Origin of the sequence: Aliivibrio kagoshimensis (assembly GCF_050337105.1) — a bacterium.
Lineage (GTDB): Bacteria > Pseudomonadota > Gammaproteobacteria > Enterobacterales > Vibrionaceae > Aliivibrio_A > Aliivibrio_A kagoshimensis.
This window is the reverse complement of the sequence record NZ_JAKJSQ010000035.1, coordinates 1-42,900: the sequence shown is the minus strand read 5'-3', so window position 1 is coordinate 42,900 and position 42,900 is coordinate 1. Positions and strand designations below refer to the sequence as shown.

The 42,900-nt window shown below is 44.6% G+C and carries 28 protein-coding genes; 22 read left to right on the top strand and 6 right to left on the bottom strand.

All coding sequences use genetic code 11. From position 1 onward, the window contains the following. Positions 1–303: 303 nt before the first annotated feature. The 7 genes from gltB (at position 304) to L4C32_RS12450 (ending at position 9,986) form a co-directional block, all read left to right on the top strand. Complete coding sequence (gene gltB, locus L4C32_RS12480; protein ID WP_428197206.1) at positions 304–4,767, top strand: glutamate synthase large subunit; 4,464 nt, start codon at positions 304–306, stop codon at positions 4,765–4,767. A 13-nt stretch (positions 4,768–4,780) separates the two neighbouring features. Continuing rightward, positions 4,781–6,196, top strand: a complete 1,416-nt coding sequence (locus L4C32_RS12475; protein ID WP_428197205.1) for an FAD-dependent oxidoreductase — start codon at positions 4,781–4,783, stop codon at positions 6,194–6,196. A gap of 99 nt (positions 6,197–6,295) precedes the next feature. Next, complete coding sequence (locus tag L4C32_RS12470) at positions 6,296–6,727, top strand: DUF1499 domain-containing protein (RefSeq protein WP_428197204.1); 432 nt, start codon at positions 6,296–6,298, stop codon at positions 6,725–6,727. A 70-nt stretch (positions 6,728–6,797) separates the two neighbouring features. After that, positions 6,798–7,496 (top strand): 5'-methylthioadenosine/S-adenosylhomocysteine nucleosidase, encoded by a 699-nt coding sequence (gene mtnN / locus L4C32_RS12465; protein ID WP_428197203.1) that lies wholly within the window; start codon positions 6,798–6,800, stop codon positions 7,494–7,496. 12 nt (positions 7,497–7,508) lie between these two features. Beyond that, on the top strand, positions 7,509–8,462 hold the full coding sequence (locus tag L4C32_RS12460; RefSeq protein WP_428197202.1) for a cobalamin biosynthesis family protein: 954 nt from the start codon (positions 7,509–7,511) through the stop codon (positions 8,460–8,462). Between the two features lie 4 nt (positions 8,463–8,466). Beyond that, positions 8,467–9,306, top strand: coding sequence for a vitamin B12 ABC transporter substrate-binding protein BtuF (gene btuF, locus L4C32_RS12455; RefSeq protein ID WP_428197201.1), 840 nt, complete (start codon positions 8,467–8,469; stop codon positions 9,304–9,306). Between the two features lie 68 nt (positions 9,307–9,374). After that, positions 9,375–9,986, top strand: a complete 612-nt coding sequence (locus tag L4C32_RS12450; protein WP_428197200.1) for a TRIC cation channel family protein — start codon at positions 9,375–9,377, stop codon at positions 9,984–9,986. 59 nt (positions 9,987–10,045) lie between these two features. On the opposite strand, the gene tyrS is transcribed toward L4C32_RS12450, so the two are convergent. Continuing rightward, positions 10,046–11,233 (bottom strand): tyrosine--tRNA ligase, encoded by a 1,188-nt coding sequence (gene tyrS / locus L4C32_RS12445; RefSeq protein ID WP_428197199.1) that lies wholly within the window; start codon positions 11,231–11,233, stop codon positions 10,046–10,048. A gap of 130 nt (positions 11,234–11,363) precedes the next feature. Here tyrS and shyC point away from each other — a divergent pair, with 130 nt between their 5' ends. Further along, positions 11,364–12,683, top strand: coding sequence for a peptidoglycan DD-endopeptidase ShyC (gene shyC / locus L4C32_RS12440; protein ID WP_428197208.1), 1,320 nt, complete (start codon positions 11,364–11,366; stop codon positions 12,681–12,683). 59 nt (positions 12,684–12,742) lie between these two features. Here the strand turns inward: shyC and L4C32_RS12435 are convergent, their stop codons facing one another. From L4C32_RS12435 to erpA, 3 genes are all read right to left on the bottom strand, one after another. Further along, positions 12,743–15,880 carry an efflux RND transporter permease subunit gene (locus L4C32_RS12435; RefSeq protein ID WP_428197198.1) on the bottom strand — a complete coding sequence of 1,046 codons (3,138 nt, stop codon included), beginning with the start codon at positions 15,878–15,880 and terminating at the stop codon, positions 12,743–12,745. Between the two features lie 9 nt (positions 15,881–15,889). After that, on the bottom strand, positions 15,890–17,008 hold the full coding sequence (locus tag L4C32_RS12430) for an efflux RND transporter periplasmic adaptor subunit (RefSeq protein WP_428197197.1): 1,119 nt from the start codon (positions 17,006–17,008) through the stop codon (positions 15,890–15,892). 157 nt (positions 17,009–17,165) lie between these two features. Continuing rightward, positions 17,166–17,507: an iron-sulfur cluster insertion protein ErpA gene (gene erpA / locus L4C32_RS12425; protein ID WP_428197196.1), complete on the bottom strand. Its 342-nt coding sequence runs from the start codon at positions 17,505–17,507 to the stop codon at positions 17,166–17,168. 278 nt (positions 17,508–17,785) lie between these two features. Between erpA and hemL the strand changes: the two genes are divergently transcribed. From hemL to L4C32_RS12355, 14 genes are all read left to right on the top strand, one after another. Beyond that, positions 17,786–19,090 carry a glutamate-1-semialdehyde 2,1-aminomutase gene (gene hemL, locus L4C32_RS12420; RefSeq protein WP_428197195.1) on the top strand — a complete coding sequence of 435 codons (1,305 nt, stop codon included), beginning with the start codon at positions 17,786–17,788 and terminating at the stop codon, positions 19,088–19,090. 260 nt (positions 19,091–19,350) lie between these two features. After that, positions 19,351–20,436: an AI-2E family transporter gene (locus L4C32_RS12415; protein WP_428197194.1), complete on the top strand. Its 1,086-nt coding sequence runs from the start codon at positions 19,351–19,353 to the stop codon at positions 20,434–20,436. 119 nt (positions 20,437–20,555) lie between these two features. After that, on the top strand, positions 20,556–21,581 hold the full coding sequence (rsmC, locus tag L4C32_RS12410) for a 16S rRNA (guanine(1207)-N(2))-methyltransferase RsmC (RefSeq protein ID WP_428197193.1): 1,026 nt from the start codon (positions 20,556–20,558) through the stop codon (positions 21,579–21,581). A 267-nt stretch (positions 21,582–21,848) separates the two neighbouring features. Further along, the gene (locus tag L4C32_RS12405; protein WP_428197207.1) at positions 21,849–25,184 is read left to right on the top strand and encodes a response regulator; all 3,336 of its coding nucleotides are present in this window, start codon (positions 21,849–21,851) and stop codon (positions 25,182–25,184) included. 561 nt (positions 25,185–25,745) lie between these two features. Continuing rightward, positions 25,746–27,422, top strand: coding sequence for an ABC transporter substrate-binding protein (locus L4C32_RS12400; protein ID WP_428197192.1), 1,677 nt, complete (start codon positions 25,746–25,748; stop codon positions 27,420–27,422). 150 nt (positions 27,423–27,572) lie between these two features. Next, the gene (locus L4C32_RS12395; RefSeq protein ID WP_428197191.1) at positions 27,573–28,559 is read left to right on the top strand and encodes an ABC transporter permease; all 987 of its coding nucleotides are present in this window, start codon (positions 27,573–27,575) and stop codon (positions 28,557–28,559) included. Between the two features lie 2 nt (positions 28,560–28,561). Next, positions 28,562–29,587: an ABC transporter permease gene (locus L4C32_RS12390; protein WP_428197190.1), complete on the top strand. Its 1,026-nt coding sequence runs from the start codon at positions 28,562–28,564 to the stop codon at positions 29,585–29,587. Between the two features lies 1 nt (position 29,588). Continuing rightward, the gene (locus L4C32_RS12385; protein WP_428197189.1) at positions 29,589–30,572 is read left to right on the top strand and encodes an ABC transporter ATP-binding protein; all 984 of its coding nucleotides are present in this window, start codon (positions 29,589–29,591) and stop codon (positions 30,570–30,572) included. Between the two features lie 48 nt (positions 30,573–30,620). Next, on the top strand, positions 30,621–31,616 hold the full coding sequence (locus tag L4C32_RS12380) for an ABC transporter ATP-binding protein (RefSeq protein WP_428197188.1): 996 nt from the start codon (positions 30,621–30,623) through the stop codon (positions 31,614–31,616). A gap of 27 nt (positions 31,617–31,643) precedes the next feature. Further along, on the top strand, positions 31,644–33,353 hold the full coding sequence (locus L4C32_RS12375) for a glycoside hydrolase family 9 protein (RefSeq protein ID WP_428197187.1): 1,710 nt from the start codon (positions 31,644–31,646) through the stop codon (positions 33,351–33,353). Continuing rightward, positions 33,346–34,239, top strand: a complete 894-nt coding sequence (locus L4C32_RS12370) for a glucosamine kinase nucleotide-binding domain-containing protein (protein ID WP_428197186.1) — start codon at positions 33,346–33,348, stop codon at positions 34,237–34,239. The genes L4C32_RS12375 and L4C32_RS12370 overlap by 8 nt, the downstream gene beginning before the upstream one ends. A gap of 13 nt (positions 34,240–34,252) precedes the next feature. After that, a complete protein-coding gene (locus L4C32_RS12365) occupies positions 34,253–36,166 on the top strand; it encodes a beta-N-acetylhexosaminidase (RefSeq protein WP_428197185.1) in 1,914 nt (637 codons plus the stop codon). A gap of 66 nt (positions 36,167–36,232) precedes the next feature. Further along, entirely contained in the window at positions 36,233–38,632 is a 2,400-nt protein-coding gene (locus L4C32_RS12360) for a glycoside hydrolase family 94 protein (RefSeq protein ID WP_428197184.1), read from the top strand. Between the two features lie 73 nt (positions 38,633–38,705). Continuing rightward, complete coding sequence (locus tag L4C32_RS12355) at positions 38,706–40,118, top strand: phosphoglucomutase/phosphomannomutase family protein (protein ID WP_428197183.1); 1,413 nt, start codon at positions 38,706–38,708, stop codon at positions 40,116–40,118. 62 nt (positions 40,119–40,180) lie between these two features. Here L4C32_RS12355 and L4C32_RS12350 read toward each other — a convergent pair whose 3' ends face one another. Next, on the bottom strand, positions 40,181–41,206 hold the full coding sequence (locus L4C32_RS12350) for an ABC transporter ATP-binding protein (protein ID WP_428197182.1): 1,026 nt from the start codon (positions 41,204–41,206) through the stop codon (positions 40,181–40,183). Then, on the bottom strand, positions 41,206–42,834 hold the full coding sequence (locus tag L4C32_RS12345; protein WP_428197181.1) for an ABC transporter permease: 1,629 nt from the start codon (positions 42,832–42,834) through the stop codon (positions 41,206–41,208). The genes L4C32_RS12350 and L4C32_RS12345 overlap by 1 nt, the downstream gene beginning before the upstream one ends. Positions 42,835–42,900 lie beyond the last annotated feature (66 nt).

Here is a 42,900-nt window from a genome sequence, read left to right as displayed (position 1 = left end):
AGTCATTCCACCTTATTAATCAAAAACTTATCAAAAATAAAATGTTAAGCCATTGTTAAGTATAAACAAAAGAAAGTAAATTATTGTTATTAAATCTTTAAACTCATTATTGTCGAATACTTGACCTTTTTATAGTTTCCTTATAATTTGTAAAGCTGCTGAGAAGTTTGATCAAAGGAATTGTTAAATTTATTGTCCCCACATCAGCACATTTATCGGCCAATTCACCCATAATTATTAGAAGTTACTTCGGTCGGATTCAATTATTAGGAGCCAGGAAGGCACCAAGGAAAGGAGGATGCAATGTCGCTTTACAATCCAGCATTAGAAAAGGATAACTGTGGCTTTGGTTTAATTGCTCACACAGAAGGTGAGACGAGCCATAAGTTGGTTCGAACGGCCATCTCTGCTTTAGACAGAATGACCCATCGTGGTGGTATCGCAGCCGATGGTAAAACAGGTGACGGTTGTGGACTACTCCTACAGAAGCCAGACTCTTTTTTACGAATTATTGCCCAAGAGAGCAACTGGAAATTAGGCAAACAGTACGCCATTGGCATGGTTTTTCTCAATGCCGACCCCATTCAGGCGCAAGCTGCCCGCGAAGTCATGAATCAAGAGCTCGCTAAAGAGACGCTCTCTGTCGTTGGCTGGCGCTCGGTGCCAACCAACTCTGATGTGCTGGGCCCTATCGCGGTAGAAACGCTACCTAATATTGAACAAGTTTTTATTAATGCCCCTGCTGGTTGGCGCGAACGTGACATTGAACGTCGTTTATACATAGCAAGACGTCGTATAGAGAAACGCATTACCGATGACTCCGAATTTTATATCTGTAGCCTATCCACACAAGTAATTGTCTATAAAGGCCTCTGCATGCCAGCAGATCTTCCTCGTTTCTACTTGGATCTGGCTGACCTGCGTCTTGAATCGGCTATCTGCCTGTTCCATCAGCGCTTCTCAACCAATACTCAGCCTAGATGGCCTTTGGCACAGCCATTCCGTTACCTAGCACACAATGGTGAAATCAACACCATAACTGCCAACCGTAAATGGGCAAAAGCGCGTGCGTATAAGTTCTCAACACCGCTATTGCCTGATTTGCAAACAGCAGCGCCTTTTGTCAACGAGGTTGGTTCCGACTCCTCGAGCCTCGACAACATGTTAGACCTATTCTTATCTGGTGGTATGGATCTGTTCCGTGCGATGCGTATGTTAGTTCCGCCAGCATGGCAGAATCACCCTGATATGGACCCAGAGCTTCGCGCTTTTTACGATTTCAACTCAAAGCATATGGAACCGTGGGATGGCCCAGCAGGCATCGTTATGTCTGATGGTCGCTTTGCCGCTTGTAACCTTGATAGAAATGGTCTGCGTCCAGCACGATACGTCATCACTAAAGATAAATTAATCACCCTAGCTTCAGAAGTGGGAATTTGGGATTACGCACCTGATGAGGTATCCGAAAAAGGGCGTGTAGGTCCTGGTGAACTTCTGGTCATCGATACCCGAAAAGGAAAAATCTGGCAATCTGAAGAGATCGATAACGATCTGAAAAGTCGACACCCCTACAAAGAGTGGATGGATGAGAACGTTCTCCACCTAACCCCTTTTGAGCAGTTAAAAGATGATCAACTGGGTACACGATCTTTAGACGACGAACAGCTGAAAACCTATCAAAAGCTGTTTGCTATGAGTAACGAAGAGCAAGATCAAGTCCTTCGTATCTTAGGGGATGTTGGACAAGAAGCCACCGGTTCCATGGGTGACGATACTCCAATGGCCGTTCTCTCTTCAAAAGAGCGCCCTGTGACCGACTATTTCCGTCAAATGTTTGCTCAAGTGACCAATCCACCCATTGATCCACTGCGTGAAAAACATGTGATGTCACTTGCTACCAGCATTGGTTGTGAGATGAATGTATTTTGTGAAACCGATGGACACGCACACCGCGTATCCTTTGAGTCTCCAGTACTGCTTTATTCTGACATGCAGCAGTTATTAGCGCTGGACAACAAATACTATCAAAGTGCCACCATTAACATTAACTACAACCCTCAAGAAAAAGATCTTAAGCAGGCCATTCTTGATGTGTGTGATCAGGTGGAGCAATCAGTAAAAGAGGGAACGGTTTTGGTGCTGCTCTCTGATCGTGCTATCAGTAAAGAGACACTCCCGATTCCCGCATCAATGGCAGTTGGAGCGGTTCAACAACGATTGATTGAAGAGAACCTTCGTTGCGATTCAAACATAGTGATAGAGACTGCAGTGGCGCGTGAACCGCATCAATTCGCAGTGCTACTTGGCTTTGGCGCAACGGCTGTCTACCCATACTTGGCCTATGAAGTCCTCGGCAAGATGCTTGATGATAAGGTGATTGATAAGCCTTATCCGCAAGTGATGAATAATTTCCAAAAAGCGATCAATAAAGGGCTGTTTAAGATCATGTCGAAAATGGGCATATCAACCATCTCCTCTTATCGTAGCTCACAACTGTTTGAAGCCGTTGGCCTAAGCAGTGATGTCGTTGATCTCTGTTTTAACGGTGTCACCAGCCGTATCCAAGGCTCTGACTTTGAGGATTTCCAACAAGATCTGTTTAATCTGTCTCGTAAAGCGTGGCTAAAACGTAAACCTCTTGAACATGGTGGTGCACTGAAATATGTCCATGGGGGTGAGTACCATGCCTATAACCCAGATGTGGTTAGCACCTTGCAACAAGCGGTTAAGACAGGTGAGAGCAGCGACTACAAGTCATTTGCTAAAGAGGTTAACTCACGCCCAGTGGCCACACTGCGTGATTTAATGAAACTGAAAAAGACCGATAACACACTGCCACTTGAAAAAATTGAACCGAGTACCGAGCTGTATAAACGCTTTGACTCCGCCGCCATGTCCATTGGTGCGCTAAGCCCAGAAGCTCATGAAGCTCTGGCCACAGCAATGAACCGACTCGGTGCTTTCTCCAACTCAGGGGAAGGGGGGGAAGATCCAAGACGTTTTGGTACCGAGCGTAACTCTCGCATCAAACAAGTAGCATCTGGCCGCTTTGGGGTAACCCCTCACTACCTAGTCAATGCCGATGTACTACAAATAAAAGTTGCTCAAGGGGCTAAACCAGGAGAAGGTGGTCAGCTTCCGGGTCACAAAGTCACAGCAGAAATTGCCCAACTTCGTCATTCGGTACAAGGGGTCACACTGATCTCCCCTCCACCGCACCACGATATCTACTCGATTGAAGATTTGGCGCAGTTGATTTTCGATCTCAAGCAGGTCAACCCAAAAGCCTTAGTGTCGGTTAAGTTAGTTTCCGAACCGGGTGTTGGTACGATCGCAACCGGTGTCGCGAAAGCCTACGCTGATTTAATCACGATATCTGGTTACGATGGTGGTACCGCCGCCAGCCCATTAACCTCAGTAAAATATGCCGGTTGTCCGTGGGAGCTAGGTTTAGCAGAAACGCAGCAAGCCCTTGTTGCTAATGGACTTCGCCATAAGATTCGCCTGCAAGTTGATGGTGGATTAAAAACAGGGGTAGATGTGGTTAAAGCCGCAATTCTTGGGGCTGAGAGCTTCGGTTTTGGTACCGCTCCTATGGTCGCAATGGGTTGTAAGTTCTTACGTATTTGCCACTTAAACAACTGTGCTACTGGTGTCGCTACTCAAGATGCGACCCTACGTAAAGATTACTTTAAAGGTCTACCAGAAATGGTCATGAACTACTTCATCGGTTTAGGTGATGAAGTTCGTGACATTCTGGCTGAGCTTGGCATTGAGAAACTGACTGATCTTATCGGTCGTACCGATCTGCTCGAAGTCGTCAGCGGAATGACGGCAAAACAGTCTAAGTTAGACCTTTCACATATCCTTGAAGCACCGGTACCACTCGAAGGTAAAACCGTCTATTGCAGTGAACCCAATACTCCGTTTGATGGCGCTCAACTCAATAAAGTGTTACTTGATGAAGCCTTAGCAGCGATTGAAAATAGAGAAAGTACCAACCTCTATCACAACATCATTAATACCGACCGCTCTGTTGGCGCAAGTCTTTCAGGAGAAATAGCCAAGCGCTACGGTAACCAAGGCATGGCAGCGTCACCAATAACAGTCAACTTAACCGGTACCGCTGGACAATCCTTTGGTGTGTGGAATGCCGGTGGTGTTAACTTACTTCTTATTGGTGATGCCAATGATTATGTGGGTAAAGGCATGGCAGGAGGAAAGATCACGATTCGCCCACAAGTGGGCAGTGCTTTCAAATCCAATGATGCCACCATTATTGGTAACACCTGTCTTTACGGCGCAACAGGCGGAAAACTGTTTGCAGCGGGTACTGCTGGTGAACGTTTTGCAGTTCGTAACTCGGGTACCATTGCGGTGATTGAAGGTGCAGGAGATAACGCCTGTGAGTACATGACAGGAGGCGTCGTTGCTATCCTTGGTCAGTGCGGCGTTAACTTTGGTGCAGGCATGACAGGAGGTTTTGCTTATGTACTGGATAAAAACAGTGACTTTGAAGGTCGTGTGAATACCGAGTCGGTTGAAGCGCTTGCTCTGAATGAGCTCCCTATTCACCAAGAACATCTGCGCGGGTTGATTGCTCGACATTTAGAAGAGACAAAATCAGCACACGCAGAACATATTTTAGCTAACTTTGATGATTGGATTCCGATGTTCTACTTAGTTAAACCAAAATCAGCAGACCTGAAAACTCTGCTAGGTCATCAAAGCCGTAGTTCTGCTGAACTACGTGTTCAAGCGCAATAGTTGGAGGGAACCAATGAGCCAGAATGTATACCAATTTATCGATGTTCAGCGAGTAGACCCAGCTAAGAAGTCTTTGAACATTAGAAAGATCGAGTTTGTAGAGATCTATGAACCTTTTACCAAACAGCAAGCTGCAGCTCAAGCCGACCGCTGCCTAGATTGTGGTAACCCATATTGTGAGTGGAAGTGTCCTGTACATAACTACATCCCGCAATGGCTAAAGCTCGCCAATGAAGGGCGAATTATTGAAGCGGCAGAGCTGTCGCATCAAACCAACAGTCTTCCAGAAGTATGTGGCCGAGTTTGCCCGCAAGATCGCCTCTGTGAAGGCTCTTGTACGTTAAACACTGACTTTGGCGCTGTCACCATTGGTAACGTTGAGAAGTACATCAATGACAAAGCCTTTGCAATGGGCTGGAAACCAGATGTTTCAAATGTTGAGTGGACCGATAAACGCGTTGCTATCATTGGTGCTGGTCCTGCGGGCCTTGCTGCCGCTGACATTTTAGTGCGAAACGGTGTTAAAGCGGTGGTTTATGATCGTTATCCAGAAATTGGTGGCCTGCTGACGTTTGGTATCCCCTCTTTTAAACTTGAAAAAAGTGTCATGACCAATCGCCGTGAAATCTTTACCCACATGGGCGTTGAGTTCCAGCTTAATACCGAAGTAGGTAAAGATGTGCAGATGCAAACGCTTATCGACGACTACGACGCGGTATTCTTAGGGGTTGGTACTTATAAGAACATGCGGGCAGGACTGGCAAATGAAGATTCGCCTGGTGTCTTTGATGCCCTGCCATTCTTGATCTCTAACACCTACAAAGTGATGGATCTTGAGCAAAAAACTGAAGATTTCATCGACATGAAAGGCAAGAATGTCGTGGTGCTTGGTGGGGGAGATACCGCGATGGACTGTGTTCGTACCTCAATCAGACAGAATGCGGCAAAAGTTATCTGTGCCTATCGTCGTGATGAAGCCAACATGCCGGGCTCAAAGCGTGAAGTGAAAAACGCCAAAGAGGAAGGAGTGAACTTCATGTTTAACCTTCAACCTCTAGGTCTTGAAGTTGATGCTTCAGGCAAAGTATCTGGTGTTAAAGTGGTGAAAACAGCTTTAGGTGTGGCAGATGATGCCGGCCGCCGCCGCCCTGAACCCGTAAAAGGGAGCGAGCACGTACTCAAAGCCGATGCAGTGATCATGGCCTTTGGTTTCCAACCTCACGAAATGAAATGGTTAGAACCTTATGGGGTTGAACTGGATCAATGGGGCCGAATTAAAGCCGCTTCAGATCAAAGCTTTCAGTACCAAACCTCAAATGAGAAGATATTTGCTGGCGGAGATGCCGTTCGTGGTTCAGACTTGGTGGTAACTGCCATCGATGAAGGTCGTAAAGCTGCTGAAGGTATTATGGATTTTTTAGAGGTATAATGCCGCTAGAAAACACATGATTAAAAAGGCTGGCTTGTTCAGCCTTTTTTACGCCATGATAAAATATCCCAAACTCGATAAACAACCTGGTGATAACGGATGAAACAGATAATGGTCATGCTAACAGTGTTATTTTTAACAGCCTGTAGCCAAGGAGTCTCTGAGATGCAAGATAGATCAAAACAGATATGCGGTGATAAACCTAACTGCGTCTCTACCTTAGACAGTAGAGAGCAACACCACTTAGAGGATTTCACACTGCTGAATGCCAGCACAACCTCGATGGAGCAGATCAAACAGGCCGCATTAACACTTTCTGGTGCAAAACTCGCCGTAGAACAAGATAACTACCTGCGCATTGAGTGCACCAGTTTCGTGTTTCGTTTTGTTGATGACCTTGAGATCAGAGTCGATGGCGACCAACTACTCGTTCGCTCAGAGTCCCGCACAGGTCACTCCGACTTTGGGGTAAACCGAAAGCGTGCCAACACGCTACGTACAAAATTAACCGAGCTTGGCATCATTCAGTAATAGAGTGAAAAGCTATGATACAATCGCTCACATTCCACTATTGAAACTATTGAACAACAGAGATAACAACATGAAAATTGGCATTATTGGTGCGATGGAGCAAGAAGTTACCATCCTTAAAGATCAACTTGTAAACTGCGAACAGCATAACAAAGCAGGCTGTACCTTTTATACGGGCTCATTAAATGGCGCTGACATTGTGTTATTGCAGTCAGGCATTGGTAAAGTGGCCGCCGCAGTAGGCACGTCAATTCTTCTTGAAAGTTACCAACCTGACGTAGTGATTAATACTGGTTCTGCCGGTGGTTTTGACCCTAGCTTAAACTTAGGCGATGTCGTTATCTCAACAGAAGTTCGTCATCACGATGCCGATGTGACCGCCTTTGGTTATGAAATAGGCCAAATGGCTGGCCAACCTGCCGCGTTTACTGCCGATGCTGAATTAATGTCAGTGGCTGAGCAAGCGTTAGCACAGATGAAAGACAAACATGCGGTACGTGGTTTAATCTGTACCGGAGACGCCTTTGTTTGCAGTGCTGAGCGCCAAGCCTTTATTCGTACTCACTTCCCAACAGTGATTGCTGTTGAGATGGAAGCGGCTGCCATTGCGCAAGCGTGTCACCAATTCAATGTTCCTTTTGTGGTGGTTCGCGCGATTTCGGATGTCGCTGATAAAGAGTCTCCAATGAGTTTTGAAGAGTTCTTACCGCTTGCCGCTCAAAGTTCATCCGAGATGGTGGCTAAAATGGCTGCGATTCTAAACGCGTAATTTCCCATCACTATGACAGAACAACTGTTATCGTTTATTGCAGACGGCTCCGTACTGGTTATGTGGGCCGCTCTGCTGTTTCATTTCATCCTCCCTATTCCATTGGACTATCACCCTATGGTGTTATGGGGAAAGTTTGCCATCTTGCTCTCTGACAAGGTAAACAAACAGCAGAGTCAACAACAGCGTCTACTCTCCGGCTCCCTCTCTTGGTTACTCATGTGCATTCCGGCTTTAATGGTACTGGTTGCCGCTCTGCCACTGATATGGAAAGTTGAGCTATACAATCTTGCCCTACTGTTACTGGCCATTGAGTGGAGAGGCAGTGAGAAAATATCTACAACGTTAGTAAACAGTTTACGCGTTGAGGATAAAGCGCAAGCCAGATCGCTACTGGCAAACTATGTCAATCGAGAAACCAGCACACTCTCGCTATTAGGATTAGGAAAAACGGGCGCTGAAACGATGATCCTCAGTTACAGCCGAAACATTGTGGCCGTACTATTTTGGTATGCGATTGGTGGTGGTATTGCCGCTATTATGTATCGTTTAATTGCTGAGCTAGCGAGAAACTGGTCACCCAGTCGACCGCTATTTCGACCGTTTGGCTTGCCGAGTGTTTACCTTTTAGCCGCTCTAGATTTTATTCCGCTGCGACTGTTTGCACTGCTGCTCTGTGTCGGGAGTAACGCCAAAGGATCCTTTCATGCCCTATCCACTCAAGGAAAGCAGTGGTTGTTGCCAGGTCCTGGCTGGTTGTTAGCTTCAGTGGGGGGAAAATTAGAGATATCACTGGGTGGGCCCGCTATTTACCAGCAACAGAAGATGATTCGGCCAAAAGTTGGAGGACGCATTGCTCCATCGGCTTATCACTTAGCACAACTCAGAACCCTTTTAAATAACCGCATTATTATTTGGGTGGCGATTCAAAGCTTAATTATGATCGCCATTAACCAAGGATTATAACTGGATGTTGCGACAATTCGTGTTAATCACCCTATCGCTGCTGATCAGTTTCAGTGCATTGTCTATTGTCCCCGCCAAACGAGTCATTAGCCTTGCCCCGCATACTACCGAGCTTGCATATTCTGCCGGTTTGGGCCCCGCTATGATCGCAGTGAGTGAATACAGCAACTACCCACCAGAAGTTGAATCACTTGAAAAGGTGGCGAACTATAATGGCATTAAAATAGAAAAAATCATCACATTACAACCGGATCTCATTCTCGCATGGAAAGGAGGAAACCCAGAGAGAGCGCTCAATCAATTGGAGCAGTTAGGGTTTACCATCTTCTACTCGAACCCTCAGAGTCTTGAAGAGATCAGTGCAGAAGTGCTTACTCTCAGTCAATGGGCTGACGATCCAAATACCGCGATAAATGCTGTTGCAGAGTTTGATGCCTTGATTCACTCGTTACGACAATCAAATAGTACTCAACCTACGGTGCCCTTCTTTTATCAATTAAGTGAAAAGCCAATTGTCACCTTTTCAGGCTCTCATTGGCCCGAACAGATTTTTTCACTCTGTCGAGGTGAAAACATTTTTCACCAAAGTAGCGCTTCATACCCCCAGGTTAATGAGGAACAAGTGATTGTTCGTCAACCTCAAGTGATCTTCACCTCACCTCACGCTCATACTAATGATGCATTCTGGCAACGCTGGGCAGGGAGGTTGCCTGCTTGGGATAAGCAGCAAATTTGGTCACTGAATGCAGACTGGATAAATCGCCCTACTTTGCGTGCCGTTAACGGAATAGAACAGGTATGCAAATATCTCTCCAATGCGCGTGAAAAATTACTATCACAATAATTGGCAATTACCTTTTGAATCAGTACAATCCGTACCCAAGTAAGCCCACATTGAAAAAGTAATTTACCATGATCATTTATTTCCTAGACCTTTTTGGCACAGCTATCTTTGCCATCTCTGGAGTTATCTTGGCAGGACGCCTTAAAATGGACCCATTTGGTGTCGTCGTTCTTGCCAGTGTCACCGCAATTGGTGGCGGTACTATCCGTGATATGGCACTAGGGGCGACTCCTGTTTTTTGGGCCAATGATCCTGCCTATCTATGGGTGATATTTATTACCTGTATTTGCACCATCTTATTAGTTCGCCGTCCCAAAAGACTCCCTTGGTACGTGCTTCCTGTATCCGATGCCATTGGTCTCTCTGTTTTTGTTGGCATTGGCGTAACCAAAGCGCTCAACTATGGTGCAACACCTATGGTTGCAGTTGTAATGGGGGTTCTTACTGGCTGTGGCGGTGGGATTATCCGAGATATTTTAGCCCGTGAAGTGCCGATGATCCTGCGAAGTGAGATCTATGCAACGGCCTGTATTGTAGGCGGTATGATCCACACGTCTTTACTGCTGTTTGGGCTGGATAATGTCTCTGCAACACTGTGCGGCCTGGCTGCCACATTAAGTATACGTTTAGCGGCCATTCGTTGGCACTTGTCGTTACCCACATTCAATCTAAATAAATAGCAAACATACTCCAATAAAAAAGGCGCCTAGGCGCCTTTTTTCATACAGAGTTTACGACTCTATTTAATAGTGATACGTGCGAATTTACGTTTACCCACTTGATACACTGCAGTGCCTGCTTCAGGAACTAAACGGTTATCAGTAATTTTTTCACCTTCAATCTTCGCAGCACCCTGCTTGATCATACGCATCGCATCAGACGTTGAACTCACCAACGCCGCCTCTTTTAAAATATTAGCGATCGGTAGACCCGCTTCAAATTCAAACTCAGGCATCTCATCTGGCATCGCCCCTTTTTGGAAACGATTAATGAACTCTTGCTCTGCTGCATCCGCATCGGCTTGTGTGTGGAAACGAGCAATGATCTCTTTCGCTAATAAGATCTTAACGTCACGAGGGTTGGTTCCCGACTCTACATCCACTTTTAACTGCGCAATGTTTTCCAGAGGGCGGAAAGAGAGCAACTCATAGTAGCTCCACATCAAGTCATCTGAAATTGACATAATCTTACCAAACATCTCGCTTGGTGCTTCACTGACACCAATATAGTTATGAGATGATTTTGACATTTTCTTAGTCCCGTCAAGGCCAACAAGAAGAGGCATCATCAACACTACTTGTGGTTTCTGTCCATGAGATTTTTGTAGTTCTCGTCCCATCAACAGGTTAAAGCGTTGATCAGCACCACCAAGTTCAACGTCGGTTTCCATCGCTACTGAATCATAACCTTGCAGCAGTGGGTACATGAATTCATGAATAGCAATTGGCTGGCCACCTGCGTAACGCTTTTTAAAGTCATCTCGCTCTAACATACGAGCAACGGTTTGATTAGAGGCTAAACGGATCATGCCTTCTGCACCAAGCTCAGATAACCACTCAGAGTTAAACTGAATTTTGGTTTTTGCAGGATCTAAAATTTTAAATACTTGCTGTTTGTACGTTTCAGCATTCGCCAATACATCTTCTTTGGTCAGCGGAGGGCGCGTACTGTTTTTGCCAGACGGGTCACCCACCATGCCTGTAAAGTCACCAATCAAAAAAGTTACTTCATGGCCCAACTCTTGGAACTGGCGAAGTTTATTTAAAATAACAGTGTGGCCAAGATGAATGTCAGGAGCAGTTGGATCAGCACCTAATTTAATTCTTAATGGACGGTTCTCTTTCAGTTTAGCAATCAGCTCTTCTTCCGGAATAAGCTCTTCTACACCGCGTTTTATTTCCGCTAGTGCTACTTCGATGCTGACCATTGTTGTTTGCTCCCACAAATTAGCAAAAAATTGACAATCTACTATCTTACTTGAATAGCGATGTTTTTTAAAACCAGTTAGACTAATTCTCTGTCTATTTATTTTGTTATATTACATAATTGCACGAATGATAATATCTAAAATCTCTCGAATCCCAGTAATTCACCGCATTCTTATCGCCTCGACCAGTGCCATCATGGCTATTGGCATATTTATGTTGCCTTCAAACCTTGAAAAAACAGCGAATAACGACAATAAGCTGGTCATTGGACAAGTCTATCCTCTCGAGATCAGTCCCAGTCTGTTGATCACTCCTGATGCTCAGAAAAAAAGTAACTCACACATTCGTTGGGAGTCTCATAACGTAAAACCCAATGAGAGTGCTGCTCTGCTATTTAGCCGCATCGGACTCTCAGCCCGTCTGCTCTATAACCTAACCAGCAGTGATAAAGATATCGATAAACAATTGAGTCGACTGCGTCCTGGGGATGAACTTCGATTTGGCTTTAACGATCAAAATGAATTGGTACAGCTGATCCGCCCAATCAGCCGAATAGAAACGTTCCAAATCACCAAAATTGGTGACCATTATAAAGCCAATCTTGAAAGCAAAAAAATTGAAATCCTTCTTAATTACTCTAAAGCAACCATTACCTCTAACTTCTGGAACGCGTCCATCAGTGCAGGTCTCAACGCTAACCAGATCATGGAGTTAGCTGGTATTTTTGGTTGGGATATCGATTTCGCATTAGATCTACGTGAAGGCGACCACTTTGAAGTGCTATTTGAAGAGCGTTATGTGGAAGGTCAATATGCAGGTACTGGCAACATCATAGCCGCCTCTTTTACCAACCAAGGCACCACCTTTAGTGCGGTACGTGAAGATGAGAGTGGCAACTACTTCGACCCAAACGGCCGAGCAATGAAAAAAGCTTTCTTGCGCTCTCCTATCAACTTCCGATACGTCAGCTCTAATTTTAATCCGAGAAGACTTCACCCTGTCACTGGTCAACGTAGAGCTCACCGAGGCACTGACTACGTCGCTCCGGTAGGCACACCAATTTGGGCGGCAGGCGATGGTATCGTCGATAAAGCAGGATATAACCAATTTAACGGTAACTATGTCTTTATCAGACACAGTAACACCTACATCACTAAATACCTTCACATGACTAAGCGTTACGTGAAAACGGGACAGAGAGTGAAGCAGGGACAAACGGTAGGTACATTAGGTAGAACAGGTCGTGTTACAGGTGCTCATCTCCATTATGAGTTTTTGGTCAATGGGGTCCATAAAAATCCAAGAACGGTGAAGTTGCCTGAATCTAAATCACTATCAGGTCAAAAGAAGGCTGAGTTTAAACCTATCGCTCTGCAGAGAATGAAAATGCTTGAGCGCTACGGTAACTTAGTACTCACCAACAACAGTTCACTCATACAACCTAAATAGTGTCACCATCATCAGATAATAAAAAACCGAACGTATTCATAACGTTCGGTTTTTTTGTATTAGCCATTCAGCTCCGCAGGTTCTTGTTGCCGTTTCTGCTTTAAACTCATTATCCAGAAGCTCACTTTATGACCCAGCATTAACAGACAAGGGGTTAACACCAAGGTCAACACCGTTGCAAACGTTAAACCACCAGCAATAGCCGTCGCTAACTGTGACCACATCTGAGTACTCGGTGCACCGAACTCGATCTTCTGATTCATCAAATCGATGTTCATCTCTAACACCATCGGCATTAATCCGAGAATGGTGGTCACTGTAGTTAACATAACGGGTCTAAGGCGCTGTACCCCTGTGCGTAAAATCGCTTCAGAGGTCGCTAACCCCTGCTCTCGCAACTTATTAAAAGTATCGATCAGTACAATATTGTTATTAACGACAATACCGGCGAGAGCAATGACGCCAATACCTGACATCACAATACCGAAAGGTCGATTAAAGACTAACAAGCCCCCAAATACACCCACTGTCGAAAACAGCACGGCACTGAGTATCAAGAACGCTTGATAGAAACTATTAAACTGAGTCACTAGAATAATCGCCATCGCGGCAAGCGCAATCATGAAGGCTTTCATCAAAAACGCTTCTGAATCATTTTGCTCCTCATTTTGACCACGGATTTTAAACTCTACCGCACCGTTGAGTTTCAGATCCTTTAGCGCTTGTTCGATTTTTGGCAGCTCTATACTTAAGTTGAAGCCTTCCGCCATATCCGCTTTCACTTCAATCACTCGGCTGCCATCCACACGGTGAATCGTATCCTGTTTCGGTGCCGCTTTGATGCTAGCAAAATTGGTGATAGGAACCATTCCATAACGCGTTTTCACTCTCAACTCGTCAAAACGCCCAATGTCCCTTTTGTCATCAGGGTATCGAACTAAAATATCCACCTGTTCATCAGCATCATCAGGCAGGTAGTCCCCAATTTTCAAGCCATTGGTGACAAACTGTACCGTATTTCCGACGAGTGTGGCATCCGCACCATAACGAGCGGCATCATCTCGACGAATATCAATCTGCCAATCAATCCCCTCTTTATTGCCCGTATCACTGATATTAATTAGAGCAGGCGTATTGTCGGCCCATTGACGAACCGTTTTGATTGCTTTGTTCAGCTCCGCTGGCATGTCAGAGCTAAGCTCAATCACCAAATCATTTTCACTTGGCGGTCCTGATTCTGGCATCTTAAACTCCAGCTCAATCCCCGCAATGTCCTTCATCTCTTCACGCAGTTCTGCAATAATGTCAGACACAGGTCGGCGCAGCTGCCAATCCAATGGAGTCATCTGTATTTGACCAATCTCATCATCGCCACCAGTACGGGTATAGATACTCTCTAGCTCTTCATGACCTAAGATCCTCTGCTCGACTTGCGCCATCAGTTTATCTTTCTCATAAATGGAGAGATCGCCGTGAGATCGTACCTTCAAATTAAAGAATGGCGGATCCACCTCAGGGAAGAACTCAACCCCTAATCCTGCTTCTTTATACGCATAGCCTATTCCTCCCGAAACCACAATAGCAGCTAAAAGAATCTTCAGTGGGTGGCGAATCGCAATCGATAAAGTATTAAAATAGAGTCGTGTAAACCCTTTGGTTTGGCTGTTATCCCCTTGACTCACGGCATGCAGCCTAGCCCGTGTTTCAGGCAACATTTTTTGCGGTTTACCAAAGATTCCGCCTAGTACAGGCACAAAAAGCAGTGCCATGACTAACGACGCAGATAACGTCGCAATCATGGTAATTGGCAAGAACTTCATGAACTCGCCCATAATACCCGGCCAAAACATCAACGGCGCAAACGCTGCTAATGTGGTTGCCGTTGAAGCAGTAATCGGCCACGCCATACGCTGCGCTGCTTCTCGGTAAGCGGTTTTTCGGTTTGCACCTTCATTCATCCGTCGATCGGCATATTCCGTTACTACAATCGCACCATCAACCAGCATTCCGACCGCCATAATGAGTGAGAACAGCACCACAACATTCACCGTTAGACCTGCAATCGATAACACCAACAATCCTGTTAAGAAAGAGCCGGGTATTGAGACACCCACCAAAAAGGCTGTACGCGCACCTAAAATGGCCACGATAACGATCACCACCAATATGATGGCTGACAAAATATTATTTTGCAGATCGTTGAGCATATTTTTTACATCTTTCGACTCATCCCAGGTGTAGTTCACTTTCAGGTTGTCAGGCCAAGTTTCGAGCTCTTGCGCACCTTCCAACACCGCTTTAACAATCGCGACGGTTTCAATGATGTTCTCACCCGCTCGCTTTTTAATATCGAGAACAACGGCTGGCTTGCCATTCAGTCGAGCAAAACTGTTAGGATCACGAAATGCTTTACGTACCGTGGCGACATCACCAAAGGTGACCACTTGCTTGCCATCCACTTTAACGGGTAGCTCTAACACATCTTTTAGGGAATCAAATACTGAAGGGACTTTGACCGAAAAGCGGCCATAACCCGTATCCACAAACCCTGCAGCAACCACCTTATTATTCAAGGCGATAATATTGTAGATATCCCCCTGATCTAAGCCATAGCTCTCTAGTAATAGTGGATCAACAATGATCTCTACCACATCTTCGCGATCGCCGGCAATATCGACCTCTAGGACTTGTCGGTAACTCTCTAACTTATCTTTTAGCTTACGCGCTATTTTCACGCTAGTACGCTCAGGAACGGTACCGTACAACACCACTGACAACACAGGGTTCATCGAGGCGAATGTCACCTCGTTAACCGTCGGTTCATCACTCTCAGAGGGAAGTTGAGGTTTTACCAAGTCCACCGCATCTCGAACATCAGACATCGCTTTGTCGAGAGGAATCCCCACTTCAAACTCAAGCGTCACTGAGGCATGTCCCTCTGACGCTGTGGCAGTCATCTCTTTTACCCCCTCAATTGAACGTAGCTCTTGTTCAATTGGGCGTACCAAAAGTCGCTCAGAATCTTCTGGAGAGATCCCTTGGTGGCTCACCGAGACATAAATAACCGGAATGGTAATATCAGGGTTCGACTCTTTAGGTATCGAAACGTAAGTAAACACTCCAGCAATAAGAATCAACAGTAACAATGAGAGCATGGTTCTTGCGCGAGACAGTGCCGCACTAATTAACGTAAACATACTGCCCCCTTATTCTGCTTCTTTACTGTTGCGAACCGCATTTACACCATCACCATCACGAACAAACCCTTGCCCAACGGTAATGATCTCTACTTGCTCACCCAACCCAGATAGCCACACACCATCGTCTTCCGCTTTTACCAACTGAATCGGGACAAATTTGACACTATCAAAACTATTTTCCTCAAGTTTCACCACCGTTTTAACCCCTAAGTTACCATCCGCATCAAGAGCAAGCATGGCAGGTGTCACTTTAATGGCGAGAGTCTGTTCCAAGTTCAGATCAACTTCTGCACTGATCCCAGCAGCCATCAGCTGTTTCGGATTTGGAATTTCAACTTCAATAGGGAAAGTATTGGTGGTGGGTGACGACATTCTTGAGATGTAACGAAGTTTACCTTCTACCTCAGGTCGATTCATAAAGGTAATGCTGGCACTCTGTTTCGGTTTTAGCATCGAGATGTGCTTTTCACTGACATCCGCTTGAATGACCAGTGGGTCGAGGTCTACAACGCTGGCAATCGGATCGCCTTTAGAGACAAAATCACCAACCTCAACATGCAAGAGCTCCACCACGCCAGAGAACGGAGCAACTATGGTGGTATTTTTTAGCATCAATTGAGCGTACTTCACTCTGGCCTTTGCTTCAGCTAGCCCAGCTTGTGCTTTACTGAAAGCAACTTCACCAGAAAGACCTTTGCTGCGCAGTGATTTAGCCGCTTTATACTCTTTCTCTTTAACGGATAGAGTCGCTTTGGTTTGACTCAACTGCAGGACTAAATCGGCCTTATCTAACTGTACTAGTGGCGTCCCTTTTGTAACAGTCGTCCCTTTCCGCACTAAAATCGTCTCAACTTGAGCAGCAATTTGAGCCCCTAAGGTCGCTTCCCTATCGGGTGCGGTTCGGCCATATAGTGAAATAGTACGTTCAGTAAGTTCTGCTTTAAAGTTGGTGACCACCACTTTCGCAAAAGGGACAACGTCTTGCGGCGGCTCTTCTACAGTCGACTCTTCTGCTTCTGATTTTCCAAGCGTTAACCAGAAAATCAAAACAAAAAATAGGATTGCGGAGAGAATCCAAGGGCGATGAGAGAAGAAGGAGAATATGTTGTGTCGACTGGTAACCATAGCATCAATCCTTATTGCGTAGGATAGTATTGCCGTTTATTCGCCTTGTTATCTAACGTAGCCCGAATAAACAATAATATTTCTAAATAGAAAAAAGAGCATCTATTAAAAATAATTATGGTTACTAAGTCAACAAAAATGACGTTTTGTCAAAAAATTAAACGCTGAAGGAGGCTCCACAGCCACAAGTAGTTGTTGCATTTGGATTATTTACGAAAAATCGAGAGCCTTCCAGCCCTTCTGTATAATCGACAACGCCGCCCATGAGGTACTGCAAACTCATTGGATCCACAACCAAAGTGACGCCGTCATTTTCCAGTGTCATATCGCCATCATTCACCTTTTCATCAAAAGTAAATCCATACTGAAAACCGCTACAACCACCGCCAGTAATATAGACACGTAGTTTTAGTTCTGGGTTCTCTTCTTCCGCAATTAATGTTTTTACTTTAGCTGCAGCTACGTCAGAAAACGTTAATGGTACAGGTATATCGCTCATTCAAACCTCTTAATTAATGGCGCTTTGTTTAACACTCTGTCAGCGATTATCTAATACCTGACTGAATCGTTCAAGTATTCGCCGCAAATTGCTTAAATAACTTTGTATTTTACTGAAAATGAGCCTTATTTATGAATACTCCAATCAAATTTTTAAACATAAACTCTATTTACATCTCATTAAATTGAGTTTGTCGGGCTCTAATCAAGATTTTCACTTCGAATTATGTACAATAGCCCCCTTAATTGGTCCCACTTAGTAATTTAGAGGATAAAGTAATGACCAAATCTGCAGATCTTTTTGCAAAAGCGCAACAAGTCATTCCTGGCGGAGTCAACTCTCCAGTACGTGCTTTTGCCGGGGTTGGTGGCTCACCACTATTTATTGACCGCGCTGATGGTCCCCTAATTTTTGATGCTGATGGAAAAGCTTATATCGACTATGTTGGTTCTTGGGGGCCGATGATACTTGGTCATAACCATGCCACCATTCGAGATGCAGTCATCCATGCTGCTCAACGTGGTTTAAGCTTTGGTGCTCCAACAGAAACCGAAATCAACATGGCTGAATTAGTGTCTGAACTTGTGCCATCAATGGAACAAGTGCGTATGGTAAGTTCAGGTACTGAAGCGACCATGAGTGCCATCCGATTAGCTCGTGGTTTTACCGGCAGAGATAAGATTTTAAAATTTGAAGGGTGCTACCACGGACACGCTGACAGCTTATTAGTAAAAGCAGGATCAGGCGCTCTTACGTTAGGTCAGCCTAGCTCTCCAGGTGTACCTGTTGATTTTGCCAAACATACTCTAACGGCAACTTTCAACGATATTGACTCAGTTCGCCAACTGTTTACAGAGTTTAAAGGTGAGATCGCTTGTATCATTGTTGAACCTGTTGCGGGCAACATGAACTGCATCCCCCCTGTTGAAGGCTTCCACGAAGGTCTGCGTGACATTTGTGACAGTGAAGGCGCATTGCTGATTTTTGACGAAGTAATGACAGGTTTTAGAGTGGCACAAAGCTGTGCTCAAGGTTACTACAACATCAAACCAGACTTAACGACGCTAGGTAAAGTAATTGGTGGTGGAATGCCAGTAGGTGCATTTGGTGGCCGTAAGGATGTCATGCAATACATTGCACCAACAGGCCCAGTCTACCAAGCAGGAACACTGTCTGGTAACCCTGTTGCTATGGCTGCGGGTTTTGCTTGCTTGAAAGTATTAACTGAAGAAGGTAACGAAGAGCGTTTAGCGCGTAAAACTGCCGAGCTGGCAAATGGCTTGAAAGAGTTAGCTGATCAATACCAGATTCCGTTCGTGGTTAACTATGTCGGCGGCATGTTCGGCTTCTTCTTTACCGATCAAGAGAGTGTTACCCGTTTCGAAGACGTTGGTCGTTGTGACATTGAACGCTTCAAGAAGTTCTTTAATTTGATGCTTAAGTTCGGTGTATACCTTGCGCCATCTGCTTATGAGGCTGGATTTTTATCATTGGCTCATGGCAGCAAAGAGATTGCAGCGACCCTAGAAGCGGCAGAACGCAGTTTCGCTATCATTGCTCAAGAAGCCGCTGAACAGGCTTAATAACCGTCTTGAAAATGATAAAAAATGCCTGCATTGCGTCAGGCATTTTTATTGCCAGTTCACTATGACCAATACTAGCAATACCACTAGCAAAACCGTGAACCACGGAAGCTTTTTCCCTCTCCGTTTTCCCTTACACCCTTCACTCTTATTTTCACAACAGCCCATTATTTACACCTTAATAAGTTGCTAATTCCGATCATAGTTATATAAACTACTGACAAAGAAAAGATCTTTTACTAAAAATTTAAGGAATCACTTTGCCAAAATCAGCCAAAATGACCTCTCGTCACTGGATGTTAATCATCTCGTTAATGATCGCGGCCTATGCGTGTTACCTGTTGATAGAGCCCTATTTAAATCCGATTATTATTGCTTTTATTATCTCCTTACTGTTTGCCCCGTTGCACAACATTATTGATGATAAATTGCATCATCGCCCCAATACGTCAGCCGTCATCTCTTGTACTCTGTTGACCTTTATCATCGCCATCCCACTTTTTTTTGTATTTGCAGCCATTGTTCAGCAAGGTTCAACTTTTTCAAAAGACACCTACGACTGGGTGACTCATGGCGGTATTCAAGAAGCTTTCAATCACCCTCTTGCGGCAAAGGCTATCCACTTTCTGAATGAGTGGCTCCCTTTTGATAAAATCGATCCCCAAGAGATCACTCAAAAAATTGCGCAATTAGCCTCTCAGTTTGGCACCAAAATTGTTGGTATGAGTGCCAAAATACTCGGTGATGCCACCAGCTTTCTAATGAGCTTCTTTTTAATGTTGTTTGTGCTGTTTTTCTTTCTACGTGATCAAGACAAAATTTTCACCGCATTTCGCCATGTACTGCCACTGTCACGTACTCAAGAAGATCAGCTGCTTGATGAAGTGGAGCAGGTCGCTAAATCCGCCGTACTGGGATCTTTTTTAACCGCGATAGCCCAAGGTATCGCCGGTGGTTTTGCTATGTGGTTAGCCGGGTTCCCTGGCCTGTTCTGGGGCACAATGATGGGGTTTGCCTCATTCATTCCTCTGGTCGGAACCGCTCTTATCTGGATTCCAGCAGCCCTCTATCTACTGCTAACCAACCAATGGGAGTGGGCTCTGTTTCTCTCCATATGGGGAGTTGTGGTGGTCGGTTCTATCGATAACATCGTTCGTCCTCTGCTTATGCAAGGAAACTCAGGGATGAATACTCTGCTGATTTTCTTCTCTTTGCTAGGTGGGATCCAACTGTTTGGTCTAATCGGCCTGATTTATGGTCCAATTATTTTTGCGGTCACACTGGTGCTATTTAACCTGTATGAAATTGAGTTTAAAACCTTCTTAGACGACCAAGATAATAGTTAGATTTCCCCTCTTTTAACAGGGTGACCCGTGGATACGCGGGTCACCTGCTGTTTAGGTTTAACCTGCTCCTGCTTTGTGGGACAATCCCCTCGATATTTAGCCACTAAAAAGAGATAACCATGATTTTTACCGCCCCTAGCCAAATTGCGCTACGTCAAATTGAGTACTTTGCCGATAAACACGTATTGGTTGCGGGTGAGCTTGAAGATGACTTTCCATCCGAGTTAGTTAATCATTGTGCCTCTGTCTCTATTTTTACTACCAACTATGGTTATTACCATTCGCATAAAGCATCAGAGCAGATCCAAACCTTTTTTGGTGCTGAACTGACTCAGACCTCAGAAGCGGATTTAATTCTGCTCTATTGGCCAAAAGCCAAAGCCGAAGCGGACTTTTTACTGACAATGTTGCTGGCTAAACTGGGTAAAGGGACTGAGATTTGTGTGGTTGGGGAGAATCGCAGTGGCGTGAAAAGCATTGAGAAAATGTTTACTCCTTTTGGCCCCATCACTAAATACGATTCAGCACGCCGTTGCAGTTTCTACTGGGGTCAATGCACTCAAGAGGCACCCACTTTTGAATTAGCGAATTACTTTAAAAGTTATGTTGTCTCAGTGGCTGAGCAAGAGATTCAAGTTCGAAGCTTACCTGGCGTATTCAGCCATGGTGAATTTGATAAAGGCAGCCAACTGTTGGTTGAGTCGTTGCCAACATTAAAAGGTAAAGTGCTCGATTTTGGTTGTGGTGCTGGTGTATTAGGCTCAATAATGAAAATTCTAAACCCCGAGATTGATATCAACCTATGTGACATCAGTGCACTAGCTATTGAGTCTTCTAAGGCAACACTAGAGGCCAATAATCTTCAAGGCAATGTGTTTGCAACTGATGTTTATTCTGATACGGATAACAACTACGACTTTTTAATCAGTAATCCACCTTTTCATGCAGGGTTAAAAACACACTACAGCTCTACTGAAACTCTGCTTGCCGAGGCACCAAAGCACCTCAAGTATAACGGCCAACTGTTAATTGTCGCCAACAGCTTTTTGCAATACCCGCCAATCATTCAATCCGCATTTGGTCATTGCGAGACAAAAGCAAAAACCAACGCATTTAAAATTTACAGCGCAAAAAAACAATCGTAAACCAACGATAACAATCGCTGAAATTGCCTATTTTGACGATATCCAGCCCTGAAATTTTATAAAGCGTGGATTTTGACACGCTTTTATTGCTACTAACTTGATATCTCGAAAAAAGTCCGTATAAATCTAAATTGACCCTTTACGTCAATAATACGTACTCTTTTTTAACGTTTTGTAAAAACGTTAAATTGCATTCAATAGCCAAAAGTGCAAATTCAGGTGAAATAAGTGAAAAAACAATTATTTACTCGGTTACAAAACAAATTAATGGTGGCTTTTCTCTTTTTAAGCATTACTCCTCTTACCTTAATTGCCCTATTTTTTCTTCACTCGCACAGTCAAGATTTAGAACAACAGAGCACCAATCACCTCGCCTCTTTGCGTGATAATAAACAACAACAAATACGTACTTACTTCCAAGCGAAGGAGTCTGAGGTCCTCAGCTTTGCTCACTCAGAACTTGCTAACGCCAGTGGCGGTCGATTCTATGGGTTGATCGGTGCTTTTCAAGATTTAGGATTTACAGAACAAGAAGCGAGAGAGAATGCGCAGCAACGGTACATTCGCGGATCTAAGCATGTTATCAAAACGCCTGTCCCCTCTGACTCTGAAGCCTACAATGGCAGTGAACGCTACCGACTTATCCATAAGCGTTATCACTGGGCCTATATTGAATTATTGAAACGATCCGATTTTAGTGATGTGTTGTTGGTTGATAGAAAAGGAACTGTGGTCTACTCCATCCAAAAAAAGGACAACTTTGGCACCAATTTACTCAGCGGAAAATACAACAATACGCCACTCTCCGAAACCTATAAAAAAGTAGCCCAATCCGTCAAAGAGCAGAGTGACAAAGATAATGTGCCTGTTATTTTTTCAGGTTTTAATCAAGTGAGCGATCATCAAGTCGCTTGGTTTGCTGCTCCCATCATTCAACAGGGTTTTTTGCACAGTTATGTCATCTTTGAGCTGTCGAATAAAAAACTGACTCAACTCATCGAACAAACCTCCGATCTCAACAGTGGTATCTCATACCTGTTAGTGGGACAGGATTTTCAATCAAAAATAAACAATGTCTCTGACAGTGATATCGAATTAAGCTCAACCATCATTATCAATGCCTTAAAAGGTGATTCAGCCGTGGGCAGCTTTGCCAATGCTGATGGGGCGATGATTCTATCGGCATACTCTCCAGTGTCTGTGTTGAATCAAACTTGGGCACTCTCTGTCGAGCTCCCAGAAAACCAAGCATTTTTGAGAATTCAGCAGTTAGAAAAGATATTTGTATTCGCGATGATGTTGGCTATTATTCTAGTCGTTATTGCCTCTCATTATCTCTCCAACTCCATTACCCTTCCTCTATTAAAATTATCCTGGGCTGCAGAACGCGTGTCGGCAGGAGACTTAGATCAAGAGATCTCAAGTACAGAAAGAAGTGATGAGATTGGGCGTTTAGCTATCAGTTTTTCTAGGATGCAACGCTCAGTAAGAGAGAAGATCGAACTGATCAAAGAGCAGAACCGAGTACTTGAAAGTAATTTGTCCACGATTCAACATCAAAATGATGAACTGCAGCTTGCTGACAAGCTAAAGGATGAGTTTTTAGCAACCACCTCCCATGAATTAAGAACCCCTCTGCATGGAATGGTGGGTATCGCCGAAACATTAATCTCTGGTGCGAATGGTCCACTTCTCTCTCATCAACGCCATCAACTAGAGATCATCATCAACAGCGGCCAACGATTAGCGACCTTAGTTGACGATCTTCTCGATTATCACAAAATGCGATATGGCAGCCTCGACATCAATAAGAAGCCAGTTAATGTCTCTTCAGCAACCCGCTTAGTTCTGGAGTTATCTCAGCATCTAATAGGCAGTAAACCTGTTAGAATCATTAATCAGGTTTCTAACGATCTTCCCGTGGTTTTGGCGGATGAGCAGCGCTTAGAGCAAGTGCTGTATAACCTTATCGGCAACGCGATCAAATACACTTCTGAAGGTAAAATTGTTATTTCAGCCACGGTGGTTGATGAGAATATACGCGTTCAAGTGGTCGATACTGGTCACGGGATCCCCCCTGAGCAGTTAGAACACATCTTTGAGCCATTGATCCAAGCCGGACAAGACTCCAACCGATATCGTCAAGGTGCCGGATTAGGCTTATCAATCAGCCGACAGTTGATTGAGTTGATGAATGGCGATCTCTACGTCAGCAGCCAACCAATGGTAGGGGCAACCTTTAGCTTTACCTTACCTATCGCTACCGATCAAACCTTAGCCGGCAGTGACACAGACGCCCCCCACTCTCACTTCCAAGCCCCAGTGAGCAGTTCACCGAGTCCCATGATCGATAACAGTCTACCGGAGAACAGTGACGGTCCGTTGTTGGTCATTGCCGACGATGAGCCCGTCAATCTGCAAGTGTTGGATAACTTCCTCCGATTAGAGGGCTATCGAGTCAAAACCGCATCCGACGGGCCAGAAACACTCAGCTTATTAAAAGAAGAAAAACCTGAACTGCTGTTGCTCGATGTGATGATGCCAGGGATGAGTGGGTATGAAGTGTGTCAGTCGCTAAGAGCGGAGTACGATCATGCAGAACTCCCTATTATTATGTTAACTGCACTGAATCAAACTCAGGATAGAATAAGAGGCTTTGATGCTGGTGCTAACGATTACTTAACCAAACCCTTTAATAAGCAGGAACTTTCTGCCCGTATTAATGCTCACCTGCTTGCTAGCAAATCTGAATTGAGACGACAAGAGAATGTCAATTTACAAAAAGAACTCCGCAGTCGAGAGCAAGTAGAGGCCGGTCTCCTAGAGGCGCAAGGGTATCTGCTTGAACAGTTAGAGAAAGCACCTGAAGCAATTATCTGCATCAGGCAAGATAATCGAATTAAATTTGCGAATGATGCTGCTTCAAAACTGTTTAAAAGAAGCAGTGAACAGCTCACCCGCTACCACACTGAAGAATTATTGATAAGACCAGCATTAACACAACAAACTACCCATTTTAACGGCGACATTGATATCTACATTGATGGAGACGTTCAGCGAATTTTTGCCGATATTTTACCGATGCCAAAAGGCTCTGGCCTATTATCTATTGTGATTTTATCCGTACATAACAGCGATAACATCCAGCGTATTTTTGACCTAGAAAATGCCGTAGATGCACTTTCTCGTTACGCATTCGATGGTGACAAAGACAAACTTCAGCAGCTAAAAGAGATGGGGGGTGAGTTTACCCGCATCGCGGATAAGGTCGAAAATAAAGGCAGTGATAAAGCGACAATCATGCGTGAGATTTTGGTCGATGTAATGACGGAGACCCTTGATTATTGGCAGCAAGATAGTGGCTCTGATAAGTTCACCCTTGCCGAACAGAGTGGCCTATGGCGTGTCTATCTCGACAGAAGTACCCTACAAACTCGTACTCTGGATAAATACTTAAGAGTCGAAACCCTACCTAAAACCCCTCGCTGGCGTACCGTACTCAACACTATTGATTACGTACTCGAACACTGCCAGTCGCCAACCGCTAGCCGACAGAGAGTTGAAAAACTTCGTGATCAACTGCAGAAGTTATTAACAGACTAAAGCAGCAACAAACAACGAGCCCGAACTTACTTCGGGCTTTTTTACATTAAAAAAATAAGTATGAAAAAGTTCTGTGTACAACGTAAAAAACACCTCTTTCTATTGCTTAATTGATCAAAACGAGAACCAAATCACGACAAACCGTTAAGATTATTTTTTTACGAACATTAAGGCTATTGTGTTCACGTGACTCATCTCACTAAAAAACTCAACGGCTTACAGGCTATTTATATTAAAAGAGCACAGAGTTAGTAAGCACCTACATCCCACGTTAAACACAGAAGGAAAGGTGATGTGAGTCACGCTTAAAAAAACTGGATTTTCGATTAAAATAAAACCATTTTAACGTTTATAACGTAACACTTGACCATTTTGACGTTTTTAACGAGCAACGAAATTGACGTTTTTATCGAGTCGTTGTTTCCTATAGATAACCAAGGGCCTACTGACCACTCATATTGAATGTCATATCCCAATATGTGGTGGGTCTTTGAGCTGTATTTACCCGATGGTAACTACATCCATAAGTGAAAATAATTAAGCTAAAGTAAGGAAACAGCTATGCTTGCCAAAATTAATAAAACGACACTAGCAGCAGCAGTATTTGCCGCAGCAGCAGGACTTGCGGCTCCGCATGCTTCTGCAGCACGCAGCGAACTAACGATAGTATCTGATTTTTACCCTACAATGATTCAAAACTTCAACCCCTACCTTGCAACTAACTTGCGTACAACTACTGACTTTGTCTTTGAGCCTTTGGTTATATTCAATGAGATGCATGGCAACAAACCTGTCATGCGTTTGGCTGAAGACTACCGTATGTCAGATGACTTAATGTCAGTCACCTTTGATATCCGTAAAGGGGTTAAATGGTCCGATGGCGAGAAATTCACAGCTGATGATGTTGTTTTTTCTTATCAACTGCTTAAAGATAAACCTGCGTTAGACCAACGTGGTATCAATAAGTGGATCACTAAAGTTGAAAAATTGAATGAATATCAAGTTCGTTTCTCATTAGTAGAAGCCAACTCAAACGTTCCTTATGAGATGTCTCTGGTTGCTATCGTACCTGAGCATGTATGGAGTAAAGTTGACGATCCAACGACCTTTACCAATGAAAATCCAGTCGGTTCTGGACCTTTCACTGAAATTGACACTTTTACCCCTCAACTTTACATCCAGTGTCGTAACCCTAACTACTGGGACAACGACAACCTAGAGGTTGACTGTCTACGAGTTCCACAGATTGCAAACAATGACCAGCTACTGGGTAAAATTGTAAACTCTGAGCTTGATTGGACCTCGTCGTTCATTCCAGACATTGACCGTACGTACAAATCAGCCAATCCAAACCACCAATACTGGTACCCACCATCAGGAACCAATGCGTTTGTGGTTAACTTCAAGAATGCAGATTCTGCAAAAAATGAAGCACTGACTAATGTTGATTTCCGTCGTGCATTCAGTATGGCGATTGACCGTCAAACTATCATTGATATCGCTTTCTATGGCGGCGCTACCGTCAATGATTTCGCATCGGGTTTAGGTTATGCATTTGAAGCATGGTCAGACGAAACGGTTCATAACAAATACAAGAAATTTAACACTTACAGTGTCGAAAACTCAAAAGCACTGCTTGCTAAAGCGGGCTTTAAAGATACCGATGGTGATGGATTTGTTGAGACACCATCAGGTAAGAAGTTGGTTTTAGACATTCAATCCGTTAATGGTTGGACAGATTGGAACAACACCGTTCAACTTGCTGTAGAGCAGCTAGAAGAAGTGGGAATCCAAACCAAAGCACGTACGCCTGAGTTCGCGGTTTATAACCAAGCGATGTTAGAAGGTAAATACGATATTGCCTATACCAACTACTTCCACGGTGCTGACCCGCATCTTTACTGGAACAGTGCATATAACTCAGCACTTCAAGATGGTGAAGGCATGCCTCGTTTCGCGATGCACTTCTTTAAAAACGCTAATCTAGATAAGTTGTTGGATGGTTTCTACAAGACGGCTGATAAGTCTGAGCAGATGAAAATGGCTCACGGTATTCAAGAGATAATCGCTGAAAACCAAGTCACTATCCCTGTCCTATCTGGTGCTTACATGTACCAATACAACACAACACGCTTCACGGGTTGGTGGAACGAGAAGAACCCTAAAGGACGTCCAAACATTTGGGCTGGTATTCCTGAGCGTCTTCTTCACGTATTGGACCTAAAACCTGTTAAATAAGTAAAACTGCCTTTGCGGTGCACCCATTTTGTGCACCGCCTTTTATCCCCCACCGACGTATACATCAGAGGTATGACGCTTTGCGTTAGGGGATTTTGCGTCCTGAAGCCAGAACAGGCAAATAAATACTGGTTAAGTAAGGTGAGAGATATGGGAATTTTTTTAAGACGTTTGTCATTCTATTTTGTTGCTCTACTTTTTGCAGCAACGCTTAACTTCATTATTCCGCGAGCAATGCCTGGTGACCCCGTTACCATGATGTTTGCTAACGCAACAGTACAGGTCACTCCAGAACGCATTGCCGCAATGAAAGAGTTATTAGGGTTTGTAGATGGTCCTATCTATGAACAATATTTTACCTATATTAAAAACATTCTTAACTGGGAACTCGGCACCTCGATTAAATTCTACCCGCTCTCAGTGAATGAACTGTTGAATGGTGCACTGGGTTGGTCAATGTTCCTAGCAGGTACTGCGGTTATCCTCTCTTTTTCATTAGGTTCGTTTTTAGGTATTTTTGCTGCTTGGAGACGAGGCAGTCGTTATGACACCTTCATCACTCCGGGTATGTTAGTACTGCAAGCCGTCCCGCAAGTCGTTATCGCCATGTTGGCCATGTTCACCTTTGCTGTCGGATTAAAATGGTTTCCAACCGGTTATGCTTACACGGCAGGTACGGTTCCGGATTGGACTAGCTGGACGTTCATAAAAGATGTCGCCTACCATGCGGTGTTACCTCTATTTTGTGCCTCTATCGTGCAGATTGGCGGCTTCTTAATCAATATGCGTAACAACATGATCAACTTGCTGGGTGAAGATTACATCACCATGGCAAAAGGCAAAGGATTAAGTGAAAACCGTGTCGTCTTTAACTATGCAGCACGAAATGCCATGTTGCCAAGTGTCACCGCTCTCTCTATGGCATTAGGTATGGCGATTGGTGGTCAGCTTATTGTCGAAATTATCTTTAACTATCCTGGGCTTGGCTCTGTCATGTTGAATGCCATTCACTCTCGTGATTATCAGGTACTGCAAGGCCAGCTGATTATTATGACTCTGTTTATGCTGTTCTTTAATCTTCTTGCTGACATGCTCTATGTCATTTTAGACCCTCGCCTACGCAAGGGAGGTAAGTAATCATGAAAGCTTTATATAAACTACTAAAAGGGAACCCTAAAGCGCTGGTTGGTTTAGGTATTATCTTCAGCTTTATTTTTATCGCAGTATTTGCTCCATTTCTCTCTGATCATGCGCCAAATAAACGCACAGGTAATGCTCATGAGTACCCGTCATTTGTGGTTAAAGCTGCTCAAAGTAATCCAGACGGTTATATTGCAGAAAACTTAGCCGATAACCGCCGTACTTTGATGATGTCCAAAAAAGCCGAGCACGTGATGGGGACATCACGCATGGGACGTGACATTTGGTCTCAGCTTGCCCATGGAGCACGAATCTCACTAGCAGTGGGTTTTGGTTCTGGTCTTGTTGTCTGCTTCTTAGCAACTGTGATTGGCGTCTCCGCCGGTTATTTTGGCGGAAAAGTCGATTATATATTAACCGCAGCCATGAATATCATGTTGGTTATCCCTCAATATCCACTGCTGTTTGTACTGGCCGCTTTCATTGGGGAGGCAGGGCCACTCACCATTGCGATAATAATAGGATGCACCTCCTGGGCGTGGGGCGCACGTGTGGTGAGATCACAAACGTTATCTTTACGTGAGAAAGAGTTTGTTAAAGCAGCGGAAGTGCTGGGTGAGTCATCAATCAGAATCATCTTTATTGAGATTCTACCTAACCTAATTTCAATCGTTGGTGCGAGCTTCATCGGTTCCGTGATGTACGCCATCATGATGGAAGCAACCATCTCATTCTTAGGCCTAGGTGACCCTAGTACTATCAGCTGGGGAATCATGCTCTATAACGTGCAAACCTCGTCATCCATGTTGGTTGGCGCTTGGTGGGAACTTCTGGCCCCTTGTTTCGCATTGACCTTAGTCGCGATTGGTTTGGCTATGTTGAACTTCGCCGTTGATGAGATCGCCAACCCGCAGTTGCGCTCTCATAAAGGCATGAAACGTTGGAAGAAGATGGCAACCCAAGATAAAGGCGAGCGTGAACCACAGCTTGCTCCTCAAAATGCACTTTGGAGCGGAGATAAGTAATATGACAACCCCTCAAATTTCAATCCGCAACTTATGCGTTGATTACATCACCGAAGCTGGTGACGTTAGAGCAGTAAACAATGTCAGCTTTGATATTGGTAAAGGTGAAGTGTTTGGTTTAGCTGGCGAATCGGGCTGTGGTAAATCAACCGTTGCTTTCTCATTAATGCGATTGCATAAGCCACCAGCTTTTATTACTGGTGGTGAGGTGCTGTTCGATGGAGAAAATATTCTAGAGTATAGCGACGATAAAATGCAGGCATTCCGCTGGAGCGAAATGTCGATGGTATTTCAAAGCGCCATGAACGCGTTAAACCCCGTGCTGCCTTTGTCAGAGCAATTTTGTGATGTCATCATGCGCCACACTAACATGACCCGTAAGCAGGCGATTGTTCGCGCTGAAGGGCTACTGGAGATTGTGGACATTCATCCAAGTCGCCTCAATGATTACCCACACCAGTTTTCTGGTGGCATGCGCCAACGTTTGGTGATAGCCATTGCATTGGCACTTAATCCTAAGCTAATCATTATGGATGAACCCACCACCGCACTAGATGTGGTGGTACAGCGTGAGATTCTACAGAAGATTTATGCTCTGAAAGAGGAGTTTGGCTTCTCTATACTCTTCATCACTCACGATATTTCCTTGATGGTTGAATTTTCTGATCGCATTGGAATCATGTATTCCGGTGAGCTGATTGAAGTCGCCCCATCAAAGCAAATTTTAGAGACCCCTTTCCACCCTTATACCAAAGGGTTGGGTAGTTCATTTCCACCGCTCACTGGGCCGAAAACCAAACTAACGGGCATACCGGGCAATCCTCTGAATTTGTTAGAAATCCCACAGGGTTGCCGCTTTCAAGCTCGTTGTGAACGTGTGCAAGAGGTGTGTCGCCAACAGTCTACGGTGCTGCGCCACATTGAGCAAAATCACTTATCTAACTGTCACCTATTTGGTGAGCCTATCGCGGTAACTAACGCATAGATAAATTGATGGCCACTAGGCTCAATAAAGGATTTAAGGAATTAAAGTATGACAATTCAATATGGTGAACTGTTAGTCGAAGGCAAAAATCTGGTGAAAGATTTTACCATCAGCAGTAATACACTTCAGCAACCAATGATGCGAGCCATCAACGACGTCTCTTTTAAAATGTACAAAAGTCGCGGCCTGGCAGTCGTTGGAGAGTCAGGCTCGGGTAAATCTACCATTGCGAAAATGATCGCAAAGATGCATACCCCTTCTGATGGTTTGATTGAATATAAAGGTCAAGATATTCAACTGATCAAAAAGAAAAAAGAGATGATGAACTTCCGAGAAGGCGTTCAGATGGTGTGGCAGGACCCGTTCGGCTCTCTCAACCCAACTCACACTATCTACCATCATATTGCTCGCCCGTTACTGATCCATAAAAAAGTGAATAAGAGCAATAAAAAAGAGCTTAGCGACCGAATATTTCAACTGCTTGAGCAAGTCGGCCTAACCCCAGCGAAAGAGACGGCGGAAAAGTATCCACATCAGCTGTCTGGCGGGCAGCGTCAACGTGTCAACTTAGCGCGTAACATCGCGGTAGGCGCTGAAGTGGTACTGGCTGACGAACCGACTTCAATGTTAGACGTCTCAATTCGTGCAGGGGTACTGAACCTGATGGAAGAGATGAAGTTCGAAAAGCAGATGTCGCTTTTATACATCACCCATGACATTGCCACTGCCCGTTATATTGCTGAAGACATTTCAGTGATGTATGTCGGACACATGGTTGAGTGGGGAGATACGGATCAGATTATCGCTAACCCTCAACACCCTTACACCCGGCTTCTTGTTTCGGCAGTCCCAGATCCAGCTAAGTCGATTCATACCAAGCTTGAAGGTAAAAAAGGCGATATTCCGCTATGGACTCCAAGTTCATTGGGCTGTCCTTTTGCTGGCCGATGCTTACAAGCCACTGACAAATGCAAAGAAAAAATGCCTGAAGTTACTCAACTTTCAGATAACCACTTTGTTCGCTGTTACTTATACGAAAATTAATTTACTGCGCTTTTTGGGAGACCCCACATGCAGCTGCTCACCAACCATATTGGCTATGAACGTATTGGCTTTAAGCAAGCAATCTTGCTCGCTCCCCCCCCTTTAACGGATGCCTATGCCGAGTTAATTCAGGTCAATAATGAGTGCACACTCATTCAGCTGCCACTTAAAGTGTCGGGGAGCACAGATGAGTGGAGCCACAGTCACAGCTACACCATCGACTTTTCTGAGGTTGAATCTGTTGGTGAGTTCTACCTTAAAGTCGGAACCTGTCAGTCTCACGTCTTTTGCATCCAAGAGGGAATTTTGATGCAGAAGACCTTTTCTGATGTGCTTCACTACTTCAAATCACAACGCAGTGGCGGCGCCTTTGATAAGCAAGATCGTCAAACCTCGATCCTGAAAAGTGATATCAAGGTCGATGTTCATGGCGGTTGGTACGATGCTTCAGGGGATGTGAGTAAATACCTAAGTCACCTCTCCTACGCCAATTACCTCAACCCTCAACAAACCCCTATGGTGGTTTGGAATATGCTCAAGGGTTTAGAACTGCTAAAAGATGCACCAGCGGTAACGGACTACTCTCGAGTGCGCTTAATTGAAGAAGCACTTCATGGTGCTGATTTTTTAATGAGAATGCAGCATCCTGATGGCTACTTTTATATGACGGTATTTGATAAGTGGAGCAAAGATATCACTCAACGTGAAGTATGCGCTTTCTCCACTCAAGACGGACATAAATCATCGGATTATCACGCCGGATTTCGACAAGGAGGCGGTGTATCCATTGCCGCATTAGCAGCGGCTTCAAGAGTGAGCATCTGCGGTGATTTCTCGAATCAAGAGTACCTCCAAGCCGCGACTCTGGGTTACTGGCACTTAAAAGAGTACAACCTCAGTTATCTGAACGACGGTATTGAGAACATTATTGATGAGTATTGCGCCCTACTTGCCAGTGTTGAACTGTTTAAAAGCACCCATGAACAACGCTATTTAAGTGAAGCTCAGAATTGGGCTCTTCGGTTGGCGTCTCGTCAGCAGTCGGATGAAAATCAAACTCACTTCTGGTCTGCTAACGATGATGGTTCAAGACCCTACTCACATGCTGCTGAAGCAGGACTTCCTGTTATTGCCCTCTCTCAATATTTAGCCATTGAGAAGAACGCAGGCAAAGTGAAACACTTCAGTCTGGTAGTGAGCAACGCCTTGCAGTTTGAGCTGTCCATATCCAGTGAGGTCAACAACCCATTTGGCTACCCTCGACAATATATCAAACCTGTTTCGACGCAAAAGCACTCAGCGTTTTTTGTCGCCCATGACAATGAATCCGGTTACTGGTGGCAGGGTGAGAATGCGCGACTAGGCTCGCTTGCCGCCATGGTCTATCTGGCAAAGCCTTGGATTAATGAAGAATCGATGAATACCAAACTTGACCAATTTGCTCAGCACTCATTAAATTGGATTGTCGGCCTAAACCCTTTCGATATCTGCATGTTAGATGGTCATGGTCATAACAACCCTGACTACCTGCCACAGCTTGGCTTCTTTAATGCCAAAGGTGGTGTCTGTAATGGCATTACTTCTGGTTTTGAAAATGAGCGTGATGTTACTTTTAATCCCGTCCCACATAAAGACGATGTATTGCAAAATTGGCGCTGGGGAGAGCAGTGGATCCCCCATGCCGCCTGGTACCTTTTAGCGATCATGTCACAATTTGCAGAGGCCAATAATGACTAATTATCTTGTTGGTATCGACGGTGGCGGCACCTCATGCCGTGCCCGTATTCGTAACGATAAAGGGGCTCTACTTGGTGAAGCGAAGACAGGCAGCGCAAACATTCAACTTGGCGTAGACAAAGCGCTCTCAGCCATTATTGAGGCGGTTCAACAAGCAACGAATCAAGCCAAACTACCAAACTCTGCTCTGTCTCGTATGGATGTGGGGCTGGCCCTTGCTGGCGCCGAGCTAAAGTCCGCTTGGTTTGCGTTTATGCAACAACCTCACCCTTTTGCCTCCATGACACTCAATACGGATGCTTATGGCGCTTGTCTTGGTGCCCACAACGCTGACAGTGGCGCTATTTTAATTGCTGGCACGGGCTCTTGTGGTCTGCTCATTAAAGATGGTCGACAACATGTTTTAGGGGGAAGAGAGTTTCCTATTTCAGATCATGGCAGTGGCGCGATGATGGGACTTAAAGCCATTCAAGAGACTCTGCTTGGCTTTGACGATATCAAAGAGTATCCCCCATTGGCAGAGCAGATCATGTCGACGTTTAACCACGATATTGACGCAGTAGTCACTTGGTCAAAAACGGCCAAACCTTGTGATTATGCTCAATTCTCACCCTTGATCTTTCAATACGCTAAACAGGCGGATCCACTCGCTATTGCTTTACTTAAGCAGACCGCAGCTGACATTGAGATGTTATTGATCGCCCTTAATCGACAGGGAGCGACTGATATTGCTTTGATGGGAAGTATTGGCGAGCACATCCTCGATTGGCTTAGCCCAACGGTATCCCAATGGTTGGTTCCCCCCCAGTCAGATGCCATTGAAGGCGCCATTATGATCGCAGGGCAAGCACAACATAACTTGTACTCTATGCTGACCGAGCATTAAAGGAATAACCTATATGAATTACCGAATTGATCTTACTGTGATTTCTGAAGAAAAGGGGACGAGCCGCTTTGGGTTAACACTTCATAATTTAAGTGAGGTGGCCCTTCACAATTGGCAGCTCAATTTTACTTATGAGAAATTCATTACTCCCACGTCGGTTAAACGTGGTCATTTAACGCAAATCGGCAGTTATTGCAGTTTTTGCCCTGAAAAAGAGCCTCTATTAACCGCTAATAGCAGCTTCTATTTTGAGTTTGATGTAAAAAGCATACCCAACCGTTTTTTCTCTAGCGGCATTACCGATGCCTCTATTCAAGTTGTAGATTCAATCTTGCCGGTTGATATCACCCCTTTAGCGTTAAAAACGAGTCATCCCCTTCGGTATGATTTGCCTAAGATCGCGCCATCAGAACTGGCGCTGATCCCAAAACCAAACAACCTCGTCAAATCAGAAGGGATTTTCCATTTTTCAGCACAAAGTGTGCTGACCGTCTCTTCGACGATCGCACTATCTGCAGCGAACTGGTTGATCGATGAGTTATCCGCATTTACTCAGCAACCCATAACTCAAGCTGATAACGGTCGTATTGAACTTATCGATAACGTGAATCTATCAGAGAGTGTCTACTCCATTGCGATTACCCCTGATTATATTTTGCTAGAAGCCAGCTCTAAACAGGGATTTCAAAATGCTGCAGCGACTTTATTGCAGTTAGTACAGAGCTCCCCATATCAACAAAATAGTGGTAACTACCTACTCCCTTGTTTAGATATTATCGATCAACCTCAGTATAACTACCGTGGCATGATGCTCGACTGTGCGCGTCACTTTCACTCGGTCAAACAAGTAAAGCAGCTCATTAATCAGCTGGCTTATTACAAATTCAACGTTTTTCACTGGCACCTTACCGATGATGAAGGGTGGAGAATCGAAATTAATGCGTTTCCTGAATTAACCGATGTGGGCGCTTGGCGCGGACCCGATCTTGATTTGGTTCCTCAATTTTCACACACCTCAGAGATCCACGGTGGATTTTACTCTCAGAAACAGATTCGAGAAGTGGTGTTATATGCCGAACAACGCGGTATTGAGGTGATTCCGGAAATTGACATTCCAGGCCACTGCAGAGCGGCCATTAAATCGCTTCCTGACCTATTGATTGATCCAGATGATCACTCAGTCTATCGCAGCATTCAAAATTACACCGACAACGTCTTATCACCCGCTCTAGACGGTACCTATCAATTTATTGACCATGTCATCGATGAAGTCTGCGCCCTATTTAACTCCGACTATGTCCATATTGGTGCAGATGAAGTTCCTCAAGGTGTGTGGAGTGACAGCATTAAGTGTCAACAGTTAATGAAAGAACAGGGTTACCAAGATCCTATGGAGTTGCAAGGCCACCTACTGCGTTATGTTGAACGTCGACTACAGAAACAGGGAAAACGCATGCTGGGTTGGGAGGAGGTACAGCACGGCGATAAGGTGAGCAAAGAGACCATTATCTACTCATGGACGAGCGAACAGGCTGGAATAGAGTGTGCGAAACAGGGCTACGACATCGTGATGCAACCGGCTCAGTACACCTATCTAGACATCGTTCAGGGTACCTCCCCTGAAGAACATGGTGTCGATTGGGCTGGCATCCTTCCTCTTGAAAAAGTGTACCACTATCAACCGATGAATGAGTTAGACGCTGACGATCCGCTTCGCAAACACCTATTGGGCATTCAATGTGCCTTGTGGTGTGAGGTCATCGACCACCAGCAACGTATTGAGCACATGCTGTTTCCTCGACTACTCGCCATTGCAGAAGTGGGCTGGACCTATGATCAACATCAACAGTGGGAAGATTTTTTATCTCGACTACAAGGGCAAAAAACAACATTAGATCGCCTAAGTATTAATTATCACGCGTTTTAAGCGTGATAAATCGAATCAGAATAAAACACAACAATAGTAAAAAACGATAGTTTTAAGGATAAAGAAATGGAATACGGCTTTTTTGACAATGCCAACAGAGAGTATGTGATCACACGTCCTGACGTACCTGCTCCTTGGACAAACTATTTAGGCACCGAGCACTTTTGCACAGTGATCTCTCACAATGCTGGAGGTTACTCATTTTACAAATCTCCTGAATACAATCGCGTCACTAAATTTCGCCCCAACTCAACGTTTGACCGCCCAGGCCATTTTGTTTATCTGCGTGATGACGAGAGTGGCGACTACTGGTCAATCTCGTGGCAACCGGTAGCGAAAAGCTTGGATGAAGCAAACTATGAGGTTAGACACGGTCTCTCCTACTCTAAGTTCAAATGTGAATATAACGGCATCACAGCCAACAAGACCCTATTTGTACCGGTTGGGGAAGACGCTCAGATTTGGGATATCGTCCTTAAAAATGATAGCGATACACCCCGCACCATCAGTGCATTCTCATTTGTTGAGTTCTCTTTTAGTCACATTCAGTCTGACAATCAAAATCACCAAATGAGCCTCTACTCTGCGGGCACTTCTTATCAAGATGGTGTGCTTGAGTATGATCTTTATTACAACACCGATGAAAAGACAGGCACTTACTATTTAGCCTCAAGCTTTGAACCAGACAGCTACGATAGCCAGCGTGATGCTTTCTTAGGTCCGTATCGTGACGAATCAAACCCCATTGCTTTAGAGAATGGTCATTGTTCTAACTCAGCACAAACTTGTTATAACCATTGCGGTTCATTACACAAACAGTTTGTCCTACAACCCGGTGAAGAGGTTCGCTTTGTTTATATCCTTGGGGTTGGCAAAGGGGAAGGCGAAGTACTCCGAAAGCGCTATCAAGATCTCAGTAATGTGGATGCCGCTTTCCAAGCTATCAAAGATCATTGGGCGACTCGTTGCAACAAGTTTCAAGTTAAATCGCCGAATGAAGGCTTAGATACCATGCTAAACACCTGGACACTCTATCAGGCAGAAACCTGTGTGGTCTGGTCTCGTTTCGCCTCTTTCATCGAGGTGGGTGGACGTACTGGTTTAGGCTACCGGGATACCGCTCAGGACTCGATGGCGGTACCTCATACCAACCCTGAGATGACAAAAAAACGTATTATCGACCTACTTCGTGGACAAGTTAAAGCGGGATATGGTCTGCACCTATTTGATCCTGACTGGTTTGATCCTGAGATGGCGGATGTTGAGCCATCAAAATCACCAACGGTGGTACCAACCCCAAGTGATGACGATAAGATTCATGGCTTAGACGATACCTGCTCTGATGATGCGTTGTGGTTAGTTCCAACTATCTGCCGCTATGTGATGGAGACCGGAGAAACAGAGTTCTTCGACCACGTAGTGACCTACGCAGATGGCGGTGAAGGTACCGTTTATGAGCATATGATTCGTGTGGTTGAGTTCTCGGCAAAACATGTGGGTCAAACCGGTATTTGTAAAGGGCTCCGTGCTGATTGGAATGACTGCTTAAACTTAGGTGGTGGGGAATCAGCCATGGTCTCATTCTTACACTTTTGGGCACTGCAGGAGTTTGTTGATTGCGCTAACTACCTAGGCAGAACCGAAGATGCACAAAAGTACACGGCCATGGCCGAAGGGGTGAAAAGTGCTTGTGAAGATCACCTGTGGGATGGTGATTGGTACATTCGTGGTATCACTAAAAACGGTGAAAAAGTTGGAACCGATGAACAAGCTGAAGGCAAGATTCATTTAGAGTCAAATACACTAGCAGTACTGTCTGGTGTCGCTTCAGACGAACGAGGTCGTAAAGCGATGGACTCAGTCGATGAGCATCTATTCTCAGAATATGGTTTGCATTTGAACGCCCCCTCTTTTGCAACCCCGAATGATGACATCGGCTTTGTCACTCGTGTCTACCAAGGGGTGAAAGAGAACGGCGCCATCTTCTCTCACCCGAACCCTTGGGCTTGGGTTGCAGAGGCGAAACTAGGTCGTGGTGATCAAGCGATGAAGTTCTACGACGCCCTCAACCCATATAACCAAAACGATCAAATAGAAACTCGCCATGCTGAACCTTACTCTTATGTGCAGTTTGTGATGGGGCGCGATCACAAAGATCACGGCCGCGCCAATCACCCTTGGTTAACAGGCACCTCAGGGTGGGCCTATGTGGCCGCCACTAACTGGATATTAGGAGTACGTGTCAGCTTTGAAGGATTGATTATTGACCCATGTATTCCAACAGAGTGGCCAGGCTTTGAAGTGACACGCGAGTGGCGTGGCGCAAGATTTGAGATCACGGTTAAGAACCCTAACAACGTCAGTAAAGGCGTTACCTCTATCACTCTCAATGGAGAAGCAGTTGAGGGCGCAATACCTGCTCAAAAAGCGGGTAGCGTTCATCACGTTGTTGTCATTATGGGTTAACCCTCTAATAAACCAAGTTCATGGTAGCTGAAACCAAGGATGGTTCAGCCCATCCCCCTTTTAGGAGTAAAAAATGATTAAGTTTGGTACCGGCGGCTGGCGCGCATTTATTGGTGATGAATTCACCAAAGATAACGTACGTTTGGTTGCACAAGCCCTATCCAACATCATGATCAACGAAGGTGCAGTAACACAAGGCTTTGTTATTGGTTATGATCGTCGATTCTTATCAGACAAAGCGGCAAAATGGTTTGCAGAAGTACTTGCTGCCAATGGCATCACGGTCAGTTTCATTGATAAATACGTACCAACCCCTGTGGTCATGTTTCAAGCGAATAAAATAGGGGCGATCTATTCCGCCTGTATTACTGCCTCGCACAATCCATCAGATTACAATGGGATAAAAGTCTTTATTGAAGGGGGACGTGATGCCGATGAAGCGATTACAGAGAAGATCGAACAACAGATCGAACACCTTACGGATTCCGATGTTAGCAGCCTCGATTTCACTAAGGCCGTTGCCGCTAATACGATTAACCTCATCAACCCGCTCAACGATTTTGTCGACTCCATCATTGCTAAAATCGACATGGAATCAATAAAAAAAGCCAACTTACGTGTACTGATCGACCCAATGTTTGGGGTGGCCAAAAATGCTCTACAAACCGTTCTGATCAACGGACGTTGTGATGTTGACGTGATCAATGATGGCGAAAACCCCGCTTTTGGTGGTTTAATGCCATCGCCAAATGCCACCACTCTCTATCGTTTAAAACACCTAGTTGCTCATGAAAACTATGACATTGGTATTGGTACCGATGGCGATGCGGATCGTTTAGGTATTATAGATAATAGAGGTAATTTCATTCACCCCAATGAAGTACTGATCCTGCTCTACTACTACTTACTGAAATATAAAAACTGGCACGGCTCTGTGGTTCGTAACATCGCAACCACTCACCTTCTAGACAAAATTGCTGCAGACTTTGGTGAAAAAAGTTTTGAAGTCCCCGTTGGTTTTAAACACATCAGTTCGCAAATGGAGGCGGATGATTCACTGATCGGTGGAGAAAGCTCTGGTGGATTGACGATTCGAGGTCATATAAAAGGAAAAGATGGCGTTTTTGCTTCCAGTTTACTGATTGAGATGATCAGCGTGACAGGCAAACAACTGTCTGAGTTATTAGATGACATATACTCTCGCTACGGCTATGCCTATACAGCGGAAGGCGATTGTACATTCAGTGCAGAAGATAAAGAGGCGCTTTATAACAAAATCTACATCGAAAAAGCACTGCCTGATTTTGACTATGAGATAGAGAAAGTCAGTTATGCCGATGGGTTAAAGGTCTACTTTAAAAATGGAGGCTGGGTGATTGCTCGATTCTCTGGCACCGAACCTTTGCTAAGAATTTTTGCTGAAATGGCGGATCAACATACCGCTGAATCGCTGGTTAATCAGGTGAAAAACTTCTTGTTGATTTAATTTTCTACAGTACATTTTTTGTGTTTGGAGACACCCCAGTAGTGGATGCTACTGGGATTTTTTTAAAAAAGTATTGGCTGGTGGTCATCAACAGTAACTGAGACTCTCTGCCCAACTACCAAGGGGAGGTGAGAAATGGCCAACAACGTTTGCGATTCGATCTCGACAACATATCGGCAGTTATCCCCCATAAATTGTTGCTCAATAACAGTGGCAACTCCCTCTGAGTCTTCTGATATCACCACATGTTGTGGTCGTAATAAGACGTCAACATGATCACCTGGTTGATGTGCTAACGCCCTGAAAGGCAATCTGCCAATAAGGGTGTTAATGCTAAGATCATCACTTACCGTTCCAGAGAGATAACTCCCTCCACCGAGAAAATCAGCAACAAATCGAGTAGAAGGTTGATGGTACAGCTCACTAGAGTTACCAAATTGCTCAATAATACCGTTATTCATCACAGCCAGCTTATCTGAAAAAGCAAACGCCTCTTCTCGGCTGTGAGTCACAAATATTGCGGTCACTCCCTGAGTTTTAAAAATACGGCGGATATCTTTGATCAAATCATGACGTACTTGAGTATCAATATTTGAGAACGGTTCATCCAATAACAGTAGATCGGGTTCACACGCTAATGCTCTTGCAATGGCAACTCTCTGCTGCTGTCCACCCGACAGTTGATGAGGGTAACGAAGTCCAAACTCATCGAGATGAACCAGTGCTAACATCTCTTCAATTTTCTTTTGCGCTCGTGGTTTATCCCAGAGTCTTAACCCAAAAGCGATATTATCAATCACCGTTAAGTGAGGAAAGAGAGCATAGTCTTGAAAGATCATACCGATGTTACGATTTTCGGTCGCAATACAGCTCTCACCATCACAGATGACGCGCTGATTAAGGTGCATTAACCCCGACGTTAATGGCAGCAGACCCGCTATCGCTTTTAGCAACGTCGTTTTTCCACAACCACTCGCCCCAAGCAAACAGACAATCTCATTATCTTCAACCGCTAAAGAGAGGTCAGATAGGATATTCTGTCCATTGTAGTGATAGGTTAAATCTTTAATCGATAATGCAGTGGACATCAATGAGATTTCTCCAAAGAACGGTTAACAATAATTAGCGGAACCAGCCCGACTAAGACTAATAATACAGCAGGCAAAGCAGCAAGCTCTAACTGTTCATCCGAAGCAAAATTAAATACATAAGTGGCTAATGTTTCAAAGTTAAATGGCCGCAGTAATAATGCCGCATTCAGCTCTTTCATTGATTCAATAAACACCAGCAATCCGGCAATGAGACACCCACGGCGCATCAGTGGTAAATGCACACGACGAAGCATCGCCGGGATACCATAACCCATAGTTCGAGAGGCCATATCTAACGAAGGAGATATCTTATTTAAGTTACTCTCAATCGAGCCAATAGCAACCGCTGAAAATCGCACGACTAAAGCAAAAACCAAGGCAAACATTGACCCTGATAGAATCAAACCCACTTGCCCAAACCCTAAGCCAATGACCACATCATTCATTAAGTGATCCATCGCGATTAATGGCAACATTACACCAATCGCAAGTACCGTTCCAGGTACCGCATATCCGAGTGAAGAGACTCGCATTGGCAACGTAGAAACTCGACTATTACTGAAACGATTATAAAAATTAACCAACAGAGCGATAACTACTGCCACAACAGCTGCGATAAATGAGGTCATTAGACTGTTGATGGTGTACTGCATAAATTCATCAGTCCAACTCTCACTGAAGTAGTCAAAGGCATACCAACAGAGCTGCATTAACGGAAAAATAAAAGCAAAACCCACCAGCAACCAACACCAAGTGAGTGCTAGCCACTTTCTCCAACCCGTTAAATGGTAACGAAGATCTTCATTGGTTGAGAATTGAGTTTGAAACAGTTTCTGCTTTCTGCGGCTATAACGCTCAGAACTGATCAATAGAAAAATCACCACTAGCATCAAGGCTGAAATCTTGGCGGCAGCGTTTAAGTTTGAGTAGCCTAGCCACGTATCATAAACCGCTGTCGTTAGTGTATTCACAGAGAAATAACTGACGGTACCAAAGTCCCCTAGAGCCTCCATCGCAACTAATGATAGAGCGACCGCAATAGAAGGTCTGGCCAATGGCAAAGAGATACGCTTAAAACTCTGTAACGGTGAGCAACGCAACAAACGAGCAGATTGTAGCAGACTGATATTTTGCTCCATAAATGCCGCTCGAGCGAGCAGATAGACATAAGGATAGAGTACCAATGAAAGGACAGATATCGCCCCAGCTAAGGTTCGAATATCTGGAAACCAATAGTCATGTATCGACTGCCAACCAAACAGATCTCGTAACACGATCTGTATCGGCCCCGCATAATCGAGCCAATCAGTATAAATATATCCAACAATATAAGCGGGCATAGCTAAAGGGAGAACCAGCGCCCACTGTAAAATACTGGCAGTGGGAATACGACACATCGCCATTAACCACGCGGTCGGCAACCCCAAAAGCAGAGAGAGAATCACCACGCCAACAACCAGCAAGACTGTATTTAAGATATAGGTGGGCATAACGGTATTCATCAGATGTAGAAATACATCATCCGATTTACCGAAACTGGTATAGAAGATGGCTAAAACAGGTAAAACCAGTAGGGATGATAGGATCCAACTACTGGTTTTAAAAAATAGAATTTTTTCTTTCATTCCTAAACAGCTAGGCCTTATTGATAAGAATATGGGGCTATTATCCCCATATTCTTAACTTATACC

What these genes read in the sequence shown, in the direction of transcription:
- L4C32_RS12350 (WP_428197182.1), bottom strand. Translation starts at nt 41,206, where the DNA reads ATGTCCACTGCATTATCGATTAAAGATTTAACCTATCACTACAATGGA.
- L4C32_RS12470 (WP_428197204.1), top strand. Translation starts at nt 6,296, where the DNA reads ATGAAACAGATAATGGTCATGCTAACAGTGTTATTTTTAACAGCCTGT.
- L4C32_RS12390 (WP_428197190.1), top strand. Translation starts at nt 28,562, where the DNA reads ATGAAAGCTTTATATAAACTACTAAAAGGGAACCCTAAAGCGCTGGTT.
- L4C32_RS12370 (WP_428197186.1), top strand. Translation starts at nt 33,346, where the DNA reads ATGACTAATTATCTTGTTGGTATCGACGGTGGCGGCACCTCATGCCGT.
- L4C32_RS12365 (WP_428197185.1), top strand. Translation starts at nt 34,253, where the DNA reads ATGAATTACCGAATTGATCTTACTGTGATTTCTGAAGAAAAGGGGACG.
- mtnN (WP_428197203.1), top strand. Translation starts at nt 6,798, where the DNA reads ATGAAAATTGGCATTATTGGTGCGATGGAGCAAGAAGTTACCATCCTT.
- rsmC (WP_428197193.1), top strand. Translation starts at nt 20,556, where the DNA reads ATGATTTTTACCGCCCCTAGCCAAATTGCGCTACGTCAAATTGAGTAC.
- erpA (WP_428197196.1), bottom strand. Translation starts at nt 17,507, where the DNA reads ATGAGCGATATACCTGTACCATTAACGTTTTCTGACGTAGCTGCAGCT.
- L4C32_RS12430 (WP_428197197.1), bottom strand. Translation starts at nt 17,008, where the DNA reads ATGGTTACCAGTCGACACAACATATTCTCCTTCTTCTCTCATCGCCCT.
- L4C32_RS12450 (WP_428197200.1), top strand. Translation starts at nt 9,375, where the DNA reads ATGATCATTTATTTCCTAGACCTTTTTGGCACAGCTATCTTTGCCATC.
- L4C32_RS12345 (WP_428197181.1), bottom strand. Translation starts at nt 42,834, where the DNA reads ATGAAAGAAAAAATTCTATTTTTTAAAACCAGTAGTTGGATCCTATCA.
- L4C32_RS12460 (WP_428197202.1), top strand. Translation starts at nt 7,509, where the DNA reads ATGACAGAACAACTGTTATCGTTTATTGCAGACGGCTCCGTACTGGTT.
- L4C32_RS12375 (WP_428197187.1), top strand. Translation starts at nt 31,644, where the DNA reads ATGCAGCTGCTCACCAACCATATTGGCTATGAACGTATTGGCTTTAAG.
- L4C32_RS12405 (WP_428197207.1), top strand. Translation starts at nt 21,849, where the DNA reads ATGGTGGCTTTTCTCTTTTTAAGCATTACTCCTCTTACCTTAATTGCC.
- L4C32_RS12380 (WP_428197188.1), top strand. Translation starts at nt 30,621, where the DNA reads ATGACAATTCAATATGGTGAACTGTTAGTCGAAGGCAAAAATCTGGTG.
- L4C32_RS12435 (WP_428197198.1), bottom strand. Translation starts at nt 15,880, where the DNA reads ATGTTTACGTTAATTAGTGCGGCACTGTCTCGCGCAAGAACCATGCTC.
- tyrS (WP_428197199.1), bottom strand. Translation starts at nt 11,233, where the DNA reads ATGGTCAGCATCGAAGTAGCACTAGCGGAAATAAAACGCGGTGTAGAA.
- L4C32_RS12475 (WP_428197205.1), top strand. Translation starts at nt 4,781, where the DNA reads ATGAGCCAGAATGTATACCAATTTATCGATGTTCAGCGAGTAGACCCA.
- L4C32_RS12395 (WP_428197191.1), top strand. Translation starts at nt 27,573, where the DNA reads ATGGGAATTTTTTTAAGACGTTTGTCATTCTATTTTGTTGCTCTACTT.
- gltB (WP_428197206.1), top strand. Translation starts at nt 304, where the DNA reads ATGTCGCTTTACAATCCAGCATTAGAAAAGGATAACTGTGGCTTTGGT.
- btuF (WP_428197201.1), top strand. Translation starts at nt 8,467, where the DNA reads ATGTTGCGACAATTCGTGTTAATCACCCTATCGCTGCTGATCAGTTTC.
- L4C32_RS12360 (WP_428197184.1), top strand. Translation starts at nt 36,233, where the DNA reads ATGGAATACGGCTTTTTTGACAATGCCAACAGAGAGTATGTGATCACA.
- hemL (WP_428197195.1), top strand. Translation starts at nt 17,786, where the DNA reads ATGACCAAATCTGCAGATCTTTTTGCAAAAGCGCAACAAGTCATTCCT.
- L4C32_RS12385 (WP_428197189.1), top strand. Translation starts at nt 29,589, where the DNA reads ATGACAACCCCTCAAATTTCAATCCGCAACTTATGCGTTGATTACATC.
- L4C32_RS12400 (WP_428197192.1), top strand. Translation starts at nt 25,746, where the DNA reads ATGCTTGCCAAAATTAATAAAACGACACTAGCAGCAGCAGTATTTGCC.
- L4C32_RS12355 (WP_428197183.1), top strand. Translation starts at nt 38,706, where the DNA reads ATGATTAAGTTTGGTACCGGCGGCTGGCGCGCATTTATTGGTGATGAA.